Origin of the sequence: Streptomyces sp. NPDC020422 (assembly GCF_044386705.1) — a bacterium.
In the GTDB taxonomy this organism is placed as follows: domain Bacteria; phylum Actinomycetota; class Actinomycetes; order Streptomycetales; family Streptomycetaceae; genus Streptomyces.
In genome coordinates, this window is record NZ_JBIRVJ010000002.1 from 731,549 (window position 1) to 778,401 (window position 46,853).

Below are 46,853 nucleotides of genomic sequence, written 5' to 3' on the forward strand. Positions count from 1 at the left end.
GGTCTGCGTCCAGGAGGCCCGGCCGCGCTCGACGCCGAGGGTGACGGCGGAGCCGGAGACGCCGTCGCCGCGCAGCAGCGAGACGACCTCGGAGACGGACAGGGCCGAGACCGCCCGCCCGTCGACGGAGACGAGCCGGTCACCGGTGCGCAGCCCGGCGGCCGCGGCGGGCCCGCCCGGCTGCACCCGGCTGACCTCGACCCGGCCGCGGGCGACCCTGCGGGCGGAGAGCCCGACACCGGTGTAGACGCCGTCGAGGGCCTGCTCGAACTCGGCGTACTCGTGCTTGTCGTAGACCGCCCCCCAGCGGTCGCCGCTGCGGCTGACGAACTCCTCGGCGGCCTTCTTCCCGGACTTGCCGTCGGCGACGGCCTCCGCGGCGGCCCGGGCGAGCGCGGCCCGGTCGACGGGCGCCCGGCTCACCGCGGGCGCGGGCACGAACTCCCGCGCGTGCTCCCGCCGCGGCAGCGAGCCGGTGGCCGCGGCCGTACCGAGCACACCGGCGAAGACCAACGTCAGAGCGGCCCCACGGAGGACTCCGCGGGGCCGTCGACAGAACTCGGGGCCGGCACCGGCACGCATGTCGCCCACTCTAGGACAAGCCGATGGCGCCGTACGGCTGTTGGCCGGACGGCGCCATCGGCTTGGTGCGAGTGGACCGTCACACCTTGAGGTACTTGCGCAGCGCGATGAAAGCGGCAAGGGCGGGCATGAGCAGCCCCACCGCGATGACGAGCGGCAGCTTGGACAGCACCGCGTCCCATCCGATGAAGTTGACCAGCTGCATCTTGTCGGCGAGCGCGAGGCCGTGGTCGATCAGGAAGTAGCGCCCGACCAGCAGCATCACCGAGGCGACGGCGCCGCCCAGGAGACCGGCGAAGGCGGCCTCCATGATGAACGGCATCTGGATGTAGAAGTTGGTGGCGCCGACCAGCCGCATGATGCCGGTCTCGCGCCGTCGGCTGAAGGCGGAGACGCGCACCGTGTTGACGATGAGGATGAGCGCGATGACGAGCATCAGGGCCATCACGTACAGCGCGACGACGTTCATGCCGTTCATCAGGTCGAACAGGTTCTGCAGGATGCCCCGCTGGTCCTGGACGGACTCGACGCCGTCCCGGCCGGCGAAGGCGGTCGCGACGACCTTGTACTTCTCCGGGTCCTTGAGCTTGACCCGGAAGGACTCCTGCATCTGGTCCGGCGTCACGACCGAGGCGATGGCCGTGTCGCCGTACTGCTCCTTGTAGTGCTTGTAGGCCTCGTCGGCGGTCTCGTGGTGGACCGTCTCGACGATGTCCATCTTCTTCAGATCGCCCTCGATCTGCTCCTTCTGCTGCGCGGTGACGGCGCCCTTGGCGCACTTGGGCGAAGTGGCCCCGTCGCTCTTGTTGCAGAGGAAGATGGAGACGTTGACCTTGTCGTACCAGTAGTCCTTCATCGTGCTGACCTGCTCGCGCATGAGCAGGGCGCCGCCGAAGAGGGCGAGCGAGAGGGCCACGGAGACGACGACGGCGAAGGTCATCGTCAGATTGCGCCGGAGACCGACCCCGATCTCGGACAGAACGAACTGAGCGCGCATGTGTCTAAGTCCCCCGCCGGCTCAGTGCTGGTAACCGTAGACGCCGCGCGCCTGGTCACGGACGAGGCGGCCCTTTTCGAGCTCGATGACGCGCTTGCGCATCTGGTCGACGATGTTCTGGTCGTGGGTCGCCATGACGACGGTGGTCCCTGTCCTGTTGATGCGGTCGAGCAGCTTCATGATGCCGACGGAGGTCTGCGGGTCGAGGTTGCCGGTGGGCTCGTCGGCGATCAGCAGCATCGGCCGGTTGACGAAGGCGCGCGCGATGGCGACGCGCTGCTGCTCACCACCGGACAGCTCGCCCGGCATGCGGTCCTCTTTTCCGCCGAGACCGACCAGGTCGAGCACCTGGGGCACGGCCTTGCGGATCTCGCCGCGGGGCTTGCCGATGACCTCCTGGGCGAAGGCCACGTTCTCGGCGACGGTCTTGTTCGGCAGCAGCCGGAAGTCCTGGAACACGGTCCCCAACTGGCGCCGCATGTGCGGCACCTTCCAGTTGGAGAGCCGTGCCAGGTCCTTGCCCAGCACGTGCACCTGCCCCTGACTGGTGCGCTCCTCGCGCAGGATCAGACGCAGGAAGGTCGACTTTCCGGAGCCGGAGGAACCGACGAGGAAGACGAACTCCCCCTTCTCGATCTCCAGGGATACGTCCCGGAGCGCGGGGCGGTTCTGCTTCGGATAGGACTTGGAGACATTGTCGAATCGGATCACGGATGCACCACGGTCGGCCGGGAGTAGGTGTGCGTGACCATACGCGAACGGGGATGGCCCGCGCAGTCGCGGTCCTGACTTGTGTGGTTTATCCTTTTCGCCCCTCGGGAGTGCTCCCGCGGGACGCGCCGAAAACCTCCGGAGCTGGCAGAGTGGTAGGGGAACGTCCGGAACACCCGGACCGTTCTCCTTGTACAAGGATCCCTGCGCGGGAGGAGGAGAGCGCATGACCTATGACCGACTGGTGTGCGCCAACTGCGCGGCCCCCGTCGCAGAGGGCCGCTGCCCCGTCTGCCGCGCGAACCGAGAGCGCCTGCCGCAGCCGACCGGCCTGACGCCGGCGATGCTGCTCACCCTGGTGATCGCCCTGGTGGCGACGATGGCGCTGCTGGCGGCGCTGCGCGGCGCGTAGGGGCGCGCACGCGAGCCGGAGAGAGCCGACGGGGAAGGGCCGGGGGTACGAGACCCCCGGCCCTTCTCACGCGCTCAGGCGCCTAGCCACGCCCTCAGACGGCGGCGCGGCCGCCACCCACGAGACGCGGCAGCATACGGAAGCCGATGCCACCGGCGATCATGGTCGCCGCACCGATGATCAGGAACGAGGTCTCGGCGGCGCCGGTCTCGGCCAGCTCCTCCTTGGCCTTGCCCTGCTCGACGGGCTGCGAGCCGGCGTTGTTGGTGCCGGGGTTGTTGTCCACGCACTCGGCACCATCGAGGTCGACGGTGCAGGTACCGGCGCCGCCGGTGGAGCCACCCGTGGAGCCACCCGTGGTGGCGGAGCCGCCGGTGGTCGAGGAGCCGCCGGTGGTGGACGAACCGCCGGTGGTCGAGGTGCCACCGTTGTTGCCGGTACCGCCGTTGTTGCCGGTACCGCCGTTGTTGCCCGTGCCACCGTTGTTCCCGGTGCCACCGTTGTTGCCCGTGCCACCGTTGTTCCCGGTGCCACCGTTGTTGCCCGTGCCACCGTTGTTGCCCGTGCCACCGTTGTTGCCGGTGCCACCGTTGTTGCCCGTGCCACCGTTGTTGCCGGTGCCACCGTTCTCAGTGCCACCGTTCTCGGTACCACCGTTCTCGGTACCACCGTTCTCGGTACCACCGTTCTCAGTGCCACCGTTCTCAGTGCCACCGTTCTCAGTGCCACCGTTCTCAGTGCCACCGTTCTCAGTGCCACCGTTCTCAGTGCCACCGTTCTCGGTACCACCGTTCCCAGTGCCACCGTTCTCGGTACCACCGGACTGGCAGAGGGTCGGGTCGATCTCGCAGGTGGGCGGCTCGTCGCCGTTGACCTCTGCGGTGAAGCCGATGTTCACGCCCACGGCCTGCGCGGCGCCGGCCGCGGTGAGCGAGGCTCCGGCGGCGATCACGGCACTGGCCGCGATCCGCGCGACACGGACCCGCGTCTTCTTCGTCATCTGGCTGCTACCCCCAGTAGCTCATCTCGTCTGTAGAGCTGCGCTCGGGGCTCGGACACTGGGCGCGGTCGAAGCTCGCTGGACCTGCCCCCGTTCACACGCGCCCCAGTTACACGCATGCCGCCTGCCACCTTTCCGAGTTTCCGAAAAGCAGTCAAGGTCGTTGCGCGTGCGATGCCCGAAAGATCATTAATTGCCCAGCATGCGGCGATGCAACTGTGACGTAAACCCGGAACTCCCGCTGCCACCCGGCCGGTTCCCATGTCGACAAAGCGTCAGGAAGGGCGCTCTTCCGCTTGCTCTCGCGAATCCCTCCCCGACGACACGGGGCCCCGCTCGATCGTCGAGCGGGGCCCCGTGGGCGGAGAGAAGGGGAGGGGAAGCGGACTACTCCGCCGTCTCCTGCTGCTTGCGCCAGCGGATGCCCGCCTCCAGGAAGCCGTCGATCTCGCCGTCCAGGACGGCCTGCGGGTTGCCGACCTCGAACTCCGTGCGGAGGTCCTTGACCATCTGGTACGGGTGGAGGACGTACGAACGCATCTGGTTGCCCCAGGAGCTGCCGCCGTCGCCCTTGAGCGCGTCCATCTTGGCGCGCTCCTCCTGGCGCTGACGCTCCAGGAGCTTGGCCTGGAGGACGTTCATGGCGCTCGCCTTGTTCTGGATCTGGGAGCGCTCGTTCTGGCAGGAGACCACGATGCCGGTCGGGATGTGCGTGATGCGCACCGCGGAGTCGGTCGTGTTGACGCCCTGGCCGCCGGGGCCGGAGGCGCGGTACACGTCGACGCGGAGGTCCGAGTCGTCGATCTCGACGTGGTCGGAGGACTCGACGACCGGGAGGATCTCGACGCCCGCGAACGAGGTCTGGCGACGGCCCTGGTTGTCGAAGGGCGAGATGCGCACCAGGCGGTGGGTGCCCTGCTCGACGGAGAGGGTGCCGTAGGCGTACGGGGCCTTGACCACGAAGGTCGTGGACTTGATGCCGGCCTCTTCCGCGTACGAGGTCTCGTAGACCTCCGTCGAGTAGCCGTGGCGCTCGGCCCAGCGCAGGTACATGCGCTGGAGGCGCTCGGCGAAGTCGGAGGCGTCGACGCCACCGGCCTCGGCGCGGATGTTGACCAGCGCCTCGCGCTCGTCGTACTCGCCGGAGAGGAGGGTGCGGACCTCCATCTCGTCGAGCGCCTTGCGGACGGCCGCCAGCTCGGTCTCGGCCTCGGCCCGGGTGTCCGGGTCGTCCATCTCCTCGGCGAGCTCGAACAGCACCGCGAGGTCGTCGATGCGGCTGCGCAGCGCCTCGGTCTTGCGCACCTCGGCCTGGAGGTGCGACAGCTTGCTGGTGATCTTCTGCGCCGCCTCGGGGTCGTCCCAGAGGGACGGGGCCGCGGCCTGCTCTTCGAGCACGGCGATGTCTGCCCTCAACTTCTCGAGGTCCAGAACGGCCTCGATCGACCCCATGGTCGAGGAGAGGGACTTCAGCTCTTCGGATACATCGACGACTGCCACGCGTCCAGCGTAACGGCTCCGGGCCGGGAGCCGGACCTAGGTCGGCCGCCTGTGGACGCCTACGGCTGTGACGACTGCTTCGAGTCCTGGGGCGGCGTGTCCGCGTCGCCCGAAACCGCCAGGTAGCCGCCCGCCCCCAGCGCGCCCGCCAGGACGACCGCGGCCACCGTGATGGTGATCCGGCGCTTGCGCACCGTCTCCGCCTTGTGCCGGGCCGAGCCGGGTCGCCGCGCGCTCGCCGAGCGGGGCGCGCGGGCGGTGCCCAGCGGGCCGCCGGACAGCTCGTCCGGGCCGGGGACCCGCATGGAGGTGTGCGTGTCGCGGTTGGAGTCGGGCGAGGCGCCGGGGACGAGGGGGACGGCCGCCCGGCGCGGGGCCGGCTCGCCCGTGCCCGTGGGGTACGGGTCCTCCTCGTACGCGGGCTCCGCCGCCGGGTCCGCGTCGGGCTCGTCCACGTCGAGCGGCGGGATGCCCTTGAGCAGCGGCAGCACGTCCCGCAGCCGGGTGCCCAGCTCCGAGGCGCGCAGCCGGGAGGCGGGGGCCTTGGCGAGGCACTGGACGATCAGCTGCCACAGCTCCTCGGGGATGCCGGGCAGCGGGACGACCGTCTCGGTGACGTGGCGGCGCAGCACCGCGCCGGGGTGACCGCCGCCGAACGGGGTGAAGCCCGCCAGCAGCTCGTACAGGACCGTCGCGAGGGCGTAGATGTCGACGGCGGCGCGCGGCGGCAGGCCCTCGACGATCTCGGGGGCGAGGTAGTCGGGGGTGCCGATGATCCGGGTGGCCTTGGTGCGGCCGGGGGTGTCGATCAGCTTGGCGACGCCGAAGTCGGTGAGGAGGGCGGGGTGCGCGCCGCCGGGGCCGAGCGGGCCCTCCATGTCGAGCAGGATGTTCTCGGGCTTCACGTCCCGGTGGACGACCCCGGCCTTGTGGGCGGCGGCGAGCCCGTCGGCGACGTCGGCGATGATCGCGACGGCTGCCTCGGGCGCGAGCCGGCGTTCCCGGTCGAGGCGGGTGCGCAGGTCGGTGCCGCGGACGAGGTCCATGACGAGCGCGAGGTCGTTGCCGTCGACGACGAGGTCGCGGACGGAGACGACGTGCGGGTGGTCGAGCCCGAGCAGCGCGGTGCGCTCCTGGACGAAGCGGCCGACGAGCTCCTGGTCGGAGGCGAGGTCCTCGCGCAGCAGTTTGATGGCGACGGGGCCCTCGGGGCCCTCGCCGAGCCACACCGTGCCGGCGCTGCCCCGCCCGAGGATCTGGTGGGCCGTGTAGCGGCTGCCGATATTCCGTGCCAAGACTGCTCCCTCAGCGGCTGCGGTTCGCGTCAAAGTTACGCGTCCGAGGGCGCCCACCGGCACTTCCGAGGGGAAATCACCCCTCGGAAGTCGACAAAGAGACAGGGCGAGTGCTTCTTGAGGGCTCTCGGCCGGCCCGTACCGCCGGTTACCGGCCCGCGCCGTGCGTCACCGACCCGCGCCGTCCGTCAGCGGCCCGCGCGGTCCGTCACTGCCCCGTGCCGTCCGTCACTGCCCCGTGCCGCCGGTCGTACCGCCGCCCGTCGACTCGCCGATCGACGACACCCAGTCCGAGATCGAGGTGATCGCGTCGCCGATCGCCTGCCAGTAGCCCTTGCCCTGGGCGACCCAGTCCTGGAGCGGGGTCAGCTCCCAGATGAGCCAGCCCGCGACCACGAACAGCACGATCGTGAACAGACAGCCTTTGAGGCAGCCCAGGCCGGGGATCCGCATCGGGTTGGCGCTGCGCTGGCGCGGCGGGCGCGGCTCGCGCGGGGCCGGGGCGGGCGGCGGGGACTGCGGCGGCGCGTACTGCTGCTGCTGCGGTTGCGGCGCGTACTGCTGCCGCTGCGGGGGCTGCTGGGCGTACGGCTGGGGCGCCTGCTGCCGGTACGGCTGGGGCTGCCCCGGCGGCCGCTGCGGCTGCTGGTACGGCTGCGGGGGCCGCTGCTGGTACTGCGGGGGCTGCGGGGGCTGCGGCTGGCGCTGCGGGCGGCGGCGCAGCGGGTCCTGGCTCGGGTCCAGGTACTGCACCTGCGTCTGCTCGTTGCGGTCGCGGACCGCGCGCAGCTGGCTCTCCCAGGGGTGCGGCTCGTCGTTCTGCGGGGAGGCCTGCGGCGGCTGCGGCGGTACGGGGGGCATGACCGCGGTCGGGTCGGCCGCCCCGGTCGCCGGGAGCACCGCCGTCGGGTCCGCCGCGCCGGCGGGGCCGGTGGTCGGCAGCATGCTGGTCGGCGCCGCCGGGTCGTACTGCCCGGCTCCGGCGCCGCCGGGCAGCACCTGGGTCGCGCCGGCCGGGTCCACGCCCGGGGTCTGCGGGACCGGCGCGGGGGCCGGGTCGGGGGCGAGCAGGGCGCCGACGCCGTCCGCCGCCTCGATCTGCGCGGGGGTGGCGTGCACACCGATGCCGGCGGCGACCGTGCGCAGGCCGCGGGCCAGGTTCTCGGCGCTGGGGCGCCGGTCCGGGTCCTTGCTCAGGCAGCGCTCTATCACCGTCCACAGCGGCCCGGGCACGGTCGAGGGGCGGCGCGGCTCCTCGCTCAGGTGCCGGTGCAGGACCTCAAGGGCGGTGCCGCCGGCGAACGGCGGGCGGCCGGTGACCAGCTCGTAGAGCAGGATGCCGGCGCCGTAGACGTCGACGGCGGAGGTCTGCGGGCGGCCCTCGGCGGACTCGGGGGCGACGTACGCGGGCGTGCCGACGAACTCGTGGGTGCGGGTCAGGCCCGGGGAGTCGGCGAGCCGCGCGATGCCGAAGTCGGTCAGCATCGGGAACATGGCGCCGTCCCGCTCGGCGAGCAGCACGTTGGCGGGCTTGAGGTCGCGGTGGACGACGCCGTCGGCGTGGCTCGCGGCGAGGGCGTCGGCGATCTGCGCGGTCAGCAGCGCGGCGGCGACCGGGGTGAGCGGGCCGTTCTCGCGGATGTAGCGGTGCAGGTCGGGGCCCTCGACGAGGTCCATCACCAGGGCGAGGACATCGCCCTCCACGACGAGGTCGCGGGTGCGCACGATGTTGGGGTGGGTCAGCCGCAGCAGCACGGACCGCTCGCGCAGGAAGCGCATCACGATGTCCGCGTCGTTGGCGAGCTCCTCCTTGAGGACCTTGATCGCGACGGTCTCGCCGGGCTGGCCGGGCACGGCCGCCTCGGCGCCGGCCGCCTCCCTCTGGCGGGCTCGCCAGACGGTGCCCGTGGCGCCGCGGCCGAGCGGCTCCTCGAGCAGGTACTTGCTGCCGATAGGCCGCACGTCACGCGCTCCCTGCTGATCGTGGTCCCGGGGTGGGCCCCGGATGGTCCCGGGACGACCCCGGGGTGGCCCCGCGGGGTCCCGGGGTGGTGGTCCGTTCTGTGGCCCGTTTCCGTGACCCGTTGTGTTCTGTGACCCGTCCGGGTGTCCGACCCACTTTAGTGCCGCCGAACGGGTCATCGACCGTGCCCGGGAGGGCGTATTCCGGCGGGGGTCCTGTCCGGAACGAAGACGCCCGGTACGCGGCGGAGGTTGCCGGAAGCGACGCGAGACATACGCAACCAGGCGTTTTCGCGTCGCCGGACGACCGAACAAGATCACTTCTGGGCGACCCGTGGGCGTGTTGTCAGCGGCAGGTGCGAGGATGCGTACAGCACGTCGTGTCGAGGGTCGGGAGCCCTCGCTCCGTGCCGACCTGTACCGGACGACGCGTCCGTGCCGGGTGGGGGGAGTCAGTGGGCAGTTCCCCTGCCGGGCGCGCCGCGCAGAAGGGACCGCTGACGGCGATGCAGATCCGGCTGACCGTCCTCGCGCCGCACGCCGGCCACGGCGTCGGGCGCGCCTGCGACGTGCTCGTCACCGCCCCCGCGGGGACCGAGCTGGCCGCCGTGGCCTCCTCGCTCGCCGCGGCCGCCTCGGGCCCGGACACCTCCTCCTCCGGCACGACCGTGCTCTACGCGGGCGCGGAGCGGCTCGACACCCGGCGCTGCGTGCTCGGCGAGCCGCCGCTCGTGGACGGAGCGGTGCTCTCCCTCCAGGTCCCCGGCCCGGACGACCGGATAGGCGAGGGCGCGGCGGCCCGGCTGCACGTGGTGGCCGGTCCGGACGCGGGCGGGGTGCACCTGCTGCACGGCGGGGCGATCAGAATCGGCCGTTCCGTGGACGCGGACGTGCCGCTCGACGACCCGGACGTCTCCCGGGCCCACTGCACGGTGACGGTCGGCCCCGACGGCCGCGTCACCGTCACCGACCACGGTTCCACCAACGGGACGACGCTCGACGGCGCCCCGGTCGGCCCGCAGCCCGTCCGCTTCCCGCCGGGCGCCGTGCTGCGCGTCGGCGAGTCGGCGCTCCGCCTGACCGGCGCGGGCGCCGGGGACGGCGGGGACGGCGCCGGCACCCTCCCCACCACCCCGGACGGCGAGGGCCACCTGCGCATGCGGCGCGAAGGCGACCCGGCCGCTTCGGACGGCGGTCCGGGCGGCGCCGCGGGACAGGGGTCGCGCCCCATGCCGTACGCACCGCACCCCGGAACGGGGACGGGGCAAGGAACGGGAACGGGGCAGGGGCAGGGGCCTGGGCCGGGGACGGGAGCCGGCACGCGAGCCGGTTCGGTCTCCGACGAGGCCGCCTACGGCGGCGCCCGCGGCATCGCCGTAGGCAGCTCCGGCTCCTCCGAGGGTCACGCCCGCGCCCAGGAGCTCCCGGAGTCCGACGGCGAGACCGAGATCGAGGCGCACAGCAGGACCCGCCAGACCCGCAGACGCGGGCTCGGGGCGTGGGCCCGGCGTCTCGCGGGCGGCAAGGACGGCGCGCAGGGCGGCGAGACCGGCGAGTACGGCGTGGCACCGGTGCCCGCCTTCGCCGAGACCCGGCCCGGCTCCCTGCCCGGCACCGCGGCGGCCGGGCCCGCACCCTCGCCCGACAGCTGGCCCGACCCGGCCGCCGTGCTCCTCACCGCGCTCGGCCCCGGCCGGCGCCTGTGGGAGCGGGGGCTGGAGCACCCCGAGGCCCTGGTGGTCCGGCTCGGTACGACGGACCGGGCCGAGCTGTCCGGGGTGCCCGTCACGGTGGGGCTGCGCGAGGCCGGTTCGCTGGGGCTCGCCGGTCCGGGCGGGCGGCTCGCCGGTCTGGCCCGCTCGGTGGTCGCCCAGCTGGCCGCCCTGCACTCCCCCGGCGACCTGGAGATCGTGCTGGTCAGCGCCGACCGGAACCGCTCCCTGGAGGAGCGGCGCCGGGCCTGGGGCTGGCTCGGCTGGCTCCCGCACGTGCGGCCGGCCCACGGCCAGGACTGCCGGCTGCTCCTCGCGTACGACCGCGAGCAGGCGCAGGCGCGGCTGACCGAGCTCACCCGGCGCCTGGACGACGGCCCGCTCGGCACGGGCTGGCCCAGCGCCGACCGGGCGACGGTCGCGGAGGCCGCCGCGCGGCACACGGGGCCCGCGACGGTCGTGATCATGGACGGCGACCCGGGCTCGGCCGCGCTGCGCGAGACGGCGGCACGGCTCGCCGGGGCGGGTGCGGCGGCCGGGATCCATCTGATCTGCCTCGCCGAGGCGCCGTCCGCCTCCCCCGCCTCTCCGGTGGCGGCGACGTACGAGGAGGCCTGCGCGGCCTCGTTCGCGTTCCGCGAGTGCGGGGCGGCGGCGCTGCTGAGCGGTGACGTGGCGACGGCGCTGCGGCTGCTGCGCACGGCCGGCGGCCGGGTCGCGGGACACGGCACGGTCGGTGTCGTGGACGCGGTGTCGGTGGCGTGGGCCGAGCGGTTCGGACGGGCGCTCGCCCCCTTGCGCACGGAGACGGCGGCGGGCACGGGCCAGGGGCGGGCCGCCGCGCTGCCGCCCTCGGCCCGGCTCCTGGACGAGCTGGGCCTCGCCCGGGCCACCCCCGCGTCCCTGATGGCGCGCTGGGCGTCGGCCGCGGACGGCACGGCGGTCCTGGGCGCGGGCCCGCGCGGGCCGGTGGCCGTGGACCTCACGGCCGAGGGCCCGCACCTGCTGATCGAGGGCCCCGCGGGCAGCGGCCGCACCGAACTGCTGCGCGCCATCGCGGCCTCCCTGGCGGCGGGCGGGCGCCCCGACAGGCTCGGGCTGCTCCTGGTCGACGGCGCGGGCGGCGAGCGCGGCGAGGGCCTCGCGGCCTGTACGGAGCTGCCGCACGTCACGGAGCACCTGGTGGCCTCGGACCCCGTGCGGATGCGGGAGTTCGCGCAGGCGCTGGGCGGCGAGCTGAAGCGCCGCGCGGAGCTGCTCGGCGACACCCACTTCGCGGACCGCCGCTCGGGCCGTCTGATCGGCCAGCGCTCGGCGAGCCCCGCCGAGTCCGTCGCCGCCTCCCCCCGCGCCACCACCCGCATCCCGGACGCCCGCACGGGCGGGGACACCCGCACGCCTCCCCCGGGCGCGGACCTCCTGGGCGACCGCCCCAGCACCCGCACCCCCTACACGGGCACCCACACCCCACCCCCCGGCTCCGACCTCCTCGCCGACCGCCCCAGCGGCCGCACCCTGCGCACCAACGGCGGCGAGCTGCCCGACACCCCCAGCGCGCGCACCCACCGCACAGGCGCGGGTCCGGGGGCGCACACCCCACCCCTCGGCGCGGACCTCCTCGCCGACCGCCCCAGCACCCGTACCCCCTACGGGGGCACCCACACCCCACCCCCCGGCTCCGACCTCCTCGGCGACCGCCCCAGCGGCCGCACCCTGCGCACCAACGGCGGCGAGCTGCCCGACACGCCGAGCGGGCGGCTGCCCCGGGCGAGTGTGGGCTCGGGCGCGCACACCCCGCCGCCCGGCTCCGGCGACCTCTCCTACTCCGCCGCGCCCGCGCCTGCGTCTTCGCAGGCCCCCGCGGAGGGTGCGGGCGCGCTGCCGCGGCTCGTCGTGCTCGTCGACGACTTCGACGCGCTGGTCGCGCCCGCGCTCGGTGCGCCGGGTCGCCCGGCGGCCGGGTCGGTGGTGCGGGCACTGGAGGCGGTCGCGCGGAGCGGGGCCCGGCTCGGCGTGCATCTGATCGCCGCGTCGGCGCGGCCGGACCGGACGGTGGACACGGAGCTGGCGCACGGCGCCCGGCTGCGGATCGTGCTCGACCCGCCGCCCGCCACCGCAGGACCCGACGAGCCGCAGCCGGGCCGCGGCCGCCTCGGCCACCCGGACGGCCGGGTGACGCCCTTCCAGACGGGCCGGGTCACCGGACGCATCCCGCGCACGGCGACCCTCCGACCGACGGTGGTCCCGCTGGAGTGGGAGCGGATGGGCGATCCCCCGACCCGCCGCCCGGTCCGCGAGCTGGGCAACGGCCCGACGGATCTGGCCCTGCTCGCCAGCGCCCTGGACCGTGCCGCCCGGTCCGTCGACGCCACTCCCGTACCACCGCTGACCTCCCCCACGCACGCCTGACGGCACGTCACGAGCCGATCACGATCCCCCGTTCGACACGGAAGGCGGTATTGCGGCCCTCGGGCGCCCGGCGTAGACCTGAGGCCACGGGACCAGTGAGCGCAGGAGAGGCGGGGCTCGGATGCGTGGCAGCAGGACTCTTCGGATCGGCATCGTGGCGGCGGTCGCCGTCCTCACGGCTGCGGGCTGCGGCGGGGGCGGCGGCGACAAGGACCCCGGCGCGTCCGCGCCCAGCGCGAGCGGCGGGGGCAACGGCGCCGGGCTCTCCTTACCGTCCCTCAAGGGCGAGAAGATCGAGGTCGCGGCCGTCTGGACCGGCCCCGAGCAGGAGAACTTCACCAAGGTGCTGGAGGAGTTCGAGAAGCGCACGGGCGCGACCGTCACCTTCGTGCCCGCCCAGGACCCGATCGTGAACTTCCTCGGCACGAAGATCGCCGGCGGCTCGCCGCCCGACGTGGCGATGCTGCCGCAGGTCGGCGCGATCCACCAGGCCGCGGCGCAGAAGTGGCTCAAGCCGCTCGGCCCGGAGGCCAGGGCCCAGCTGACGAAGAACTACTCCCGGGGCTGGCAGGACCTCGGCACGGTCGGGGGCACCCCGTACGGCGTCTACTTCAAGGCCGCCAACAAGTCCCTCGTCTGGTACAACACCGCGGCCTTCGACAACGCGGGCGTGAGCGAGCCCAAGACCTGGAAGGAGCTGCTCACCACCGCCGAGACGATCTCGGCCTCCGGCGTCACCCCGGTCTCCGTGGGCGGCGCGGACGGCTGGACGCTCACCGACTGGTTCGAGAACGTCTACCTGTCCCAGGCCGGCCCCGAGAAGTACGACCAGCTGGCCAAGCACACGATCAAGTGGACGGACCCGTCCGTCACCCGCGCCCTGACGACGCTCGCCGAGCTGTTCGGCAAGCCCGCCCTGCTCGCGGGCGGCACGAACGGCGCCCTGCAGACGGAGTTCCCCGTCTCCGTGACCCAGACCTTCACCGGCGGCGACCGGGCGAAGGCCGCGATGGTGTTCGAGGGCGACTTCTCCGCGGTGAACATCGCGCAGACCGGCGCCGAGATCGGCAAGGACGCGAAGGTGTTCCCGTTCCCGGCCGTCGGCGACGGCGGCACCGCCCCGGTGGTCACCGGCGGCGACGCGGCCGTGGCGCTCAAGGACACCAAGGGCGCGCAGGCCCTGCTGACCTTCCTCGCCTCGCCCGACGCGGCCCGTATCTGGGCGGGCCTCGGCGGCTTCGTGTCCCCCAACAAGGGACTGGACAAGGCCGCGTACCCGAACGACGTGCAGCGGGAGATCGCCGCGGCGCTGATCGGCGCGGGCGACGACTTCCGCTTCGACATGTCGGACCAGATGCCGCAGTCGTTCGGCGGGACGCCCGGCAAGGGCGAGTGGAAGGCGCTCCAGGACTTCCTGAAGAACCCGCGGGACGTCGCCGGTGCCCAGGCCAGACTGGAGGCCGAGGCCGCCAAGGCGTACAAGGGCTGACCGATGAGCCACGCCGGAACGCCTCCGCCGATCCGTCCGCGCGGGCACGGCCGTACCCGCCCGGGGGCCGCGCTCACCGCCGGCCTCTTCCTCCTGCCCGCCCTCGTCCTGCTCGGCGCGCTGGTCGTCTACCCCATCGGCTACTCGGTCCAGCGCTCCTTCTTCGACAAGGCCGGCGACTCCTTCGCCGGCCTGGACAACTACGTCACCCTCTTCACCGACGAGTCGATCCGCACCGCCGTCCGCAACAACCTCGTCTGGGTGGTCGTCGCCCCCACCGTGGCCACGGCGCTCGGTCTGGTCTTCGCGGTGCTCACCGAACGGGTGCGCTGGGGAACGGCGTTCAAGCTGGTCGTCTTCATGCCGATGGCGATCTCGATGCTCGCCGCCGGGATCATCTTCCGGCTGGTGTACGAGCAGGACCCGGACCGCGGGGTGGCCAACGCGGTCTGGGTCGGCGTGCACGACACCTTCGCCGAGGCCTCCGGCTTCCCGCGGGCCCGGCCCCTGCCGGTGCATCCGCTGGAGGAGGCGGGCGGTGGGGCGTACGTGACCAAGTCGCCGGTGCACACCGGTCAGCCGGTCCGGCTGCCGCTCATCGGCGTGGCCCCCGCGCAGATGCCCGAGGGCGCCCTCCCGGCCCGGGCCGCGCCCGCGTCCGGCGGCGACGCCGGCGTCACCGGCACCGCCTGGCTGGACTTCACCCGGGGCGGCGGCGGGAAGCCCAACGTCGTCGACCCGAAGGAACTCGGGCTCAAGGGGCTGCGGATCGAGGCGGTGAAGGACGGCAGGGTCGTGGCGCACACGACGGCCGCCGCCGACGGCACCTTCACCCTGCCGGCCGCCGCCGACGGGGCCGTGCTCCGCCTCCCGGCGAGCAACTTCCGCGAGCAGTACGACGGGGTCGAGTGGCTCGGGCCCTCGCTCGTCACGCCCGCGATCATCGGGAGTTACGTGTGGATGTGGGCCGGCTTCGCGATGGTGCTGATCGCGGCGGGGCTCGCCGGCCTGCCGCGTGAACTCCTGGAGGCGGCGCGGGTCGACGGGGCGAACGAGTGGCAGGTGTTCCGGCGGATCACCGTGCCGCTCCTGGCGCCGGTGCTCGCCGTCGTCCTGGTGACCCTGATGATCAACGTGCTCAAGGTCTTCGACCTGGTCTTCATCATCGCGCCCGGCTCGGCACAGGACGACGCCAACGTGCTCGCGCTCCAGCTGTACCGCTCGTCCTTCGGCACGGACGCCGACCTCGGGGTCGGTTCGGCCATCGCCGTCCTGCTCCTGCTGCTCGTGCTGCCGGTGATGGCGCTCAACATCCGCCGGATGCGCCGTACGCGAAGGGAGACCCGCCGATGAGCCGCCGGCCCACCCGCCCGCTGGGGTCCCGGATCGCCGCCCGCGCCGCCGGCGGCGCCGCCCGGGTGCTCCTCGTCCTGGTCGGCCTCTTCTGGCTGATGCCGACGGTGGGGCTGCTGCTGTCCTCGCTGCGCTCCCCGTCCGACATCGCCGCGGACGGCTGGTGGCAGGTCTTCGCCGCGCCCGCGCAGCTGACCACCGAGAACTACCGGAACCTGCTCGCGAACGACACGATCACCCACTCGCTCGTCGCCACGGTCCTGATCACCGTCCCGGCCACGCTCCTGGTCATCGTGATCGGCGCGCTCGCCGGCTACGCCTTCGCCTGGCTGGACTTCCCCGGCCGGGACTGGTGGTTCCTGGTGGTGGTGGGGCTGCTCGTGGTCCCGGTGCAGGTGGCGCTGGTGCCGGTGTCGAAGCTGTTCGGCGCGGTCGGGATCTTCGAGACGACGCTGGGCGTGGTGCTCTTCCACACGGCCTTCGGGCTGCCGTTCGCGATCTTCCTGCTGCGGAACTTCTTCGCGGAGATCCCGCGCGAGCTCCTCGAAGCGGCGCGGCTCGACGGGGCGGGCGAGATCCGTCTCTTCACCCGGGTGGTGCTTCCGCTGGGCGGCCCGGCGGTCGCCTCGCTCGGCATCTTCCAGTTCCTGTGGGTGTGGAACGACATGCTGGTGGCGCTGATCTTCGCGGACGCGCAGTCGCCGCCGATCACGGTCGCGCTCCAGCAGCAGGTACGCCAGTTCGGCAACAACGTCGACGTGCTCGCGCCCGGCGCGTTCGTGTCGATGGTGATCCCGCTGCTGGTCTTCTTCGCCTTCCAGCGGCAGTTCGTGTCCGGGGTGATGGCGGGCGCGGTGAAGTGACGCCGGGCGCTCCGGGGGGAGGGCGGTTTCCCGCGGCCCGGACTAGGCCGTGAGCGCCGCCACCGCCGACCGCGCCAGGTCGTCGAGGTACCCCTCCGGCAGCTCCGTGCGGACCACCACGAGCCGCCAGTAGAGCGGGCCGACGACGAGGTCGAGGGCGCGGTCGGGGTCGGCGCCCTCGGGCAGTTCGCCGCGGGCGACGGCCTCGCCGACGATCCGGGCGACGACGCCCTGCCCGCCGTCGAGGAGCGCGGCCTTGACGGCCTCGGCGATCTCCGGGTTCCGCGCCGCCTCGACGAGCAGGTCCGGGACGACCTGCGAGGCGACCGGATGGCGCAGGCCGTGCGCGGCGACCTCCAGGAGGGCGCGCACGTCCCCGTGCAGCGAGCCGGTCGAGGGCGCGGGCAGTCCCTGGCCGGCGAAGGCGCCGACGAGGTCGAGCACCAGGGAGAGCTTGGACTTCCAGCGCCGGTAGACGGCGGTCTTGCCGACCCCGGCGCGGCGCGCGATGCCCTCGATGGACATCCGGGCGAAGCCGACGGTGGCCAGTTCCTCGAAGACGGCGGCGCGGATGGCCTCCGTGACGTCCTCCCGGAGCACGGCGGCTCCCGCGGGGGTGCGGCGAGGGGTTCCGGAAGGTGTCGTCATGACCGGGATTTTAACCAGCGCTGACCTGGACGTAAACGTGACGACGACACGGTTGCGTTCCGACGTGGGAGCGTCCTACTCTCCCCGTAGCGACGATACGGACCCGTTCCATCGGAAGCCGAGAGCGAAGGCGACCCCCGTGACGACCCACACCCTCGACAAACCCCCCGGCGCCCCGGGACCCCCCGAACCCTCCGGATCCCCCACCCCCGCCGCGCCCCCCACCCCTCCCACCTCGGAGGAGCTCCGCGCCCTCGCCCTGCGCCACGGCCTGACCGTGAGCGGCGCCCGCCCCTCGCTCCCCGCGTACGCGCGGCAGCTCTGGTCCCGGCGGGACTTCATCACCGCCTTCGCGACGGCCAAGCTCACCGCGCAGTACAGCCAGGCCCGGCTCGGCCAGGTCTGGCAGGTCATGACCCCGCTGCTCAACGCGGCCGTCTACTACGCGATCTTCGGCGTCCTCATGGACGTCCAGCGGGGCGTCCCGGACTACGTACCGTTCCTGATCACCGGCGTCTTCGCCTGGACCTTCACCTCACAGACGATCATGACCGGTACCCGGGCGATCAGCGGAAACCTCGGCCTGGTCCGCGCCCTGCACTTCCCGCGCGCCGGCCTGCCCATCGCGCTCGCGCTCCAGCAGCTCCAGCAGCTCGTCTTCTCGCTGGGCGCGCTGGTCGTGATCCTCTTCTGCTTCGGCGAGTTCCCCCGCCCGAGCTGGCTCCTGGCCGTCCCCGCCCTGCTGCTCCAGACGCTCTTCAGCACCGGGCTCGCCCTGGTGATGGCCCGGCTCGCGTCCCGTACACCGGACATCGCGCAGCTGATGCCGTTCGTGCTGCGCACCTGGATGTACGCCTCCGGGGTCATGTGGTCGATCCAGCACCTCGCGGGCGGCGGGCGCTTCCCGCACCTGGTGGTGCTGGCCCTGCAGTGCAACCCGGCGGCCGTCTACATCGACCTGCTGCGCTTCGCGCTGGTCGAGAGCTTCACCGCCGCCCAGCTCCCGCCGCACGTCTGGGCGGTGGCCACCGGGTGGGCGGTGCTCGGCTTCGCCGCCGGGTTCGTCTACTTCTGGAAGGCGGAGGAGACCTATGGCCGCGGCTGAGCCCACCCGAGAAGCCGCCGGGGGCCGCGAGCCCACCGTCGTCGCCGACGGCGTCCACGTCACGTACACGGAGCGGGGCGGCGCCGGGCGCCGACCGCGTACCGTCCACGCCGTCAAGGGCGTCGGATTCGTCGCGTACCGGGGCGAGGCGATCGGCCTGGTCGGTTCGAACGGATCAGGGAAGTCGACCCTCCTGAAGGCGATCGCGGGGCTCCTGCCCACCAGCCGGGGCCGCGTCTACACCCGCGGCCACCCGGCCCTGCTCGGGGTCAACGCGGCCCTGATGAGCGACCTGACGGGCGAGCGGAACGTGATCCTCGGCGGCCTCGCGATGGGGATGAGCCGCCGGGAGATCGGCGAGCGCTACGCGGACATCGTCGAGTTCTCCGGGATCAACGACAAGGGGGACTTCGCCTCGCTGCCGATGCGGACGTACTCCTCCGGCATGGGGGCCCGGCTGCGCTTCTCCATCGCCGCCGCGCGCAGCCACGACGTCCTCCTCATCGACGAGGCCCTCGCCACCGGCGACGCGCCCTTCCGCCGCCGCAGCCAGAAGCGGATCGACGAACTGCGCGCCGAGGCGGGCACGGTCTTCCTGGTCAGCCACTCCCACTCCACGATCACCGAGACCTGCGACCGGGCCCTGTGGCTGGAAGCGGGCACGCTGCGCATGGACGGACCCGCGGCCGAGGTCGTGGCGGCGTACGAGGAGTTCCACGCGTTCACCAGTACGGGCGCCAAGACCGGGAGGAAGTAGGACAAATCTCGCTAGAGTGCGAAGGGATGACGACCGACCCTGCGCCCCCGCCCGGCACGGCCCGCACGGAGTCCGCGCCACCCGCCCTCACCCGCTCCCCCTTCGAGTCGGAGACCTTCACCTCGGCGACCTTCGTCACCGTCGGCCTCGGCCCCCGGCTCGCCCTGGGCGTCCTCTGGCTGCTCACCCGCGCCGGGATGCTGCTCCTGCTGCACCGCGACAGCCTCGGCATCGGCGGCGTGGCGAGCGAGGTGCACATCCTCTACCGGCACTGGTACGGCCTGTTCGCCCAGGGCACCTTCCCGCCCGGCGACCCCACCTGGCAGTACCCGCCCGGCGCCGGCCTGGTCATCATGTCGCCCGGGATCCTGCCCTGGCTGACCTACTTCCAGGGCTTCGTCCTGCTGACCCTCCTCGCCGACGCGCTCGTCGCCGTGGCACTCGCCCGCGCCGACAGCGCCCGCCTCACCCACGGCGCCTGGTACTGGGTCCTCGGCCTCCCGCTGCTCCTGCACATCCCGCTCGCCCGCTACGACGTGCAGAGCACCGCACTCGCCGTCCTCGCCCTGCTCGCCCTGAAGTCCCGCTCCACCGTCGCCCACCGCGTCGGCGGGGTGCTGGCCGGGCTCGGCGCGCTGGTCAAGGTCTGGCCCGCCCTCACCCTGATCGGCACCCCGCGCGGCCGCACCACCCGCGAGGCCTGGACCGCCGCCGCCGTCACCGTCGTCGCCCTCCTCGCCACCCTGGGGCTGCTCTTCTCCGACTCGCTCGGCTTCCTGCGCCAGCAGGGCAACCGGGGCATCCAGATCGAGTCCCTCGGCGGCACCGGCCTCGCCGTGGCCAGGGCTGCCGGCCTCTGGCCGGGCTCCGTCCAGTTCCGCTACGGCGCCTACGAGTACGTCGGGCCGTACGTGTCGACCGTGGGCCACGTCGCACTGCTGCTGACCGCGGCCGCCTTCGGCTGGCTGCTCCTGTGGCGGATGCGCGCCCGCACCTGGACCGAGGCGACCCCGCTCGACGCCGCCTTCGCCGCGGTGCTCCTCTTCACCGTCACCAGCCGGGTGATCAGCCCCCAGTACCTGGTGTGGCTGCTCGGCCTGGCCGCCGTCTGCCTGACCTCCCGCCGCACCGTCATGCGCCCGGTCGCCCTGCTGATCCTCCCGGCCGCCGCGCTGAGCTCCCTGGCGTACCCGGTCCTGTACGCCCATGTCGCCGCCGGCACCTGGACCGGCATCGCCGTGATGGTGCTGCGCAACGGCCTGCTGCTCGCCGCGGCGGTCCTGGCCGCCCGCCGCCTGTGGACCGGCTCGGTGGCCACGCCCGCCTGACGCCGCCGCCCCGGCCGTACGGAAGAAGGGGGCCGGGGCGGCCGTACGGAAGAAGGGGACGCCCCCACCGGACATACCGGCGGGGGCGCCCCCTTCGTCGTAACCCCGACTAGCTGTGCGCCCGCAGCAGCGTGCGCATCGTCCGCATGGCGACCGAGAGGTTCGCCAGGTCGAAGGCGTCCGAGCCCTGGATCTCCTCCAGGGTCGTGCGCGCCCGGCCCAGGATCGCCGCGTTCTCGTCCTCCCAGGCCTTGAACCGCTCCTCCGGCGTGGCGGCGTCGTTCCCGGCCGCCAGGACGTCCGCCGTGAGACCGGCGTGCGCGGCGAACAGGTCCTCGCGGATGGAGGCGCGGGCCATCGACTGCCAGCGGTCGCTGCGCGGCAGCTCGATGATCCGGTCCATCAGGTCGGTGATCCGCAGCCGGTCGGCCAGGTCGTAGTAGACCTCGGCGACCGCCAGCGGGTCCTTGGCCGTGCGGTCCGCGATCGCGACGATGTCGAGCGTCGGGAAGGCGGAGGAGAACCCGGCCACGCGCAGCGCCAGCTCCTCGGGGACGCCGACCGCGGTCAGCTCGTCCAGGATCGACTGGTACCACTCGAGGTCCGCGCCGCGCAGCAGCTGCGGCAGCTTCTCCCAGACCTGCTCGACCCGGTCGGCGAAGAACTCGATGGTCTCGCCGATCTGCAGCGGCTGCGGCCGGTTGTTGAGCAGCCAGCGGGTGCCGCGCTCGACCAGGCGGCGCGAGTGCAGCCGCATCCGGGTCTGGAACTCGGCCGGGACCTTGTTGTCGAGGGCCTCGACGGCGTCCCAGACCTCGCTCAGACGGAAGATCGCGCGGGCCGCGGCCTGCGCCCGGACGATCTCCTCGATCGACGCGCCGGACTCCTCGCGGAGGCGGTGCAGGAAGGTCGAGCCACCGGTGTTGACGGTGTCGTTGACCAGGACCGTGGTGATGATCTCGCGGCGCAGCGGGTGCCCGTCGACGGCCTCGGTGAACTTCTCGCGCAGCAGCGTCGGGAAGTACGCGTGGAGCAGCCCGCGCAGGTACGGGTCGTCCGGCAGCTCCGTACCGATCAGCTCGTCCGCCACCGTGATCTTGGTGTACGCGAGGAGCACGGCGAGCTCCGGCTGGGACAGGCCCTTGCCGGCGTTGAGCAGCTCACGGATCTGGCGGTCGTTGGGCAGGAACTCGAGCGAGCGGTCGAGGGCCCCGTCGCGGCCCAGTCGGCGCATGAAGCGCTGGTGGGCGTGGAGCAGGGACGGCGACTGGGCGACCGCGTTGGCCAGGGCGGTGTTCTGCGCGTAGTTGTTGCGCAGGACGAGCGCCCCGACCTCGTCGGTCATCTCGGCGAGGATCTTGTTGCGCTGCTTGACGGTCATGTCGCCCTCGGCGACCAGACCGTTGAGCAGGATCTTGATGTTGACCTCGTGGTCGGAGGTGTCGACGCCGGCGCTGTTGTCGATGGCGTCGGTGTTGACCTTGCCGCCCTCGCCGGCGGGGCCGCCGGAGCGGGCGAACTCGATGCGGCCCAGCTGGGTCGCGCCGAGGTTGCCGCCCTCGCCGATGACCTTGGCGCGGACGTCCTGGCCGTCGACGCGGATGGCGTCGTTGGCCTTGTCGCCGACGTCGGCGTTCGACTCGGCCGAGGACTTCACGTACGTGCCGATGCCGCCGTTCCACAGCAGGTCGACGGGCGACTGCAGGATCGCCTTCATCAGCTCGGCCGGGGTCATCTTGGTGACGCCGTCCTCGATGCCGAGGGCGGCCCGGACGTGCGCGTTGACCGGGATCGACTTGGCGGAACGCGGGTGGATGCCGCCGCCGGCCGAGAGCAGCTCGGCGTTGTAGTCGGCCCAGGAGCTGCGGGGCAGGTCGAAGAGGCGGCGGCGCTCGGCGTAGGAGGTGGCCGCGTCCGGGTTCGGGTCGAGGAAGATGTGCCGGTGGTCGAAGGCGGCCACGAGGCGGATGTGCTCCGAGAGGAGCATGCCGTTGCCGAAGACGTCGCCGGACATGTCGCCGACGCCGACGACGGTGAAGTCCTCGGTCTGGGTGTCGTGGCCCAGCTCGCGGAAGTGGCGCTTGACCGACTCCCAGGCGCCGCGGGCGGTGATGCCCATGCCCTTGTGGTCGTAGCCGGCCGAGCCGCCGGAGGCGAAGGCGTCGCCCAGCCAGAAGCCGTAGGACTCGGCGACCCCGTTGGCGATGTCGGAGAAGGTCGCGGTGCCCTTGTCGGCGGCGACGACCAGGTAGGTGTCGTCCTCGTCGTGGCGGACCACGTCGACCGGGGGCACGACCTCGCCGGCGACCAGGTTGTCGGTGATGTCGAGCAGCGCCGAGATGAAGGTCTTGTACGAGGCGATGCCCTCGGCCAGCCAGGCGTCGCGGTCCACGGACGGGTCCGGGAGCTGCTTGGCGACGAAGCCGCCCTTGGCGCCGACCGGCACGATGACGGTGTTCTTCACCATCTGCGCCTTGACCAGTCCGAGGATCTCGGTACGGAAGTCCTCGCGCCGGTCGGACCAGCGCAGCCCGCCTCGGGCGACCTTGCCGAAGCGCAGGTGGACGCCCTCGACGCGCGGCGAGTAGACCCAGATCTCGAAGGCGGGGCGCGGGGCCGGCAGGTCGGGGATGGCCTGCGGGTCGAACTTCATCGACACGTAGGAGTGCCGGTCGCCGGCGGTGTTCTTCTGGAAGAAGTTCGTCCGCAGGGTCGCCTTGATGACGGTCAGGAAGGAACGCAGGATGCGGTCCTCGTCCAGGGAGGCGACCTGGTCCAGGGCGCCGTCCAGCTCCTCCAGGAGGCCGTCGATCAGCTCGGTGCCGGCCCGCTGGCGCTCCGGGGCCATCCGGGCCTCGAACAGGTTGACCAGCAGCCGGGTGGTGTGGACGTTGTTGCGGAGGGTGTCCTCCATGTAGTCCTGGCTGAAGGTCGAACCGGCCTGGCGCAGGTACTTCGCGTAGGCGCGCAGCACCATCGCCTCGCGCCAGGTGAGCCCGGCGGACAGGACGAGCGAGTTGAAGTTGTCGTTCTCGGCCTCGCCGGTCCAGGTGGCGGCGAAGGCCTCCTGGAAGCGCTCGCGGGCGTCGTCGCCGAGGTAGTCGCCGCCGTTGCCGGTGGGCAGCGGCATCCGCAGGCCGAAGTCGTAGATCCAGGCCACCGAGCGGTCGGCGCAGCGCAGCTCGTACGGGCGCTCGTCGGTCACCTCGACGCCGAGCCGGTTGAGCACCGGCAGGACGGCGGAGAGGGAGATCGGGTCGCCGGTCTTGTAGATCTTGAAGCGGCGCTCGCCGGTACCGGAGGCGACGGGCTCGTACAGGGAGAGCGCGAAGTCCTTGTCGCTGCCGGCCAGGGCCTCCAGGTGGACCAGGTCGGACACGGCGGCGCGCGGCGAGTGGTCGGCCTTGTAGCCCTCGGGGAAGGCGTTGCCGTAGCGGCGGAGCAGCTCGGCGGCGCGCTCCTCGCCCAGCTCGGCGTTGAGCGCCTCGCCGAAGCCGTCGGCCCAGGAGCGGGCGGCGTCGGCCAGCCGGGCCTCGATGCGGTCGACGTCGGCCTCGGTCAGCTTGGTGAGCGCGGTGCCGGGCTCGACGCGGATGACGAAGTGGAGGCGGGAGAGGATCGACTCGGTGTTCCAGGCCGTGAAGTCGACGGAGGTGCCCTGCAGCTCCTCCTTCAGGATGTCGATGATCCGCAGCCGGACGCGGGTGGTGTAGCGGTCCCGCGGCAGGTAGACGAGGGCGGAGTAGTAGCGCCCGTACTCGTCCTGGCGCAGGTAGAGCCGCAGCCGCCGCCGCTCCTGCAGGTACAGGACGCTGGTGACGATGGAGCGCAGCTCGTCGGCCGGGGTCTGGAAGAGCTCGTCGCGCGGGTAGGTCTCCAGGATCTGGAGCAGGTCGCGCCCGTCGTGGCTGCTCGGCGAGAAGCCGGCGCCCTCCAGGACCTCCTGGACCTTGCGCTTGACGACGGGGACCCGGCGGACGGACTCGGTGTAGGCGGCCGAGGAGAACAGGCCGAGGAAGCGCCGCTCGCCGACGACGTTGCCGGCCGCGTCGAACTTCTTCACGCCGATGTAGTCGAGGTACGAGGGGCGGTGCACGGTCGCCCGGCTGTTGGCCTTCGTCAGGATCAGCAGCTTGTGCTCGCGCGCCTTGGCGCGGGCGTCGGCGGGCAGCCGGCTGAAGGACGGCGAGACGGGGTGGGCGTGCGGGTCGTCGCCGCTGTGGTGCGGGTCGGAGCGCAGGATGCCGAGGCCGGTGCCGGGGACGGCGGACAGGGCGTCGCCGTTGACCAGCTCGTACTCGCGGTAGCCGAGGAAGGTGAAGTGGTCGTCGGAGAGCCAGCGCAGCAGCTCCCGGGCCTCCTCGACCTCGGTGGGCCGCAGGTCGGAGGGAGTGGGCTCCTCGGGCAGGGTCTCGGCGATGCGCAGCGCGGCGTCGCGCATCTTCTCCCAGTCCTCGACGGTCTCGCGGACGTCGGACAGGACGCGCAGCAGGTCGGAGGTGATCTGCTTGAGGTCGGCCTTGTCGGTCTCGCGGTCGATCTCGACGTGGATCCAGGACTCGTTGAGCGCGTCGTGCGGCAGCTGGTCCTTGGGCAGCTGCTTGGCGAGGACCTCGATGAGCTTGCCGGTCACGTCACGGCGGACGAGGACCTGCGGGTGGATGACGACGTGGATGCCGCGGCCCTGGCGGGACAGCTCGTTGGTGACGGAGTCCACGAGGAACGGCATGTCGTCGGTGACGACCTCCACGACGGAGTGGCTGCAGGTCCAGCCGTTCTCCTCCACCGTCGGCGTGTGGACGCGGACGTTCGCGGTGCCCTGGGGACGGTTCTCCGCGAGCCGGTAGTGCGAGAGCGCGGCACCGAAGACGTCGACGGGGTCGCGGTCCGTCAGGTCTTCTGGCGCGGTGTGCAGGTAGTAGCGCTGGAGGTAGTCGAGCAGGGTGGCCCGGTCCGGACGCTCCCCGTTCTCCGGCCCCGTCGGAAGTCGCCCCCCGGCCGGGCTGTTCTCAGCTACCCGGGCAGCCCGATCGAGCAGCTCGGCCTTGGCTTCGTCCAGCTTGGTCTGCATGTCCTCTGACTCCTGTCGCGCGCCGTTGCGTGACGTCGGTGGAAGAAAGGACACAACGCCACGACGCGGTGGTACCGGTCGAAGTCGACGTTATGCCGCGATGAGAGATGTCCGGGTGCATCTCGGCCACTGCGCAGGTCGTGCCTGCCGGGACCGTCGTGCCCGGGCGGAAGGGATCGGCGAACGCACCGTCGGCCCGGCCGCTGTGGCGGACCGGGCGGAAGCCGGGGGCTGCACTGCCCCCTCGGCATATCGCGCTGATCACGGGAAAAGCCTATCGCTGTTGCCCCCCGGCCCGTCATGGTCCTTATGTGTACAAAAGCTGGGGTGGAAGTTTGACACTGTGGACAGCGACGAATGGTTACCCGGGGCATACCGACGAGGGCTCTAGGGGAGTCGCCATGGCGAAGATCTTGATCGTGACCGGGGACGCGGCGGAGTCGCTGGAGGTGATGTACCCGTACCAGCGCCTCCTGGAGGAGGGGTACGAGGTCGACATCGCCGCCCCCGCCCGCAAGCAGCTCCGCTTCGTCGTGCACGACTTCGAGCCGGGCTACGACACGTACACCGAGAAGCCGGGCTACACCTGGCCCGCGGACCTGGCCTTCTCGGAGGTCGACCCGGGCGAGTACCTGGCCGTCGTCATCCCGGGCGGGCGCGCCCCGGAGTACCTGCGCAACGACCCGGAGCTGCGCAAGATCCTCAAGTCCTTCTTCGACGCCGACAAGCCGGTGGCCCAGATCTGCCATGGCCCCCTCCTGACCGCCGCGATCGGCGGCCTGGAGGGCCGCCGGGTGACCGCGTACCCGGCCCTGGAGCTCGACATGCAGTCGGCGGGCGCCAGCTTCCAGGACACGGCGGCAGTCGTCGACGGCCGACTCGTCTCCTCCCGGGCCTGGCCGGACCACCCGACCTGGATGCGGGAGTTCCTGAAGGTCCTGCGAGAGGCGAAGGCCTAGGAAGCCCGCCGCCGGGGGTTTGCGGGCAATCGTTCCACAGGGCGGAACGATTGGGCACAAACCCCCCACCGGGCCGCACCCGGCCCCGCTCCCCCGCGCCCCCCACCGAGGGCGCCCGCTAGACCAGCTCCTCCGCCACGGCCACCGCTTCCGCCAGCGAGTCGACGACGGGCACACCGACCCGCTCCAGGCTGCGGCGACTGTGCGACCCACCGGTGTACAGCACCGCCCGCGCCCCCACGTGCAACGCCGCCACCGCGTCATCCGCCGCATCCCCGATGACGACGACCCGCTCCGCCGGCACCCGCAGCTCCGCCAGGTGCCGCACCATGTGCCCGGACTTTCCGTCCGTGGACCGGTCCACCCGCCCGTCGACCCGCAGGAACCGCTCGGCGATCCCGTGCCGCCGCACCAGCGGTATCAGCTCCTCGTGCGGCGCGAGTGACAGCAGCGACTGCGTGAGACCGGACTCCTGACGCGCCGCGAGCAGCTCCGCGGCACCCGCGGTGAGACCGCAGCCCTCGGCCTGCTGCCAGTAGTGACGATGGAAGGCGCCGTCCATGACGAGCCACTCCTCGTCCGTCGGCAGCCGCCCCATCAGCCGCTCATAGAACTTCGGCACCGGCACCGTGTACAGCTCGCGGTACCGCTCCAGCGTGATCTGTTCGAGCCCCAGCTCGGCGAAGGCCGCGTTCGTCGCGCCGATCACCGCGGCGATGTCGTCGAGCAGCGTGCCGTTCCAGTCCCAGACCAGGTGTTTTCCGTGCTTCCCCATGGAGGCACACGGTACCGGCCGGCGGCTCAGCCCAGCAGCGCCGGGATCTCCTGGACCCCGTACCAGAGCAGCTCGTGGTCCTCGGCGCCGTCCACGACGAACTGGGCGTCGTCGTCGCCCTGATCCGCCGCCCCGAGCGCGTCGGCGGCGGCGGAGACGTCCGCGCGGGCGTCGTCGGCGTCGGCGTGCACCGCCGCGGCCTTGGCCAGCGGTACGGCGCCGGCGATCCGCACCTCGCCGAGCGAGCTCGCGTCGAGCCCGCGGTCCGGGTCGACGACCGCGTCCTTGTCGGCCACGTCCACGGCGACGACGATCCGCCGCCGCGCGGCCTCGGGGTCGCCCGCGAGCAGCCGCAGCGAGGCCGCGGCGGCGCGGTTGAGGGCGGCGTACTCCAGCTCCTCGATGTCGTCGGAGACGTACCACTCGCGCAGGGCGGGGGTGACGGCGTAGGCGGTGAGGGGCCCGGGGCCGAGCTCGCCCGCCTTGTGCGCCTGTGCGAGACCGGACAGGGTCAGGGGGACGTACACGCGCATGGCTGGCCGCTTTCGTAGTCGGAGACGCCCTCAGGATACGTGCGGAGTCCCCCTTCGGGGCCCCCGGCCCAGCCCCCGACCCCGTCACCCCCGCAGGCCGCGTCACGGGGCTCACGGGGGCCCCGGGAGCCCTCCCCTCACCCTGATAGGTGAATCGCGCCGGGCCCCCGCACACGGGCCCGAGCCCCTTGCCCGGGCGGTCGGCATCCCCGTACAAGATCCCCAACGAAGTTACCGACAGGTATCGGTCGGTGACGCAACGCGACGAACGGGGACGCCATGACCACGCCCACGCACCCCACGACCCACCCCCACCGCTCCACCCGCCCCACCGGCTCCACCCGCCCCGCGGGCCCCGCCGGAACCGCCCCCCGCGGCCGCGCGGGCTCCGCCCCGCGCCGGATGGTCCCCCCGCACGCCGTCTTCGCGGAAAAGCTGCTCGCCGTGCTCAGCGGGGAGCGTCCCGTGCACTGGATGCTCGGCCACACCGTGGGCGAGGCGTACGAGCAGCTCGTCCGGCTCGCCCCCGAGACCCCGCTGCGCTCCTACGGCCCCCGCCCGGTCGTGCGCCGCTGCTCCGCCCGGCCGCCGGGCCCCAACGCCGTCGAGGCCTGCGCGACCATCGCGACCGGTGAGCGCGTCCGCGCCATGGCCTTCCGCCTGGAACGCGGCCAGGACCGCCGCTGGCGCTGCGCGGCGGTGGAAGTCGACGGACTGCCCTCGTAGGCGCACGAAAGGGCCGGTCACCGCACCCGGTGACCGGCCCTTTCGCTCGGCAGTGCTGCCGACTACTTCTTGCGGCGGCGCCCGCCCGCGCTCTTCTGCGCCTTGCGGCGCTCCGCGCGGGTCAGCCCGTCGCCGGCCTCGCCGCCGTCGGAGGCGAAGTCGCCCTCGATGACCGAGCCGTCACCGTCGACCTTCGGCGCGGAGAAGTGCAGCCGGTCCGGACGCTGCGGCGCGTCGAGGCCCTTGGCGCGGATCTCCGGCCGCCCGGCGCCGGCCGGGACCGAGTCCTTCTCCAGGGACGGGGAGTCCTGCACCGGGAGCTCCTCGACCTGCTGCTCGACCTGGACCTCCAGGTTGAACAGGTAGCCGACGGACTCCTCCTTGATGCCCTCCATCATCGCGGAGAACATGTCGAAGCCCTCGCGCTGGTACTCGACCAGCGGGTCCTTCTGGGCCATCGCCCGCAGGCCGATGCCCTCCTGCAGGTAGTCCATCTCGTAGAGGTGCTCACGCCACTTGCGGTCGAGCACCGACAGGACCACGCGCCGCTCCAGCTCGCGCATGATCTCCGAGCCGAGCTGCTTCTCGCGGGCGTCGTACTGCTCGTGGATGTCGTTCTTGACGGACTCCGCGATGAACTCGGCCGTGATGCCCGCCCGGTCGCCGGCCGCGTCCTCGAGCTCCTCGACCGTGACCTTGACCGGGTAGAGCTGCTTGAACGCGTTCCACAGGCGGTCCAGGTCCCACTCCTCGGCGAAGCCGTCGGCGGTCTCCTGGCGGATGTAGTCGTCGATCGTGTCGTCCATGAAGTGGCGCACCTGCTCGTGCAGGTCCTCGCCCTCCAGGACGCGGCGGCGCTCGCCGTAGATGACCTCGCGCTGGCGGTTGAGGACCTCGTCGTACTTCAGGACGTTCTTGCGCGTCTCGAAGTTCTGGCTCTCGACCTGGCCCTGCGCGGAGGCGATGGCCCGGGTGACCATCTTGTTCTCGATCGGCACGTCGTCCGGCACGTTCGCCATCGCCATCACGCGCTCGACCATCGCGGCCTTGAACAGGCGCATCAGGTCGTCGCCGAGCGACAGGTAGAAGCGGGACTCGCCCGGGTCGCCCTGACGGCCGGAACGACCGCGGAGCTGGTTGTCGATACGGCGGGACTCGTGGCGCTCGGTGCCCAGGACGTACAGGCCGCCGAGCTCCTTGACCTCCTCGAACTCCGCCTTGACGGCCTTCTCGGCCCGCTCAAGGGCGCCGGGCAGGGCCGCGGCCCACTCCTCGACGTGCTCGACCGGGTCCAGGCCCGCCTGGCGCAGCTCGGCCTCGGCGAGGTCGTCGGGGTTGCCGCCGAGCTTGATGTCCGTACCGCGGCCGGCCATGTTGGTGGCGACGGTGACGGCGCCGCGGCGGCCCGCCTGGGCGACGATCGCGGCCTCGCGCTCGTGGTGCTTGGCGTTCAGCACCTCGTGCGGGATGCCGCGCTTGCTGAGCTGCTGCGACAGGTACTCGGACTTCTCGACCGAGGTGGTGCCGACGAGGACCGGCTGGCCCTTCTCGTGCTTCTCCGCGATGTCGTCGACGACGGCGGCGAACTTGGCGACCTCGGTCCGGTAGATCAGGTCCGGCTGGTCCTTGCGCTGCATGGGCTTGTTCGTCGGGATCGGGACGACGCCCAGCTTGTAGATCTGGTGGAACTCGGCCGCCTCGGTCATGGCCGTACCGGTCATGCCGGAGAGCTTGTCGTAGAGGCGGAAGAAGTTCTGGAGGGTGATCGTGGCGAGCGTCTGGTTCTCGTCCTTGATCTGCACCCCCTCCTTGGCCTCGATCGCCTGGTGCATGCCCTCGTTGTAGCGGCGGCCGGCGAGGATACGACCGGTGTGCTCGTCGACGATCATGACCTCGCCGTCGATGACGACGTAGTCCTTGTCCTTCTTGAACAGTTCCTTCGCCTTGATGGCGTTGTTCAGGTAACCCACGAGCGGGGTGTTCACCGACTCGTAGAGGTTGTCGATGCCCAGCCAGTCCTCGACCTTGGCGACGCCGGACTCGTGGATGCCGACCGTGCGCTTCTTCTCGTCGACCTCGTAGTCGCCGGTCTCCTCGATGCCCTTCAGCGGGTTGCCGGGCTCGCCCTTGACGAGGCGGGTGACCAGCTTGGCGAAGTCGCCGTACCACTTGGTGGCCTGGTCGGCCGGGCCGGAGATGATCAGCGGCGTACGGGCCTCGTCGACGAGGATCGAGTCGACCTCGTCGACACACGCGTAGTTGTGGCCGCGCTGGACGAGCTCGTCCTGGGACCACGCCATGTTGTCGCGCAGGTAGTCGAAGCCGAACTCGTTGTTCGTGCCGTACGTGATGTCGCACGCGTACTGCTCGCGGCGCTGGGCCGGCGTCATGTTGGCCAGGATGCAGCCGACGCTCAGGCCCAGGAAGCGGTGGACGCGGCCCATCATCTCGGAGTCGCGCTCGGCCAGGTAGTCGTTCACCGTGATCAGGTGCACGCCCTTGCCGGACAGCGCGTTCAGATACGCCGGGAGGGTGCCGACGAGGGTCTTGCCCTCACCGGTCTTCATCTCGGCGACATAGCCGAGGTGCAGGGCAGCGCCGCCCATGATCTGGACGTCGTAGTGGCGCTGGCCGAGGACGCGCTTGGCGGCCTCGCGGACGGTGGCGAACGCCTCCGGAAGCAGGTCGTCGAGGCTCTCGCCGTCGGCGTAGCGCTGCTTGTACTCATCGGTAAGCGCCCGCAACTCGGCGTCGGAGAGGTTGACGAAGTCCTCTTCGATGGAGTTGACCTGGTCCGCGATGCGGTGCAGTTTGCGCAGGATCTTGCCTTCGCCTGCACGCATGAGCTTGTTGAAGACGGACACTGAGGCTGGTCTCCTTGCCGGTCGGGCCTGGCACTGGGTCTTGTCATGACTCGGGCGCGGGCACGGCAGGTGGTCCCCACCGCAACGGCCATCGTAAGCGAGACCGCCCTCGCGGAGGGAGGCCCGCTGTACGGGAGCCCTGCTCCCGTCCGTGACGCCTCCCTCAAGAAGAACGCACGAGGCCGCCGGAAGGTGCCGCCGGTTACGAAAAGTGTTCGCATCGACTCGGGCGGGTCACCACAATTCCGTCATGGAGCCCATCACTCTCACCACCGAGCGGCTGCGCCTGCGCTCCTTCACGCCGCAGGACCTCGCCGCCGTGCACGCCGCCTGTCAGGACCCCGCCATCCAACGCTGGACCGTCGTCCCCTCGCCTTACACGCACGAGGACGCCGGCTTCTTCGTCAACCGGCTCGTCCCGGAGGGCTGGAGCACCGACCGGGAGTACGCCTTCGCCGTCGAGCCGGTCCAGGGCGGGCCGCTGATCGCCGCGCTCGGCCTGACGTCGCGCGGCGAGGGCGTCCGCGAGGTCGGCTTCTGGATGGCCGCGGAGCACCGGGGCCACGGCTATATGACGGAGGCCGTCCGCGCCGCCGCCCACTGGGCCTTCACCGCGCTCGGCGTCCACCGCCTGGTGTGGCGCGCCGAGGTCGGCAACGGCCCCTCCCGCGCGGTGGCCGAACGGGCCGGGTTCACCCTGGAGGGCGTCGAGCGGGCCGGCCTGCTCAACAAGGGCACGGTCCGCGACGCCTGGACCGGCTCGCTGCTCCCCTCCGACATGGGCCTGCCGGCCCCGACGCCGTATCTGCCGGCGCGGGTCTGAGCCCCCTGCGGCCCCCGGCGGCGGGGTTCGGGGAGCCGGGACCGTTGTCAGTGCCGCGCCCTAGGCTGCGGATCATGACGACCGCTCCGCGCCCCGCCGCCGAACTGTCCGCCGACGAAGCCCGCCGGATCGCCCTGCGGGCCCAGGGGTTCCTGGGCGCGCCCGACCGCAGGGCGGGCGTGCGCGGTGTGCTGCGCCACCTCGGGCAGGTCCAGCTGGACACCATCTCCGTACTGGCCCGCTCGCACGAGCTCATCCCGTACGCGCGCCTGGGCGCGGTCGGCCGCCGGACGGTCGAGGACGCCTACTGGACCGAGGGCCACGCCTTCGAGTACTGGTCGCACGCCGCCTGCATCCTCCCCGTCGAGGAGTGGCCGCTCTTCGCCTTCCGCCGCCGCGCCTACCGCGACCGCCCGCACTGGGGCCACGAGCTGTCCCCCGGGGCGTACGAGGCGGTCATCGCCCAGCTGCGGGCCGAGGGCCCGCGGACGGCGACCGAGCTGGGCGGGGCGAAGAACAAGGGCGAGTGGTGGGACTGGTCCGACTCGAAGATCGCCGTCGAGCGGGCGCTGATGTACGGCGAGGTGGTGGTCACCGAGCGGCGCGGCTGGAAGCGGGTCTACGACCTGGCCGAGCGGGCGGTCCCGGCCGAGCTGCTCCACGACGACCTCGACGACACGGAGTGCCTGCGCCGGCTCGTACGGCAGGCGGGCGAGGCGCTGGGCGTCGGCACCCGCGCGGACATCGCCGACTACCACCGGATCAAGGCCGAGGCCTTCGACGCGGTGGTCGCGGACTCGGGCCTGGTGCCGGTGACCGTGGCGGGCTGGGGGAAGCCGGCCTGGGCGGATCCCGCGGCGCTCGCGAGCGAGCCGCGCGGCCGGCACCGCACGACGCTGCTGTCGCCCTTCGACTCGCTGATCTGGGAGCGGGCCCGCACCGAGCGCATCTTCGGCTTCACCCACCGGCTGGAGGCGTATGTGCCGAAGCAGAAGCGGGTGTACGGCTACTTCGCCATGCCGGTGCTGTCCGGGGGGCGGCTGGTGGGCCGGGTGGACCCGGCGCGGGAGGGCGGCACGCTGGTCGCCCGGCAGGTCTCGCTCGAAGGCCCGAAAGCGGTGCCGGCGGTGGCGCGGGCGCTGCGCGAGGCGGCCGAGTGGGTGGGCTGCGACGCGGTGGCGGTGGAGCGGGTGGACGGTCCGGGCGTCTCCGCAGAGCTCGTCAGGTCGTCCGTCAGGTCGCTGGACTGAAGGCGGCGTACGGCGGTCGCGGGCGGGGAGCCGTGACCGTCAGCGGATCTCCAGGATCTTCTCCCGCATCGCGTAGACCACGGCCTCCATCCGGGAGTGCAGCTGGAGCTTCTCCAGGATGTTCCGGACGTGGTTCTTCACGGTGTTCTCGGAGATGAACAGCTCCTTGGCGATGTCCCGGTTGTTCATCCCGGTCGCGACCAGCTTGAGGACCTCGAGCTCGCGGTCGGTCAGCCGGGGCGCGGGCACCAGTCGCCGCTCGTCGGTGCGCTGGATCATCGACTTGAACTCGGTGAGCAGCTTGGAGGCCATCGACGGGCTGATCTGCGACTGGCCGTCGGCGACCGCGCGGATCGCGGTGGCCACCTCGTCGGTGGAGATCTCCTTCAGGAGGTAGCCGGTGGCACCCGCCTTGATGGCGTCGTAGAGGTCGGCCTCCTCGTCGCTGATCGTCAGCATGATGATCTTCGCGCTGGGGGCCACCTCCTTGATGGAGGTGCAGGCCTCGATGCCGCCGCGCTTGGGCATCCGTACGTCCATCAGCACGATGTCGGGCAGCAGATCGGCCGCCTTGTCGACGGCCTCCGCCCCGTCCCCGGCCTCGCCGACGACCTGGATGTCCTCCTCCTGCGCGAGGACGATCTCCAGGCCGCGTCGGAAAAGGGCGTGGTCGTCCACGACGAGCACCCGGATCGGCTCGTCGCGTCCCGAGCCGATGGCCGGATCCGATACCTCCGGATGCACCGTGCCCATGGGCTCCCGCCCGCCGTGCACCGGCCCGAAGCCGTCTGCCATCGTTCCTCCCCCTGAAGGCCGTGGCCTGAAGTCGTGTGCTGAATCGCTCTCGGTCCTCCAACCGCTGCTCGGGGAGCACCGGTTGGCGTGCACGCCATGATTTCATGCCCCGGCGACCTCGCGGTGAACGCGTCGTCGCACGCGGTCGCACACGGTCGCACAGGGGTGCCCCTGGGAGCGCGAGGGGCGCTCCAGGGGCACCGTGTCGGTTCCGCGGCCGCGGCTCGGTCCGGCGAGCTCGGGCCGACGGGTCCGGCGGGCTGGGCCCGCCGGATCGGGTCAGGCGGTTGTGCAGGTCCGTCAGGTCGGTTCAGCCGCCGAGGGCGCCGCCGGCGCCACCGAGGTCCTCACCCGCGAGAGGGTCGCTCTCCAGGTGGATGACTCCGTAGTCGTAGGCGTGTCGCCGGTAGACGACGCTCGGCTGCTTCGTGTCGGAGTCGACGAAGAGATAGAAGTCGTGCCCGACCAGCTCCATCTCGTAGAGCGCCTGGTCGAGCGTCATGGGGGCGGCCTTGTGGGTCTTCTCGCGGACCACCAGCGGCCCTTCGCCCTGGACCTCGATCGAACCCATCATCGTGGTGGGCACGGTGCCGGTCTCCTCCGACACCACCTGGCCGCTGCCGTTGAGCGACGCGACGCCCGGCACCACGTCGGCGACCTCGGCCGCCGAGAGCCTGCCGCTGCCGCGGCGGGTGTACCGCTTGTCGTGCTGCTTGCGCAGTCGTGCCTCCAGCTTGTCGCTGGCGAGGTCGAGCGCTGCGTACGGGTCGCCTGCCGCCGCTTCGGCCCGGATCACCGGGCCTCGGGAGTGGAGGGTGATCTCCACACGGTCGGACCGGTCGGCCTGCCGCGGGTTGTGCTCCTTGGACACCTCGACGTCGAGGCTGATCACCTTGCCGTCGAGCTTCTGGATCTTCTCCAGCTTCAGCTTCTCGGCCACGTGCTTCCGGAACCGCTCGGGCACCTCGGTCTTGCGGCCCTTGACGACGATGTCCACGCAGAACTCCGTTCCCGGATCGCTCAGTACGGCTCCTTGGCCGTCGAGCATCTCCCTTTGCACCAGACCCCGGCGATTGCCGGTGTCTCGGACTTGGCGACTTCGCCCCTCTCCTCCCCAGTCGACAAGCTCCCCACCCCACCAACGAGAGGTTAATTCGCCCTGAACTCCTGTCCTGTAGGCGCACCCGTGCAATAGGTGAGGCGTAGCCTTCGCCATTCCTCACAACCGAACATAGCTCGTTCGGACGGGTGTCGGCACCCGCTGACGGAAGTTACCTCCATTCGGGTGTTCTCACCTCTCACCACCTGCAACGATGCAAGTTCCTCCCGAGTTCCGGTTTATTTCGAACGAGGCCGGAGAGGATGCGACTACCGCTGCCGCCGGGTGTTCGAAAAGGCCTTCCGACCCTCGTTCCTTCGGGCTGTCCGGTAATCCGGGAATGAACGGCCGGTGCACTCCGCGAGAAGCGGCACCCAGTGCCCTCGCCGCCTCCGCGAGCGACGCCCCCGTCGTCATCAGATCGTCCACCAGGACCACCCGTCCGGACGTCCGCGCGGCCTCGTCCAGAAGCCTCGCGCCGCTCGCCGCGACCTCCAGGGCCCCGGCGAGGTTGGCCAGTCGATCGCGCGCCCCGAGCCCCGCCTGGTCGGCGACCGGCCGGCACTGCCGCAGCACCGGCAGCACCCGCGCCGCCCGCCCCGCGCTCCGCAGCCGCGCCGCCGCGGCCAGCGCGATCCGCCGCGTCGGATCGTGGCCACGCGCACGCACGGAGCGCCGCGAGGAGGGCACCGGTACGAGGAGAAGCGGTCCGCCTCCGGACGCGTCCCAGGGCCCCGCGGCGGCCGCCACGGCACCCGCGAGCGCGGCGCCCAGCGGCCGGGCGAGCGGCAGCGCCCCGCGCTCCTTGTGGGCGAGGAGCAGCGCGCGCACGGCACCCTCGTACGGCACGGCGGCGTGGACGACCGGCAGCCCCGGGGGTTCGGGCAGCGGCCGCACCCTGCGGGGAGCGGCCCCGGTCAGACCGCTCTCGCACGGCGGGCACAGCGCCGTACGAGGTCTGCCGCAGCCTCCGCAGGCGACCGGCAGCACCAGCCCGGCGATCTCGCGCCACCACCCCCGCATGGCTCCACTGTCCTCCTGCGGCGCCCGCCCGGCCACCCCTGTGGACAACCGGCGGGCCCGCCGCGGCGGACGGTCAGCCGGGGTAGACCGGGGAGCGCCCCGCCTTGACGATGGGCTGCCAGTTCGCCCCCGGCACGAGCCGCACGATGCCGTCGTTGCCGGAGTCCGCGACCACCGGCGACTGGTCGCCGTGCGGGGCGGCGACCGCCGTGACCCCGTTCAGACCCGGCAGGACCGACGTCGTCGACGTGGAACCGTCCGTCTGCACGTACCGCACCTGCTGCACCCCGCCGGCCTCCGTACCGACCACGACCAGCCGGCTCGGACCCGCCCAGGACACGGCGGTGACGGACTCCAGACGGGGCGCGGCCCGCTGCGGGGACTCGACGGAGACGCTCTCGCGGCCCTCGCTGCGGGTCCGCTCGACGCGGCCGATCTGCAGGGTCGTACGGTCGTTCTTCGTCACGAGCAGCGCGATCCGCACCCCGTCCGCGGAGACCCGCAGCGACTCGATCCGGGCGCCGTCCTTGAGCCACGGCGTGCTGACCTCGACCGGCTCGCCCTGGCCGCCGGGCACCATCCACAGGCGCGGCCTCGCCGGGTTGCGGTCGGCGACCCACAGATCGCCGCGGCCGTCCCAGCTCGGCGCCGAAAGCCGCGCGTGCTTGGGCCCGGTGCTGGTCACGATCGGTGCCGCCGGCTCCTCGTCGGAGGTGATCGACGCGACCCTCAACTGGTGCCCGTCCTGCACGATCCCGGCCGCCCGGTTCTCCTCGCGGTCGACCGCGACGTACGTCAGCGGCAGCGTGCCCTGGCCGAACGGGCCCGGCACCTCGACCGGCTTGTCGAGCTGCTTCGAGGCGACCGACAGCATCATCAGCCGGCCGTGCTCGTCCACGAAGAACGGGTTCTCGCCCCGGCCCGGGTCGCGCACCGGCGAGTACTCGTCCGTGGCCTGCCCCTTGCCGAGCAGGCACAGCCGGTTGCCGTCGCTGCCCTGGAGCTCCACCTGCTCGACCCGCGCCGAGGTCAGGTCGCCCAGCGTGAACAGCAGCTGCGCCGCCATGCCCTTGCACACGAGGGCGCTGACGTGGTCCGCCTTGGCGTTGAGCGGGACCTTCAGCGTCGACTGGTCGTCGGTCGTGAGCGTCGTGACGCCCTTCTTCAGCTCCGTGCCGGACGGGAAGCGCGAGTCTACGGCCGGGCTCAGCCAGCCCGTCGGCCCCTCCAGGAGCGCCTTGACGGTCTGCGTCACCGGATCCATCCGGGTGACCGGGTCCTGCCGCTGCCGGATGTAGACGGGGTCGGCGACGACCCAGTTCTCCCCCGAGGCGAAGTAGTACTTGTTGACCGAGCGGTAGTTGCGCAGGAAGTCCGCCTCGCCGAGCACCAGGCCCGAGGGCAGGCTGTCGATGCGCCACTCCTTGGTCTTGCCGTCCGCCGAGGGCTGCCGCACCACGTGGATCGACTCGTTGAACTCGGCGGGCACCTCCGGCCGGTACGCGTGCCGGGCGTCCACCTTGGCGATCCGCCGCCCGGAGATCGGGTACGACTTGCCCTCGTTCTCCGAGTCGGCCATGCGGTCGGCCTGGTCGCGGTCGGGCGCGTTGGTGAGCACGGTGATGCTCGCCTCCGGCCGCCAGGTGCGGGCGGCCTGCCGCGTCAGGTACTTCCGCGCCGTGGCGAAACCGGGGTCGTCGCTCGTCATGGCCTCAAGGAAGCCGTCGACGATCTCCTCCGGATCGGCGTTGTCCCGGGGCGCGACGGCGTACACCCGCACCTGCGAGTCACCGGGGTTGGAGGCCTTCACGGGCCGTACGTCCCCGCTGTCGGGCATGCTCGCGCAGCCGGCCGCCAGCAGCGAGCCGCAGGCCAGCAGCACCACGCCGCGCACCGACCGTCCCCGCCCCAGGGCCTCCCGCTTCCCTCGAAGGTCAGCGCCCACCTGTCCCGCCTTCCTGCTCGCCGCGCCTCGACGCCATCGTCTCGCCGCCGTCGTCCCCGCCCACCGCGGGCCTCGCGACCACCCGGGCACCGCTACCCGGCAGCGCCGTCGGATCGGCCGTCGCCCGCGGCACGGGCGGCAGCCGCGGCGGTACGGGCAGGGCCGGGTGCTCCCCGGCCGGCTGCTGCGGCACCGACGTCAGCCGCGGCCCGGGGGCGGCCGGGGCGGTCGCCTGCTCGCGGTTGCGCCGCGAGTCCTCCGGCTCCAGCGGGATCGGGGAGCCGCGCAGCGGCTCGTCCGCGGTGCGCGGCAGGGTCAGCCGGAACTGCGAGCCGCCACCGGGCTCGCCCCAGGCCTGGAGCCAGCCGCCGTGCAGCCGCGCGTCCTCGACGGCGATCGACAGGCCGAGGCCCGTACCGCCGGTGGTGCGCGCGCGGGCCGGGTCGGCCCGCCAGAAACGGTTGAACACCCGGGTCGCCTCGCCGGGCTTGAGCCCGACTCCGTAGTCGCGCACGGCGACGGCGACGGCCCCGCCGGCGGCGGCCAGCTTCACGGTCACGTCCCGGCCCTCGCCGTGCTCGACGGCGTTCACGACCAGGTTGCGCAGCACCCGCTCGACCCGGCGGGCGTCCGCCTCGGCCACCACGGGCTGCTCGTCGCCGACGACGAGGATCCGGCACCCCTTGCGCTCGGCGAGCGGCTCGGCCCCGCCGATGACCCGCCGCACGACCTGCCGCAGATCTATCGGCTCGGCCTCGAGCGCGGCGGCCCCGGCATCGAACCGACTGATCTCCAACAGATCCGACAGCAGGGACTCGAACCGGTCGAGCTGGTCCCCGAGCAACTCGGCGGACCGGGCGGTCACCGGATCGAAGTCCACCCGGGCCTCGTGGATGACGTCGGCCGCCATCCGCACGGTGGTCAGCGGGGTCCGCAGCTCGTGCGAGACGTCGGAGACGAACCGCCGCTGCATCCGCGACAGGTCCTCCAACTGCTGGATCTTCAGCTGCAGGTTCTGCGCCATCTTGTTGAAGGCCTCGCCGAGGCGCGCGATGTCGTCCTCGCCGGTGACCTTCATCCGCTCCTGGAGCCCGCCGGCCGACAGCCGCTCGGCGACGGCGGCGGCCATCCGCACGGGGGTGACCACCTGCCGCACCACGAACCAGGCGATGGCCCCGAGCAGGACGACGACGAAGAGCCCGGCGGTGGCCAGCGTCGTCTTCACCAGCGCGAGGGAGTCCTCCTCCTGCGTCAGCGGAAAGAGGTAGTAGAGCTCGTACGGCGTGCCGTCGGCGTCGTTGAGCCGCTTGCCGATCACCAGGCCGGGCTCGGACGCCTTGCCGCTGGTGTAGTGGATCCGCGCGGGCTGCTGGAAGGTGCTGGTGCCCTGCGCGACGCTGTGCCGCAGCTCGGCGGGGATGCTGGTGGTCGGGTCGACCTCGCCGGAGGCGCGGGCGCCACGGCTCGCCGTGTTCCCGGTCTCCAGGGACAGCGCGACCACGTTGAACGCGCTCTGGCCGCCACTGGCCAGCTGCTCGACGAGCGTCGAGCGCCAGTTCACGGAGGACCCGGCCCGGCCGCCGTCCTGTCCACCGGGCGCGGACGGCGTGGTCGCCGCCTTGTCCTGGGCGGCCGAGAACCCACCGGCGGCCTGGCTCTGCGCCGCCTTCTCCTTGGCGTCGAGCAGCCCGTTGCGCACCTGGCCGATGACGACGAGGCCGAGCAGCAGCACGACACCGAGCGACATCAGCAGGGTGCCCGCGACCACGCGCACCTGGAGGTTCCGCCGCCACAGCCGTACGGCGGGCAGCAGGGGGCGGCGCACCCAGCGCGCGACGAGCCGGAACACGGGCCCGCCCGGCGCCCCGTCCTGGAGCAGACGGCCGAAACGCGAGCCCCCCCGCCCCGGTCCGGCAGCCCGCCCCGTACGGACTCCCGGATCCCCGGGCTTCGGAGCAGTACTGCCTGCGCTCATGTCAGCTCGGCCCCGCCTTGTACCCGACGCCGCGAACGGTCACGACGATCTCGGGACGCTCGGGGTCCTTCTCGACCTTCGACCGCAGTCGCTGCACATGCACGTTCACCAGGCGGGTGTCGGCCGCGTGCCGGTATCCCCACACCTGCTCGAGCAGCACCTCGCGCGTGAACACCTGCCACGGCTTGCGCGCCAGCGCCACGAGCAGGTCGAACTCGAGCGGCGTCAGCGCGATCGACTGGCCGTCCCGCTTGACGGAGTGCCCGGCCACGTCGATGACCAGATCCCCGATGGTGAGCTGCTCCGGCGCCGGCTCCTCCGACCTCCGCAGCCGCGCCCGGATCCGGGCGACGAGCTCCTTCGGCTTGAACGGCTTGACGATGTAGTCGTCCGCACCGGACTCGAGCCCGACGACGACGTCGACGGTGTCGCTCTTGGCCGTGAGCATGACGATCGGCACCCCGGACTCGGCCCTGATCAGCCGACAGACCTCGATGCCGTCCCGCCCGGGCAGCATCAGATCGAGCAGCACCAGATCCGGCTTGGCCTCCCGAAAAGCGGCGAGTGCCTTGTCACCGTCCGCAACGAACGACGGCTCGAAACCTTCACCCCGCAGCACGATCCCGAGCATCTCGGCCAGTGCGGTGTCGTCGTCGACGACAAGAACGCGTCCCTTCATATCGACATCATCCCATTTCCGTATCAGTCTCAAGGCGACTGGTGAGATACCTCACCGACCTGCGGCGACGTCCGTCTTGACCCGCCGTGAACCGCCGGTGTCTGTAGGTGTCGATGTCAGACGTGGATGCCGGCCCCGTGACCCCCGTGGTCGCCCAGAACCGTACCGCGCGGGGCCGACAGCGGCCCATGGGGAGAGCTGTCCGAATTCGATGCCTCTTCTCCCGCGCCGAGAGCGGGAGCGCGCGTCGCGGGGCGTGGCACGGTGCGGGGCGAGCGGAGGGGGTCGGCGCCGTCGTCCTCACCCGAGGCGGTGGGGAGAAAGGATCAGGTGGGGCAGGGCCCGTCCGTGGGTGGAGCGCGCGTGGCACGATGGCTCCCGGCCCGCCGCCGTGTCCGGCGGGGGGCCGCAGTGACCGAGCCGGTTCGGCGATCCGGCCCCGCGACCATTCTCGAGGTGGACGACCGTGAACGACACTCCGGGCTGGACCTCGCCCGGATCTGCTCCCTCCGACGGCCAGGACGGCTCCGGCGTGCCCCGGGACGCCTCGCCCGCCGACGGGAACGGCTCCGCCCCGCAGTGGTCCAAGGACCAGCCGCCGGCCGGCCAGTGGCAGGCGCCGACCGTGCCGGCTCCCAGCCCGGCGCCGGGGGCTCAGGCGGGTCCCGGCTGGGGCGGGCAGCCCCCGTACGGCCAGTGGGGCAGGCCGCCGGCCGCGAAGCCCGGAGTGATCCCGCTGCGTCCGCTCACCATGGGCGAGATCCTCGACGGCGCGGTGACGACGATGCGCCGCTACTGGCAGACGGTGCTGACCGTGTCCGTCACGGTCGCGGTGATCACCGAGCTCGCCAACATCCTGATCCAGCGCTTCGTCGTGCCGCCCCCGCCGGAGATCGACCCCAACGCCAGTCCGGCCGAGGCGATCGACCAGAGCATGGAGTCCATCCAGGCCAGCCTGATCGGCATGGGCCCCGCCCTGATCGTGACGCTCGCCGCCTCCCTGGTGAGCGCCGCTCTGCTGACCGTGGTGATCAGCCGGGCCGTCCTCGGGCGTCCGGTGACCCTCGGCGCGGCCTGGCGGGAGGCCCGCCCGCGGCTGCTGCAGCTGCTGGGCCTGACGCTGCTGCTGCCCGTGATGATGGCGGCCATCATGATGGTCGGCCTCCTGCCCGGCCTGCTGCTGGGCGGCACCGGCGGTGACGTCCTCGCGGCGGTCGGCGGCCTGGGCGCGTTCGTCGCCATGGTCTGGCTGATGATCCGCTTCAGCCTGGCCTCCCCCGCCCTGATGCTCGAACGCCAGGGCGTCATCAAGTCCCTCAAGCGGTCCGCGAAGCTCGTCCAGGGCACCTGGTGGCGGATCCTCGGCATCACGCTGCTGACCCAGCTGATGATCTTCGTCTTCACGCTGATCATCGCGATCCCGTTCTTCGTGATCTCCGTCATCGCCAGCGGCAACGGCATCGAGGCCCTCGACTCCACCAGCTTCGAGGTCAGCTGGACCTACCTGATCGTGATGGGCATCGGCGGCGTCGTGACCAGCGCGATCACCTACCCGATCTCCGCCGGCGTCACCGTCCTCCTCTACGTCGACCAGCGCATCCGCCGGGAAGCCCTCGACCTCGAACTGGCCCGCTCCGCCGGTCTGGCCGGCTACGGGGGCTGATGGCGTGACGATCACGGGGGGCACGGCAGGCGACGTACCGGTGGACGTCCCGCGCATCCCCGCCCAGGAGGCGGCGGAACGGGAACTGTCCAAACCGATGTACCACGAGAACGATCCCAACCTGCTCCAGCGCGGCCTCAACCGCTTCTGGGAGTGGATCGGCGACCTCTTCGAGGCGGCCTCCGGGGTCACCCCCGGAGGCGTGGTCGGCCTCGTGGCCGTCGTCGTGGTCGTGCTCGCCGTGATCGGCGCCCTCTGGTGGCGCCTGGGCACCCCCCGCCGGGCGCCCGCCACCAGCGGCGACTCCCTCTTCGCGGACGGCCCCCGCACCGCCGCCGAGCACCGCGCGGCCGCCGCCCGGCACGCCGCCGCGACCCAGTGGAACCCGGCCGTCCAGGAACGCATGCGGGCCATCGTCCGCTCCCTCGAGGAGCGCGCCCTGCTCGACCCCCGCCCCGGCCGCACCGCAGACGAGGCGGCCGCGGAGGCCGGCCGGGCGCTGCCCGCCCACGCCGAAGGACTGCGCTCCGCCGCCCGCGCCTTCGACGACGTCACATACGGCGGCCGCACCGCGGACGAGGCCTCGTACCGGCGCATCGAGGAACTCGACACCGCGCTGGAGCGGACCAAGCCGACCCTCGAACCGCCGGCCACGGCCACCGCCTTCACGGAGGCCCCGCGATGAGCCGGCCGACCGCCAGCGCCACCTCGACCTCGCTGACCGCCCGCCAGATCTGGACCCGCGCGCGCGGCGCCCTGCTGCTCCTCGTCCTGATCCTGATCGGCGGCATCGTCCTGGCCACGATGCGCTCGTCCGACCACCACGGGCGCCTCGACCCGCGCTCCGCCGACGCGTACGGCAGCCGCGCCGTCGCCGAACTCCTCAAGGCCCAGGGCGTCACCGTCGACGTGACCACCACGCTCGCCGGGGCCACCGCCGCCACCGGCGCGGACACCACCCTCCTCGTCACCACGCCGGACCTGCTCACCGACGACCAGCAGGCCACCCTGTACGCCTCGATGGACCGCTCGGCCGGCCGCACCGTCCTGCTCGGCGCGGGCCTCCCCTCCCTCGGCACCCTCACCACGGGCATCACCACCGGCACCACCAGCCCGGTGTCGACCCTGCAGCCCTCCTGCACCCTGACCGCCGCCACCCGCGCCGGCAGCGTCGACCTCGGCGGCGAGCGCTACGTCACCGACCACACCACGGCTGACAGCTGCTACTACTCCGACGGCCTGCCGACCCTGGTCCGCATCCCCGGCGAGGGCACCGCCGACACCGTGCTGCTCGGCTCCCCCGAACTCCTCTACAACAAGCGCCTCGCCCACCAGGGCAACGCCTCCCTCGCGCTGCAGCTCCTCGGCTCCCGGCCCCATCTCGTCTGGTACCTCCCCTCGCTCGCCGACACCACGGCCGACCCCGACTCCGAGGACACCGGCGGCGCCTTCCTCGACCTGATCCCCTCCGGCTGGCTGTGGGGCACCCTCCAACTCGCCGTCGCCGCCCTGCTCGCCGCCATCTGGCGCGGCCGCCGCCTGGGCCCCCTCGTGACCGAGCGGCTCCCGGTCGCCGTGCGCGCCTCCGAGGCCACGGAGGGTCGCGCCCGCCTCTACCGCAAGGCCGACGCCCGCGACCGCACCGCCACCGTCCTGCGCACCGCGACCCGCACCCGCCTCGCCCCGCTCCTGGGCGTCCCCACCCGGGACGCCCACTCGGCCGAGCTCCTCCTCCCCGCACTCTCCGCCCGGCTCCCCGGAACCTCCGGCGACCCCCGGGACCTCCTCTTCGGCGCGGCTCCCACCGACGACGCCGCCCTCATCCGCCTGGCAGACCAACTCGACGCCCTCGAAAGAGAGGTACGCACCTCATGAGCGCCCCGACCCCCGAGACCCCCACGACCTCGGACAGCGCCCGCGCCTCCCTGGAGGCCCTGCGCACCGAGATCGGAAAGGCCGTGGTCGGCCAGGACCCCGCCGTCACCGGTCTCGTCGTCGCCCTGCTCTGCCGCGGACACGTCCTCCTCGAAGGCGTCCCCGGCGTCGCGAAGACCCTCCTGGTCCGCGCGCTCGCCTCCGCCCTCGAACTCGACACCAAGCGCGTCCAGTTCACCCCCGACCTGATGCCGGCCGACATCACCGGCTCCCTCGTCTACGACGCCAGGACCGCCGAGTTCTCCTTCCAGCCCGGTCCGGTCTTCACCAACCTGCTGCTCGCCGACGAGATCAACCGCACTCCTCCGAAGACCCAGTCCTCGCTCCTGGAGGCCATGGAGGAGCGTCAGGTCACCGTGGACGGCGCACCCCGCCCGCTGCCCGAGCCGTTCCTGGTCGCCGCGACCCAGAACCCCGTCGAGTACGAGGGCACCTATCCGCTGCCCGAGGCCCAACTCGACCGGTTCCTGCTCAAGCTGACGGTCCCTCTGCCCTCACGCGAGGACGAGATCAACGTCCTGACCCGGCACGCCCAGGGCTTCGACCCCCGCGACCTGAAGGCCGCCGGTGTACGCCCGGTCGCCGGCCCCGCCGAACTGGAGGCCGCCCGGGAGGCCGTGGCCAAGGTGGCGGTCTCCCCCGAGATCGCCGGCTACGTCGTCGATATCTGCCGTGCCACGCGTGAATCCCCCTCGCTCGCCCTCGGCGTCTCCCCCCGAGGAGCCACCGCCCTGCTTTCCACGGCCCGCGCCTGGGCCTGGCTCACCGGCCGGGACTACGTCACCCCGGACGATGTGAAGGCCCTGGCCCTGCCGACCCTCCGTCATCGCATCCAACTGCGGCCCGAGGCCGAGATGGAGGGAGTCACCTCCGACTCCGTCATCAACTCGATCCTCGCCCACGTCCCCGTACCCCGCTGAGAACGGCGCCCCATGGCCCTCACCGGACGAACCGCGCTGCTCGCCGCCCTCGGATCGCTGCCCGTGGGCATCCTCGCCCCCAGTTGGACGGGGATGCTCGCGGTGAACGCGCCCCTCTCCCTCGCAATTCTGTGCGACTACGCCTTGGCCGCGCCAGTGAGAACGCTCCAGTTCACCCGAAGTGGTGATACAAGCGTTCGACTGGGTGACGGTGCGGACGTCCAGCTCACGGTCACCAACCGGTCCCGCCGCCGTCTGCGCGCCCGGGTCCGCGACGCCTGGCCCCCGAGCAGCACCCAGACCCCCGCACGGCAGCAGCTGACGATCCCCGCCGGCGAGCGCCGCCGGCTCTCCACCACCCTGCGCCCCAGCCGCCGCGGCGACCACCGCGCCGAGCGCGTCACCATCCGCTCGTACGGCCCCCTCGGCCTCGCCGCCCGCCAGGGCAACCACGAGGTCCCCTGGACGCTCCGCGTGCTCCCGCCGTTCGCCAGCCGCAAGCACCTGCCCTCACGCCTGGCACGCCTCCGCGAACTCGACGGCCGCACCAGCGTCCTGACGCGCGGCGAGGGAACCGAGTTCGACAGCCTGCGCGAGTACGTCCCCGGCGACGACACCCGCTCCATCGACTGGCGGGCCACGGCACGCCGGACCACGGTCGCCGTCCGCACCTGGCGTCCCGAGCGCGACCGGCACATCCTCGTCGTCCTCGACACCGGCCGCACCTCGGCCGGCCGCGTGGGCAACGTCCCACGCCTCGACGCCTCGATGGACGCCGCGCTCCTCCTGACCGCCCTGGCCTCCCGCGCCGGCGACCGCGTGGACCTCCTCGCCTACGACCGGCGGCTCCGCGCCCAGGTCCAGGGCCGCTCGGCGAGCGACGTACTGCCCGCCGTGGTCGACGCCCTGGCACCCCTCGAAGCCGAACTCGTGGAGACCGACGCCCGCGGCCTCGCGGCCACCGCCCTCGCCCGGGCTCCTCGCCGGTCCCTGATCGTCCTGCTCACCGGTCTGGACGCGGCCCCGGTCGAAGAGGGCCTCCTCCCCGTCCTGCCGCAGCTCACCCAGCGCCACACGGTCCTGGTGGCCTCCGTCGCCGACCCCCGTGTCGCCGAGATGGCAGCCAAGCGAGGCACCATCGACGGCGTCTACGAGGCCGCGGCCGCCACCCAGTCCCAGGCCCAGCGTCTCCGCACCGCGGAACAGCTCCAGCGCCACGGCGTCACCGTCGTGGACGCGACCCCGGACAACCTGGCCCCCGCCCTCGCGGACGCCTACCTGGCCCTGAAGGCGGCCGGCCGCCTCTGATTCATGGTCGGCCCCAGTGGAACCCTGCGCCCCGAAGGGGCCAGGGACCACACAAACGCCCACGTAAAAGCCTGTAAACGCAGAAAAGCCCCGCACCAGAGGTGCGGGGCTTTCCCACAATGATTGTTCGGCGGCGTCCTACTCTCCCACAGGGTCCCCCCTGCAGTACCATCGGCGCTGAAAGGCTTAGCTTCCGGGTTCGGAATGTAACCGGGCGTTTCCCTAACGCTATGACCACCGAAACACTATGAAGTTGAACTCAAGCCGCACCCCTCAGGGGGCGAGTTCGTTACTTCAGAACTAACACAGTGGACGCGAGCAACTGAGGACAAGCCCTCGGCCTATTAGTACCGGTCAGCTCCACCCATTACTGGGCTTCCACATCCG

General features: G+C 72.4%; 35 protein-coding genes and 1 rRNA gene (1 of these 36 cut by a window edge). 17 read left to right on the top strand and 19 right to left on the bottom strand.

The features are described 5' to 3' along the window. The 3 genes from ACH414_RS07340 to ftsE form a co-directional block, all read right to left on the bottom strand. On the bottom strand, nucleotides 1-582 hold the beginning of the coding sequence (locus tag ACH414_RS07340) for a S41 family peptidase (protein WP_386564762.1). The gene continues 591 nt to the left of window position 1, outside the view; only the first 582 of its 1,173 coding nucleotides appear in the window; it begins with the start codon at nucleotides 580-582; the stop codon falls past the left edge of the window. Between the two features lie 79 nt (nucleotides 583-661). Continuing rightward, complete coding sequence (gene ftsX / locus ACH414_RS07345) at nucleotides 662-1,579, bottom strand: permease-like cell division protein FtsX (protein ID WP_386564764.1); 918 nt, start codon at nucleotides 1,577-1,579, stop codon at nucleotides 662-664. A gap of 21 nt (nucleotides 1,580-1,600) precedes the next feature. Further along, nucleotides 1,601-2,290, bottom strand: a complete 690-nt coding sequence (gene ftsE / locus ACH414_RS07350) for a cell division ATP-binding protein FtsE (RefSeq protein WP_046910798.1) — start codon at nucleotides 2,288-2,290, stop codon at nucleotides 1,601-1,603. A gap of 226 nt (nucleotides 2,291-2,516) precedes the next feature. Between ftsE and ACH414_RS07355 the strand changes: the two genes are divergently transcribed. Continuing rightward, a complete protein-coding gene (locus tag ACH414_RS07355; RefSeq protein ID WP_382536013.1) occupies nucleotides 2,517-2,702 on the top strand; it encodes a hypothetical protein in 186 nt (61 codons plus the stop codon). A gap of 94 nt (nucleotides 2,703-2,796) precedes the next feature. Here ACH414_RS07355 and ACH414_RS07360 read toward each other — a convergent pair whose 3' ends face one another. The 4 genes from ACH414_RS07360 to ACH414_RS07375 all read right to left on the bottom strand — a co-directional run bounded on the left by ACH414_RS07360 (nucleotide 2,797) and on the right by ACH414_RS07375 (nucleotide 8,459). Beyond that, nucleotides 2,797-3,702, bottom strand: coding sequence for an LPXTG cell wall anchor domain-containing protein (locus tag ACH414_RS07360; protein ID WP_398941089.1), 906 nt, complete (start codon nucleotides 3,700-3,702; stop codon nucleotides 2,797-2,799). Nucleotides 3,703-4,089: 387 nt separating this feature from the next. Further along, a complete protein-coding gene (gene prfB / locus ACH414_RS07365; RefSeq protein ID WP_382536028.1) occupies nucleotides 4,090-5,202 on the bottom strand; it encodes a peptide chain release factor 2 in 1,113 nt (370 codons plus the stop codon). Nucleotides 5,203-5,261: 59 nt separating this feature from the next. Continuing rightward, nucleotides 5,262-6,497 carry a serine/threonine-protein kinase gene (locus tag ACH414_RS07370; RefSeq protein WP_382536030.1) on the bottom strand — a complete coding sequence of 412 codons (1,236 nt, stop codon included), beginning with the start codon at nucleotides 6,495-6,497 and terminating at the stop codon, nucleotides 5,262-5,264. 228 nt (nucleotides 6,498-6,725) lie between these two features. Continuing rightward, complete coding sequence (locus ACH414_RS07375) at nucleotides 6,726-8,459, bottom strand: serine/threonine-protein kinase (protein WP_382536033.1); 1,734 nt, start codon at nucleotides 8,457-8,459, stop codon at nucleotides 6,726-6,728. Nucleotides 8,460-8,965: 506 nt separating this feature from the next. Between ACH414_RS07375 and ACH414_RS07380 the strand changes: the two genes are divergently transcribed. The 4 genes from ACH414_RS07380 to ACH414_RS07395 all read left to right on the top strand — a co-directional run bounded on the left by ACH414_RS07380 (nucleotide 8,966) and on the right by ACH414_RS07395 (nucleotide 16,285). Beyond that, entirely contained in the window at nucleotides 8,966-12,580 is a 3,615-nt protein-coding gene (locus tag ACH414_RS07380) for an FtsK/SpoIIIE domain-containing protein (protein WP_398941141.1), read from the top strand. Between the two features lie 121 nt (nucleotides 12,581-12,701). Beyond that, nucleotides 12,702-14,069, top strand: a complete 1,368-nt coding sequence (locus ACH414_RS07385; protein ID WP_382536036.1) for an ABC transporter substrate-binding protein — start codon at nucleotides 12,702-12,704, stop codon at nucleotides 14,067-14,069. Nucleotides 14,070-14,072: 3 nt separating this feature from the next. Beyond that, entirely contained in the window at nucleotides 14,073-15,422 is a 1,350-nt protein-coding gene (locus tag ACH414_RS07390) for a carbohydrate ABC transporter permease (RefSeq protein ID WP_382536039.1), read from the top strand. Beyond that, on the top strand, nucleotides 15,419-16,285 hold the full coding sequence (locus tag ACH414_RS07395; protein ID WP_382536041.1) for a carbohydrate ABC transporter permease: 867 nt from the start codon (nucleotides 15,419-15,421) through the stop codon (nucleotides 16,283-16,285). Before ACH414_RS07390 ends, ACH414_RS07395 begins: the two co-directional genes overlap by 4 nt. A gap of 42 nt (nucleotides 16,286-16,327) precedes the next feature. Here the strand turns inward: ACH414_RS07395 and ACH414_RS07400 are convergent, their stop codons facing one another. Continuing rightward, a complete protein-coding gene (locus ACH414_RS07400) occupies nucleotides 16,328-16,933 on the bottom strand; it encodes a TetR/AcrR family transcriptional regulator (RefSeq protein ID WP_382536044.1) in 606 nt (201 codons plus the stop codon). A gap of 139 nt (nucleotides 16,934-17,072) precedes the next feature. Between ACH414_RS07400 and ACH414_RS07405 the strand changes: the two genes are divergently transcribed. From ACH414_RS07405 to ACH414_RS07415, 3 genes are read left to right on the top strand one after another with little or no spacing between them, the layout of a single operon-like run. Next, nucleotides 17,073-18,038, top strand: coding sequence for an ABC transporter permease (locus ACH414_RS07405; protein WP_398941093.1), 966 nt, complete (start codon nucleotides 17,073-17,075; stop codon nucleotides 18,036-18,038). Beyond that, entirely contained in the window at nucleotides 18,025-18,795 is a 771-nt protein-coding gene (locus tag ACH414_RS07410) for an ABC transporter ATP-binding protein (protein WP_391768957.1), read from the top strand. Before ACH414_RS07405 ends, ACH414_RS07410 begins: the two co-directional genes overlap by 14 nt. 26 nt (nucleotides 18,796-18,821) lie before the next feature. After that, on the top strand, nucleotides 18,822-20,123 hold the full coding sequence (locus ACH414_RS07415) for a glycosyltransferase 87 family protein (protein WP_398941095.1): 1,302 nt from the start codon (nucleotides 18,822-18,824) through the stop codon (nucleotides 20,121-20,123). 109 nt (nucleotides 20,124-20,232) lie between these two features. On the opposite strand, the gene ACH414_RS07420 is transcribed toward ACH414_RS07415, so the two are convergent. Further along, nucleotides 20,233-25,194, bottom strand: coding sequence for an NAD-glutamate dehydrogenase (locus ACH414_RS07420; protein ID WP_386564776.1), 4,962 nt, complete (start codon nucleotides 25,192-25,194; stop codon nucleotides 20,233-20,235). 401 nt (nucleotides 25,195-25,595) lie between these two features. Here ACH414_RS07420 and ACH414_RS07425 point away from each other — a divergent pair, with 401 nt between their 5' ends. Continuing rightward, the gene (locus ACH414_RS07425; RefSeq protein WP_382536059.1) at nucleotides 25,596-26,153 is read left to right on the top strand and encodes a DJ-1/PfpI family protein; all 558 of its coding nucleotides are present in this window, start codon (nucleotides 25,596-25,598) and stop codon (nucleotides 26,151-26,153) included. A 118-nt stretch (nucleotides 26,154-26,271) separates the two neighbouring features. Here ACH414_RS07425 and ACH414_RS07430 read toward each other — a convergent pair whose 3' ends face one another. After that, nucleotides 26,272-26,928 (bottom strand): HAD family hydrolase, encoded by a 657-nt coding sequence (locus ACH414_RS07430; RefSeq protein WP_382536062.1) that lies wholly within the window; start codon nucleotides 26,926-26,928, stop codon nucleotides 26,272-26,274. 26 nt (nucleotides 26,929-26,954) lie between these two features. Beyond that, nucleotides 26,955-27,461, bottom strand: coding sequence for a DUF6912 family protein (locus ACH414_RS07435; RefSeq protein ID WP_382536065.1), 507 nt, complete (start codon nucleotides 27,459-27,461; stop codon nucleotides 26,955-26,957). A gap of 279 nt (nucleotides 27,462-27,740) precedes the next feature. Between ACH414_RS07435 and ACH414_RS07440 the strand changes: the two genes are divergently transcribed. Further along, a complete protein-coding gene (locus tag ACH414_RS07440) occupies nucleotides 27,741-28,187 on the top strand; it encodes an Rv3235 family protein (RefSeq protein WP_398941098.1) in 447 nt (148 codons plus the stop codon). A 62-nt stretch (nucleotides 28,188-28,249) separates the two neighbouring features. Here ACH414_RS07440 and secA read toward each other — a convergent pair whose 3' ends face one another. Continuing rightward, on the bottom strand, nucleotides 28,250-31,051 hold the full coding sequence (gene secA, locus ACH414_RS07445) for a preprotein translocase subunit SecA (RefSeq protein WP_398941100.1): 2,802 nt from the start codon (nucleotides 31,049-31,051) through the stop codon (nucleotides 28,250-28,252). A gap of 250 nt (nucleotides 31,052-31,301) precedes the next feature. Here secA and ACH414_RS07450 point away from each other — a divergent pair, with 250 nt between their 5' ends. Beyond that, nucleotides 31,302-31,874, top strand: a complete 573-nt coding sequence (locus ACH414_RS07450) for a GNAT family N-acetyltransferase (RefSeq protein ID WP_398941102.1) — start codon at nucleotides 31,302-31,304, stop codon at nucleotides 31,872-31,874. Nucleotides 31,875-31,948: 74 nt separating this feature from the next. Continuing rightward, nucleotides 31,949-33,124, top strand: a complete 1,176-nt coding sequence (locus tag ACH414_RS07455; RefSeq protein WP_382536076.1) for a winged helix-turn-helix domain-containing protein — start codon at nucleotides 31,949-31,951, stop codon at nucleotides 33,122-33,124. A gap of 39 nt (nucleotides 33,125-33,163) precedes the next feature. Here the strand turns inward: ACH414_RS07455 and ACH414_RS07460 are convergent, their stop codons facing one another. From ACH414_RS07460 to mtrA, 6 genes are all read right to left on the bottom strand, one after another. After that, on the bottom strand, nucleotides 33,164-33,919 hold the full coding sequence (locus ACH414_RS07460) for a response regulator (protein WP_382536079.1): 756 nt from the start codon (nucleotides 33,917-33,919) through the stop codon (nucleotides 33,164-33,166). A 310-nt stretch (nucleotides 33,920-34,229) separates the two neighbouring features. Continuing rightward, on the bottom strand, nucleotides 34,230-34,916 hold the full coding sequence (gene hpf / locus ACH414_RS07465) for a ribosome hibernation-promoting factor, HPF/YfiA family (protein WP_382536082.1): 687 nt from the start codon (nucleotides 34,914-34,916) through the stop codon (nucleotides 34,230-34,232). Between the two features lie 294 nt (nucleotides 34,917-35,210). Beyond that, nucleotides 35,211-36,041 (bottom strand): ComF family protein, encoded by an 831-nt coding sequence (locus ACH414_RS07470; protein WP_386564782.1) that lies wholly within the window; start codon nucleotides 36,039-36,041, stop codon nucleotides 35,211-35,213. A gap of 73 nt (nucleotides 36,042-36,114) precedes the next feature. Then, a complete protein-coding gene (locus ACH414_RS07475) occupies nucleotides 36,115-37,986 on the bottom strand; it encodes an LpqB family beta-propeller domain-containing protein (RefSeq protein WP_382536088.1) in 1,872 nt (623 codons plus the stop codon). Continuing rightward, on the bottom strand, nucleotides 37,976-39,961 hold the full coding sequence (gene mtrB, locus ACH414_RS07480) for an MtrAB system histidine kinase MtrB (RefSeq protein ID WP_382536091.1): 1,986 nt from the start codon (nucleotides 39,959-39,961) through the stop codon (nucleotides 37,976-37,978). Before mtrB ends, ACH414_RS07475 begins: the two co-directional genes overlap by 11 nt. Nucleotide 39,962: 1 nt before the next feature. Then, nucleotides 39,963-40,640, bottom strand: a complete 678-nt coding sequence (gene mtrA, locus ACH414_RS07485; RefSeq protein ID WP_010356958.1) for a two-component system response regulator MtrA — start codon at nucleotides 40,638-40,640, stop codon at nucleotides 39,963-39,965. A gap of 466 nt (nucleotides 40,641-41,106) precedes the next feature. Here mtrA and ACH414_RS07490 point away from each other — a divergent pair, with 466 nt between their 5' ends. From ACH414_RS07490 to ACH414_RS07510, 5 genes are read left to right on the top strand one after another with little or no spacing between them, the layout of a single operon-like run. Continuing rightward, complete coding sequence (locus ACH414_RS07490) at nucleotides 41,107-42,303, top strand: glycerophosphoryl diester phosphodiesterase membrane domain-containing protein (protein ID WP_398941107.1); 1,197 nt, start codon at nucleotides 41,107-41,109, stop codon at nucleotides 42,301-42,303. Nucleotides 42,304-42,307: 4 nt separating this feature from the next. Further along, a complete protein-coding gene (locus ACH414_RS07495) occupies nucleotides 42,308-42,988 on the top strand; it encodes a DUF4129 domain-containing protein (protein WP_382536146.1) in 681 nt (226 codons plus the stop codon). Continuing rightward, entirely contained in the window at nucleotides 42,985-44,178 is a 1,194-nt protein-coding gene (locus ACH414_RS07500) for a DUF4350 domain-containing protein (protein WP_398941109.1), read from the top strand. Before ACH414_RS07495 ends, ACH414_RS07500 begins: the two co-directional genes overlap by 4 nt. Continuing rightward, entirely contained in the window at nucleotides 44,175-45,158 is a 984-nt protein-coding gene (locus ACH414_RS07505; RefSeq protein WP_386564791.1) for an AAA family ATPase, read from the top strand. The genes ACH414_RS07500 and ACH414_RS07505 overlap by 4 nt, the downstream gene beginning before the upstream one ends. Nucleotides 45,159-45,170: 12 nt before the next feature. Continuing rightward, entirely contained in the window at nucleotides 45,171-46,466 is a 1,296-nt protein-coding gene (locus ACH414_RS07510) for a DUF58 domain-containing protein (RefSeq protein WP_398941112.1), read from the top strand. Nucleotides 46,467-46,591: 125 nt separating this feature from the next. Here the strand turns inward: ACH414_RS07510 and rrf are convergent. Then, nucleotides 46,592-46,708, bottom strand: a 5S ribosomal RNA gene (rrf, locus tag ACH414_RS07515). Between the last annotated feature and the right edge of the window lie 145 nt (nucleotides 46,709-46,853).

Bases quoted from the DNA above. Each gene is read 5' to 3' on its own strand.
- ACH414_RS07360 (WP_398941089.1), bottom strand. From the start codon at position 3,702: ATGACGAAGAAGACGCGGGTCCGTGTCGCGCGGATCGCGGCCAGTGCC.
- ACH414_RS07470 (WP_386564782.1), bottom strand. From the start codon at position 36,041: ATGCGGGGGTGGTGGCGCGAGATCGCCGGGCTGGTGCTGCCGGTCGCC.
- mtrA (WP_010356958.1), bottom strand. From the start codon at position 40,640: ATGAAGGGACGCGTTCTTGTCGTCGACGACGACACCGCACTGGCCGAG.
- ACH414_RS07380 (WP_398941141.1), top strand. From the start codon at position 8,966: ATGCAGATCCGGCTGACCGTCCTCGCGCCGCACGCCGGCCACGGCGTC.
- ACH414_RS07430 (WP_382536062.1), bottom strand. From the start codon at position 26,928: ATGGGGAAGCACGGAAAACACCTGGTCTGGGACTGGAACGGCACGCTG.
- ACH414_RS07500 (WP_398941109.1), top strand. From the start codon at position 42,985: ATGAGCCGGCCGACCGCCAGCGCCACCTCGACCTCGCTGACCGCCCGC.
- ACH414_RS07395 (WP_382536041.1), top strand. From the start codon at position 15,419: ATGAGCCGCCGGCCCACCCGCCCGCTGGGGTCCCGGATCGCCGCCCGC.
- ACH414_RS07450 (WP_398941102.1), top strand. From the start codon at position 31,302: ATGGAGCCCATCACTCTCACCACCGAGCGGCTGCGCCTGCGCTCCTTC.
- ACH414_RS07355 (WP_382536013.1), top strand. From the start codon at position 2,517: ATGACCTATGACCGACTGGTGTGCGCCAACTGCGCGGCCCCCGTCGCA.
- ACH414_RS07390 (WP_382536039.1), top strand. From the start codon at position 14,073: ATGAGCCACGCCGGAACGCCTCCGCCGATCCGTCCGCGCGGGCACGGC.
- ACH414_RS07410 (WP_391768957.1), top strand. From the start codon at position 18,025: ATGGCCGCGGCTGAGCCCACCCGAGAAGCCGCCGGGGGCCGCGAGCCC.
- ACH414_RS07385 (WP_382536036.1), top strand. From the start codon at position 12,702: ATGCGTGGCAGCAGGACTCTTCGGATCGGCATCGTGGCGGCGGTCGCC.
- mtrB (WP_382536091.1), bottom strand. From the start codon at position 39,961: ATGAGCGCAGGCAGTACTGCTCCGAAGCCCGGGGATCCGGGAGTCCGT.
- ACH414_RS07460 (WP_382536079.1), bottom strand. From the start codon at position 33,919: ATGGCAGACGGCTTCGGGCCGGTGCACGGCGGGCGGGAGCCCATGGGC.
- ACH414_RS07505 (WP_386564791.1), top strand. From the start codon at position 44,175: ATGAGCGCCCCGACCCCCGAGACCCCCACGACCTCGGACAGCGCCCGC.
- ACH414_RS07420 (WP_386564776.1), bottom strand. From the start codon at position 25,194: ATGCAGACCAAGCTGGACGAAGCCAAGGCCGAGCTGCTCGATCGGGCT.
- ACH414_RS07425 (WP_382536059.1), top strand. From the start codon at position 25,596: ATGGCGAAGATCTTGATCGTGACCGGGGACGCGGCGGAGTCGCTGGAG.
- ACH414_RS07415 (WP_398941095.1), top strand. From the start codon at position 18,822: ATGACGACCGACCCTGCGCCCCCGCCCGGCACGGCCCGCACGGAGTCC.
- ACH414_RS07440 (WP_398941098.1), top strand. From the start codon at position 27,741: ATGACCACGCCCACGCACCCCACGACCCACCCCCACCGCTCCACCCGC.
- ACH414_RS07455 (WP_382536076.1), top strand. From the start codon at position 31,949: ATGACGACCGCTCCGCGCCCCGCCGCCGAACTGTCCGCCGACGAAGCC.
- ftsX (WP_386564764.1), bottom strand. From the start codon at position 1,579: ATGCGCGCTCAGTTCGTTCTGTCCGAGATCGGGGTCGGTCTCCGGCGC.
- ACH414_RS07510 (WP_398941112.1), top strand. From the start codon at position 45,171: ATGGCCCTCACCGGACGAACCGCGCTGCTCGCCGCCCTCGGATCGCTG.
- ACH414_RS07435 (WP_382536065.1), bottom strand. From the start codon at position 27,461: ATGCGCGTGTACGTCCCCCTGACCCTGTCCGGTCTCGCACAGGCGCAC.
- ACH414_RS07400 (WP_382536044.1), bottom strand. From the start codon at position 16,933: ATGACGACACCTTCCGGAACCCCTCGCCGCACCCCCGCGGGAGCCGCC.